Raw genomic sequence first — 57,671 nt, 5'->3', positions numbered from 1 at the left:
ACGCACGCTGCGTCAGCAGTAACCCGATACCGCTGTCGTCCATCATGTAAGCAAGCCGATCCCTCGGATACTCAGGGTCGAAGGGAACGTAGGCGCCGCCGGCCTTGAGGATAGCCAGCAGGCCCACGACCATTTCCAGCGAGCGTTCGACCGCGATGCCGACCAGCACGTCGGGCCCTACCCCCTGCTCGCGCAATGCGTGAGCGAGGCGGTTGGCGCGCTGATTGAGCTGTCGATAGGTGAGCTGCTGTTCGCCGAACAGAACGGCCAAGGCATCAGGTGTTTCGCCTGCCTGCGCCTCGATCAACTGATGCACGCTCCGATCAGCGGGATAAGGTGCCTGGGTGTGGTTCCAGTGTTCGAGAATTTCCTGCTGCTCATCGGCCGCGAGCAGGGGCAGCTCGCCGATCCGTTGCCGAGGATGGTCGACGATCGATTGCAGCAGGTTGATCCAGTGCCGCGCCATGCGTTGCACGGTTGGCTCATCGAACAGCGCCGTGGCGTAATTGAGCTCTGCCGAGATACCTTCGTCGTGCTCGACGGTGTTCAGGGTCAAGTCGAACTGCGCCGTCTTGCGTTGCCAGGCAATGTGCTCGACCAGCAAGCCAGGCAAGCTACGCCGCGTGCCTGCGGCGACTTTCTGGTGGTTGTACATGACCTGGAACAGCGGGCTATGGCTCAGGCTGCGCTCAGGGTGCAGCGCCTCGACCAGTTGTTCGAAAGGCAGGTCCTGGTGGGCTTGGGCATCCTGCGTCATCTGACGCGTCTGGGCCAGCAGGTCGCTGAAGTGCACAAGCGAACCGAACTCGGCCTTGAGCACCTGGGTGTTGACGAAAAAGCCGATCAACCGCTCGGTTTCGACACGGTTGCGGTTCGCGACCGGGATGCCGATGCGGATATCATCCTGCCCACAGTACCGATGCAGCAAGGTCTGGAAGCTGGCCAGCAGCAGCGTGAAGAGTGTCGCACCCTGCTGCTGCGCCAGTTGCTTGAGGGCATCGGCCAGACGGCGTTCGACCTCAAGGTACACGCTGGCGCCCTCGAAACACTGGTTCGCTGGGCGCGGGCGGTCGCTGGGCAGCTCGAGAACCGGGTGCTCGGTACCCAGGTGCTGCTTCCAGAATGCCAACTGTCGTTCCTGCTCCCCCGCTTCCATCCAGTGCCTTTGCCAGATGGCATAGTCGGCGTACTGGATCGGCATCTCGGGAAGCGCGAGGGGCTGGCCCATGCAGTGATGCGCGTAGTGCTGGATCAGCTCTTCGACCATCAGGTGCATCGACGAGCCGTCAGTGGCGATATGGTGCAGCGTAATGATCAGCACATGATCATCTTCTGCTACCTGTAGTAACCTGACTCGAACAGGCCGTTCGTGCTCAAGATCGAAAGGCGCGCGGGCCTCGGCCTCTACAAGCGCCTGCAGGCGCTGTTCAAGATCGATTGCCGGTTCGCGGTCTACCTGCTCGACATCGAGCGTGAACACGCTTTGTGGATGAATGATCTGCACCACCTGATCGTCGTTCAGACCAAACGTGGTTCGCAGGGTCTGGTGGCGTGCCTGCAGTGCCTCGAAGCTCGCGCGTAACGCCTCGCTATCCAGTTCGCCCTTGAGCCTCAAGGCGACTGGCAGGTTGTAGGCAGATCCCTGGGGGTCCATCTGCCAAAGGAACCACTGGCGCTGCTGGGCAAACGAAACCAGGATGACGTCGAACAGTGTTTGAACGCAGGGCACTGGCAAGTTGGCCGGAGAAATGTTCTCGGCGTGCATCTTCTGCAGATACAGCTTGCGCTTGGCCAACGGCAGCGTAACAAAACGCTTGGCGATATTCAGCGCGGCATCATTACTCATTCATTCACCTCGAACTCTTCAAAAAGCCTATCCAGACGCTGCAGTTTTTCGTCGAAAGCCGACGCGTCGCCGATGGATTCGATGTATCTGGCGAAATCGCCCAGGACCGGGTGCTGGAACAGCACGGCCGGTTCCACGGTCAATCCCAGGGAAAGTTGCAAGCGCGAGAGCACCGACAGCGCCAGCAGCGAGTGCCCTCCCAGGTCGAAGAAGTTGTCATTGAGACCGACCTTCTCGACATTCAGCAGCTGCGCCCAGACGGCAGCGACCTGCTGCTCGACCTCGCTCTGCGGCGCGACATGGCCTTGCTGCGATACGCCAAGCTCAGGCTGGGGCAAGGCTTTGCGGTCGAGCTTGCCGTTGGGCGTCAGCGGTAGCGCATCGAGCCAGGTCAGGTACGCGGGGACCATGTAATCCGGCAAGGACGCGCGCAGCTGTTCGCGCAGGTGCCGACGCAAGGCGCTGCGCTGTTCCTCCGTCGCGACCGCTTCGCCGTTCGAGACCAGATAGCCGGCCAGTTGTTTGCCGCCAGGGCCATCGATGTCGATGACCACCGCCTCGCGCACCGCAGGATCATCAATCAGCCTTGCCTCGATCTCGCCCAGTTCGATGCGATAGCCCCGCACCTTCACCTGGTGGTCGATGCGGCCCACGTACTCGAGCAGGCCATCGCTGCGATAGCAGGCCAGGTCACCCGTACGGTACAGCCTGCCACCGCCCTGTCCGCTGCGGTCGTAGGGGTCCGGGACGAAGCGCTCGGCGGTCAGTGCGGCACGGCGCTGATACCCCCGGGCCAGGCCATCGCCACCGATCATCAGTTCCCCGGCCATGCCGGCCGCGGCTGTCGAGAGATCGTGCGCCATGACCTGCAAGGTGGTGTTGGCAATCGGCTTGCCCAGCAACGGCAAGGGGTGTTCGTTGTCCAGGCAGTACGCCGCCGACCAGATCGTCGTTTCGGTTGGCCCGTACAAGTTCCAGATGCGCCCGCACAACGGCAGAAGCTGCTCGGCCAGGTCGACAGGCAGTGCCTCACCGCCACTGATGACCTTACAGCCACGCAAGGTCTGCGCCGGCAGCGCCTGCAGCAGCATGCGCCAGGTCGACGGTGTGGCCTGGATGGTAGTGATGGCGTGGCGCTCGATCACCGCCTGCAGCGCCGACGGGTCTTTGTTCTGGCGCTCGCCGAGCAGTACCACCGAAGCCCCGGCCAACAGCGGCAGGTACAGCTCCAGGCCAGCGATATCGAACGACAGCGAAGTCAGCGCCAGGACCCGGTCGCTGGCGTCGATCCCAGGCTCGACAGCCATGCTGGCGAGGAAGTTGACCAGTGCCTGGTGGCGTACCTCGACCCCCTTGGGACGACCGGTGGAACCGGAGGTGTAGATGCAATAGGCAAGATGCTCGGGATGCTGCACGATGCCGAGATTCTCGCCATCGAAGCCTTCGACCTGATGCCAGTCGCTGTCCAGGCACCAGGCCTGCGCGCCGTGCGTGGGCAGTTGCGGCAGCAAATGACTGAGGGTCAGCAACAAGTGCGCCCCACTCTGCTCCATCATGTACGCCAGGCGCTCGCGGGGGTATTCCGGGTCCAGTGGCACATAGGCGCCGCCGGCCTTGAGAATCGCCAGCAGGCCCACGACCATTTCCACCGACCGTTCAACGGCAATCGCGACCAGCACATCTGGCCCGACGCCCAACGTGCGCAACTTGCTCGCCAGCCGGTTGGCACGCTGGTTGAGCTCGCGGTAGCTCAAGGTCTGTTCGGCAAACCGCAGAGCCGGGGCCTCAGGGGTACGCGCAACCTGCATTTCGAACAGCGCGGGCAGGCAGTGCGCCTGCGGGTACTGCATCTGGGTACGGTTCCAGTCGTGGACGATGCGCTGTTGTTCCTGGTCATCGAGCATCTGCAGTTCACCGACAGGGGTATCGGCGTGTTGCACCAGCGCGTGCAGCAGATTGGCAAAGTGCCGGGCGATCTGTACGACGCCGGTGTCGCCGAGGTGGTTGCGGTCGTAGTGGTAATGAATCGTCAGCGCATTGCCCGACTCGATCATCAGCGTCAACGGATAGTTGGTCCGCTCGCGATTCTGCGAGCCCGAAAACACCAGGCCTGCGCTGGAACCCTGCTGCAGGACTTCACCGACCGGGTAGTTCTCGAACACCAGCAACGTGTCGAACAACTGCTCACCGGCCGAGCCCGCCCAACGCTGAATGTCATAGAGGGGCGTGTGCTCATGTTCGCGCATGCTCAGGTTCTGCGCCTGCAGACGTTCGACCCACTCCCCCACCCGCAGGTCAGGCTGCAGCCTGCCAGCCACCGGCAAGGTGTTGATGAACAGGCCCAACTGCTGCTCGACTCCACGCAGGTCTGCCGGCCGTCCGGCAACCGTGGCACCAAATGCCACGCCTTCCTGGCCGGTATAGCGGTGCAACAGCAGTAGCCAGGCGGCCTGCAGCAAGGTATTGACCGTCACCCGCCGTTGCCTGGCAAACGCGCTCAACGCCTGGAAGCACACCGGGTCGAGCGTCTGATGATGTTCGCCATGGCCAGTGTCAACGCGGCTGCGATCCTGACGCAGCGCCTGAGCCAGGCGCGTGGGCTCGGTGAGGTGCAGCAATTGCTGACGCCAGAACGCCTCGCTCTGCCCGGCGTCCTGGCGCTGCAGCCACTCGATATAGTCGCGGTAGCGGCCTGCCGGGCGCTCCAGGGCAACGCCTGCGTAGTGTTGCAACACCTCGCCCAGCAGCTGCGCATTGCTCCAGCCATCCATCAGGATATGGTGGCTGGTGAAAATCAGGTGATGCCGGCCGCTGCCGGTCCGGATGGCCGTCAGTCGCAGCAACGGTGCGGCCTGCAAGTCGAAGCCACGCCGACGATCCGCCTCGGCCCAGGCAGCCAGACGCTCCTCGATGTCGTCCTGGTCAGCCCAGTCAAGCACGTCGAACGGCAGCTCGACGTGCTTGCGAATCACCTGCACCGGGCGTTCCAGATGGGCGACGAATGCGGCGCGCAATACGTCGTGTCGATCCAGCATTGCCTGCCAGGCACGCTTGAAACGCTCGATATCCAGCCCCGAGACGTTGACTCGCATCTGATTGACGTACTCACCCTGGCCCTGCTCGAAGACCGTGTGAAACAGCATGCCCTGCTGCATGGGCGAAAGCGGATAGATGTCATCGATTGCAGCCGCCGGGATCGGCAACGCATCCAACTGGGTCTGGTCCAGCGCTGCCAGCGGCACATCGGACGGTGTCAGGCCGACCGCGCCCTGGCTGACGCAATGGTCGATCAACACCTGGAGTTCGGTCACGTAGTCGTCGGCCAGGGCCTGGACCGTGGCGCGGTCGAACATGGCCTGGCTGAAGGTCCAGGCCAGGCTCAACTCACCGGCATAGACCTGCCCGTTGATCGACAGCAGGTTTTCCAGCAGGGCCTCGGCAGACTGGCTTGCGCCGCTGCTTTCGCTGGCTGGCTGCAGGAATCGCTCGGTGCCCGGGCCCGCGCCTTCGGCAAAGGTACTGTCAAGCTGCCCCAGGTAATTGAAGGTGATGGGGGGCACTGGCAGGCCAGCCAGCACATTGTGCGCGTGCGAACCCCCAAGATAGCGCAGCGCGCCATAGCCGATGCCCTTGTCGGGGATGGCGCGAAGTTGCTCCTTGATCTGCTTGATGGAGGCGCCGAGGTCCGCCGCAGCGGTCAGCTTCACGGGGAAGAGGCTGGTCAGCCAGCCGACCGTCCGCGTCAGGTCGACTGCATCGAACAGGTCTTCACGGCCGTGTCCTTCCAGTTGCACCAGCACGTCTTCGCGTTGGGTCCAACGGGCAACCACCCGGGCCAGTGCGGTCAGCAGCAAGTCGTTGACCTGGGTGCGGTATGCCGTCGGCGCCTGTTGCAACAGCCGTAAGGTCTGCTGCCGGTCCAGGCGCACATGCACCGTCGCGCCGTGGCGGCCATGCAACGATCCATCCGCCCTGTCCAGAGGCAGTTGCGGGTCAACCCCTTGCAACTGCGACTGCCAATAGCCGAGCTCTGCCTGCAGCGCATCGCTTTGCGCGTAGGCCTGCAGCCGTTCGGCCCAGGCTTTGGTCGAGGTGGTCTTGGCGGGCAACACGGCAGGCTGACCTGCCACGTGACGGTCATAGGCGGTTTGCAGGTCTTGCAGGAGAATGCGCCAGGACACGCCATCCACCGCCAGGTGATGGATCACCAGCAGCAGGCGCTGGCTGCCATCGGGCAGGGTCGCCAATACACCGCGCAACAGCGGCCCCTGTTGCAGGTTCAGGCTGCGCTGCGCGTGCTCGCACAGGGCGTGCAGCGCGTCCGGATCGGTCAGGGTCTCGGCCCACAGCAACCCGGCCTCGACGTCGCCCGGCGCACAATGAGCGGCGTGCCATGCACCCGCGCCCTGGGGTGGCGTGAAGCGCAGGCGCAACGCATCGTGATGCTCGAGCAGCGTGTGCAAGGCCTTCTCCAGCGCGGTGCTATCGATGACCTTGGTCGAGGTCAGCAGGACCGCCTGGTTCCAGTGATGTGGCTCGGCGATCGACTGCTCGAGAAACGCCTGCTGGATCGGCAGCAAGCGTGTCTCGCCGATCACCGGCGCCTGGTCGATCTGCGGACCGTTGCCTTCCATGCGCGTGGCCACCGAGGCCAGGTCTTGTACGGTCTGATGCTGGAACAGCGCCTTGGGCGTGAAGCGGATACCGGCCTGCCTTGCCCGGCTGACGACCTGGATCGAGATGATCGAGTCCCCTCCCAGTTCGAAGAAGTTGTCCGTCACGCCGACCTGATCGAGCTTCAGCACCTCGGCCCAGATCGTCGCGATCTGTTGCTCCAGCGCGTTGCGCGGGGCCACGTAGCTGTCCTGCAGCACACTGGCATCGGGCTTGGGCAGGGCCTTGCGGTCCAGCTTGCCGTTGGCCGTCACCGGTAGGCGTTCGAGGAACAGCAAGTGGGTCGGGACCATGTAGTCGGCCAGGCCGAGCCTGAGGTGCTCGCGCAGTTCGCCGCGCAGCGCGTGCTGTTGCTGTGGGTCGCTCGGCACGTCGCCGGCCATGACCAGGTACGCGGCCAGTTGCTTGCCACCCGGCCCGTCGATGTCCAGCACCACCGCCTCGCGCACGCTCGGCTGTTCGAGCAGGCGCGTCTCGATCTCGCCCAGCTCGATGCGCAGCCCGCGGATTTTCACCTGGTGATCGAGGCGGCCCTTGTAGTCGATCACCCCGTCGGCCCGGTAACGCGCCAGGTCGCCGGTACGGTACAGGCGACCGCCGCCTTGTGCCGTGTTGTCGAAGGGGTCCGGGACGAAGCGTTCGGCCGTCAGCGCCGGGCGACGGTGATAGCCACGGGCCAGGCCGATGCCGCCCAGGTACAGCTCGCCAGCCGCGCGTGGGGCCACACTCTGCAGCCCCGCGCCGAGGATGTGGGTTTTCAGGTTGTCGATCGGGCGGCCAATCGGCACGCCGCTGTCGCCCGGGCGGCAGGTCCAGTGGGTGACATCGATGGCTGCTTCGGTCGGGCCGTAGAGGTTGTACAACTGTGCGCCGGGCAGGCGTGCCAGGGTCTGTTGCGCCAGCTCTGCAGGCAAGGCTTCGCCGCTGCACACCACGCGCTTGAGACTGCTGCAGCGCTCGACCTCGGCGCTGCCCATGAACGCCTGCAGCATCGACGGGACAAAGTGCAGCGTGGTCACCGCGTACTGCCTGATCACCTCCACCAGGCGCTCCGGATCACGGTGCTCGCCCGGTTGCGCCACGGCCAGGCGTGCGCCGGCCAGCAGCGGCCAGAAGAACTCCCAGACCGAGACATCGAAACTGAACGGGGTTTTCTGCAGCACCGTATCGCCGGCATCCAGGCCGTAGGCCTGCTGCATCCAGCACAGGCGGTTGACCAGCGCGCGATGGCTGTTGCCCGCGCCCTTGGGCCGGCCGGTGGAGCCGGAGGTGTAGATCACGTAGGCCAGGTTGCCCGGGCGGGTGTGGTGCACCGGGTCGGCGTCGCTGTAACCCGGCAGCGGTTCGAGCAGCAGTGGCTGCACACCTTCGGGCACCGGCAACTGCGCCAGCAGGTGAGCTTGCGTCAGCAGCAGGCCGATGCCGCTGTCCTGCATCATGTAGGCCAGGCGCTCGGCCGGGTATTCCGGGTCCAGCGGCACATAGGCGCCACCGGCCTTGAGGATGCCCAGCAGGCCGATGACCATGTCCACGCTGCGCTCGGCGGCAATGCCCACCAGCACGTCCGGCCCCACGCCCTGTTCGCGCAGCTTGTGTGCCAGCTGGTTGGCGCGCCGGTTCAGCTCACGGTAGCTCAGGGCCTGTTCGGCAAACACCAGCGCCGGCGCGTCCGGGGTGGTGGCGACTTGCGCCTCGATCAGTTGCTGCAGGCACTGCTCCAGCGGGTAGTCGGCGTGGGTGCGGTTCCAGTCGTAGACCACCTGTTGCTGCTGCGCGGCATTCAACAGCGGCAGCTCGGCGATGCGCTGCTGCGGCTGGGCGACGATGGCGGCCAACAGGGCCTGCCAGTGCCCGGCGAGCTGGGCGATGGTGGCTTCATCGAACAAGGCCGTTGCGTAGGTCAGGAACGCACCGATGCCGTGTTCATGCTCGACAGTGTTCAATGCAAGGTCGAACTGGGTGGTATGGATTTCCCAGTCGAGCGCTTCCAGGGTCAGGCCTGGCAGGCGCCGCGTGTGGCCCCTACCCTCGCTGCCGTGGTTGTGCATCACCTGGAACAACGGGCTATGGCTGAGGCTGCGCTCTGGCTGCAAGGCTTCGACCAGTTGCTCGAACGGCAGGTCCTGATGCGCCTGTGCGCCGAGCCCGGCCTGGTGAACTTGCGCGACCAGCGCGTCGAAGGTGGTGCTCAGGTCGAATTCGGCCTTGAGGACCTGGGTGTTGACGAAGAAGCCGATGAGCCCCTCGACTTCGCTGCGAGTGCGGTTGGCGATCGGGACGCCGACACGGATGTCGTTCTGCCCGCTGTAGCGGTGCAGCAACGCCTGGAAGCTTGCCAGCAGCAAGGTGAACAGGGTCACGCCCTGGCGCTTGGCCAACTGCTTCAGCGAATCTGCCAGCGCATCGGCAATGGCGATGTCGAGGCGTGCCCCTGCATGGCTCTGCACTGCACCGCGCGGGCGGTCCAGCGGCAACTCCAGTACCGGCTGTTCATCCCCCAGATGGGCCGTCCAGTAGCCCAGTTGCTTCTCGCGTTCGCCCGCTTCCATGAACTGCCGTTGCCACAACGCGTAGTCGGCATACTGCACAGGGAGCGGCGACAATTGCAGCGCGTGCCCGGACTTGCCGGCCTCGTAGAAACGCACCAGCTCGTCGACCATGATCGGTGTCGACCAGCCATCGGAGACGATGTGGTGCAGGGTCAGCACCAGTACATGGTCATCCGCCGCCAGACGCAACAGCTTGACCCGCAGCAAGGGCCCCTGCTCCAGGTCGAATGGCTGCTGAACTTCCTGCTCGACCCATGCCTTCAATGCCGCGCTGGCATCGGCATCGACTGCCTTGAGTGTATCGATGACCAGCTCGACAGGCGCTTCGGGGTGAATCACCTGCACCGGCTGGTCACTGTCGAGGTGAAAGGTGGTACGCAGGGTTTCGTGCCGCGCGATCAGGGCATCGAAGCTGGCCTGCAGCGCCTGCAGGTCAAGATCGCCCTTCAGACGCAGGGCGACCGGAATGTTGTATGCGCTGCCCTGGGGGTCCATTTGCCAGAGAAACCATTGCCGCTGCTGGGCGTAGGACAACGCCAGCGCCTCCCCCGGCGCTCTCGCAGGGATCGGCGCGACTCCGTACAAGTTGATTCCCTGACGCTTCAGGAGCATGGCCAGAGCGTGACGCTCTTTGGTGGACAACGATTTGACGGAGTCGAGCAACGCTTGCACTGATGTATCCCCTATGAAATCAGTTCATCAATTTCCTCCGTGGTTAGACGTTTGAGCGCCTCCAGCGATTTAGCCAGTTCTGCCTGAATCGGATCGATTTGCTGATTTTTCTCTTCGAGGCGACGCGAGAAATCCGCCAGCAGGGGATGCTCGAACAGCTCCTTCAAGGTGGCGTCGATGCCTGTCGCCTCGCGAACACGCACGATCACCTGGGTGGCCGACAGCGAATGGCCACCCAGGGCGAAGAAGCCATCGTTCAGGCCGACCCTTTCGAGCTTCAGCACGTCTGCCCAGATCGCCGCGACCTGCCGTTCCAGCTCGCTGCACGGGGCCACGTAGCTGTCCTGCAGCACGCTGGCGTCGGGCTTGGGCAGGGCTTTGCGGTCCAGCTTGCCGTTGGCCGTCACCGGCAGGCGTTCAAGGAACAACAAGTGGGTCGGGACCATGTAGTCGGCCAGGCCGAGCTTGAGGTGCTCGCGCAGTTCGCCGCGCAGCGCGTGCTGTTGCTGTGGGTCGCTCGGCACGTCGCCGGCCATGACCAGGTACGCGGCCAGTTGCTTGCCACCCGGCCCGTCGATGTCCAGCACCACCGCCTCGCGCACGCTCGGCTGTTCGAGCAGGCGCGTCTCGATCTCGCCCAGCTCGATGCGCAGCCCGCGGATTTTCACCTGGTGATCGAGGCGGCCCTTGTAGTCGATCACCCCGTCGGCCCGGTAACGCGCCAGGTCGCCGGTACGGTACAGGCGACCGCCGCCTTGTGCCGTGTTGTCGAAGGGGTCCGGGACGAAGCGTTCGGCCGTCAGCGCCGGGCGACGGTGATAGCCACGGGCCAGGCCGATGCCGCCCAGGTACAGCTCGCCAGCCGCGCGTGGGGCCACACTCTGCAGCCCCGCGCCGAGGATGTGGGTTTTCAGGTTGTCGATCGGGCGGCCAATCGGCACGCCGCTGTCGCCCGGGCGGCAGGTCCAGTGGGTGACATCGATGGCTGCTTCGGTCGGGCCGTAGAGGTTGTACAACTGTGCGCCGGGCAGGCGTGCCAGGGTCTGTTGCGCCAGCTCTGCAGGCAAGGCTTCGCCGCTGCACACCACGCGCTTGAGACTGCTGCAGCGCTCGACCTCGGCGCTGCCCATGAACGCCTGCAGCATCGACGGGACAAAGTGCAGCGTGGTCACCGCGTACTGCCTGATCACCTCCACCAGGCGCTCCGGATCACGGTGCTCGCCCGGTTGCGCCACGGCCAGGCGTGCGCCGGCCAGCAGCGGCCAGAAGAACTCCCAGACCGAGACATCGAAACTGAACGGGGTTTTCTGCAGCACCGTATCGCCGGCATCCAGGCCGTAGGCCTGCTGCATCCAGCACAGGCGGTTGACCAGCGCGCGATGGCTGTTGCCCGCGCCCTTGGGCCGGCCGGTGGAGCCGGAGGTGTAGATCACGTAGGCCAGGTTGCCCGGGCGGGTGTGGTGCACCGGGTCGGCGTCGCTGTAACCCGGCAGCGGTTCGAGCAGCAGTGGCTGCACACCTTCGGGCACCGGCAACTGCGCCAGCAGGTGAGCTTGCGTCAGCAGCAGGCCGATGCCGCTGTCCTGCATCATGTAGGCCAGGCGCTCGGCCGGGTATTCCGGGTCCAGCGGCACATAGGCGCCACCGGCCTTGAGGATGCCCAGCAGGCCGATGACCATGTCCACGCTGCGCTCGGCGGCAATGCCCACCAGCACGTCCGGCCCCACGCCCTGTTCGCGCAGCTTGTGTGCCAGCTGGTTGGCGCGCCGGTTCAGCTCACGGTAGCTCAGGGCCTGTTCGGCAAACACCAGCGCCGGCGCGTCCGGGGTGGTGGCGACTTGCGCCTCGATCAGTTGCTGCAGGCACTGCTCCAGCGGGTAGTCGGCGTGGGTGCGGTTCCAGTCGTAGACCACCTGTTGCTGCTGCGCGGCATTCAACAGCGGCAGCTCGGCGATGCGCTGCTGCGGCTGGGCGACGATGGCGGCCAACAGGCCCTGCCAGTGTCCGGCGAGCTGGGCGATGGTGGCTTCGTCGAACAGCGCGGTTGCGTAGGTCAGCGACACCGCGATCCCTGCCTCGTGCTCCACGGTCTCCAGCGTCAGGTCGAACTGCGCGGTCCCACGTTCCCAGTTCAGCGTCTCGACAGCCAAGCCAGGCAGCTGCCGACCCTGCCCGCGCGCTTCGGTCTGGTGGTTGAACATGACCTGGAACAACGGGCTATGGCTGAGGCTGCGCTCTGGCTGCAAGGCTTCGACCAGCTGCTCGAACGGCAGGTCCTGATGAGCCTGGGCACCCGAGACGCGTCGCTGAGTCTGCTCAAGCAGTTCAGTGAAGGTCATCCCCAGGTCGAAGTCCGCCTTGAGTACCTGGGTGTTGACGAAAAAGCCGATCAGGCCTTCGGTCTCCATTCGATTGCGGTTGGCCGTGGGTATGCCGACACGGATATCGTTCTGCCCGCTGTAGCGGTGCAGCAAGGTCTGGTAGCTGGCCAGCAGGAGCATGAACACTGTCACGCCCCGATCACGCGCCAGCTGCTTGAGGCCGGCACACAGTGTGTCGTCCAGGCTGATATCCAGGCTTGCACCTGCCCGGCTCTGCACGGCCGGGCGAGGACGGTCGATCGGCAGTTCCAGCACCGGCTGCTCCCCCCCCAGCTCGGCCTCCCAGTACGCCAGCTGACGCGCCAGCTCGCCCGCTTCCATGCACCGGCGCTGCCAGATGGCATAGTCGGCATACTGGATCGGCAGTTCTGGCAACGACGCCGGCTGGCCAAGGCGATGCCCCTCGTAGCTGCGGATCCACTCGTCCAGCAGTATCGGCATCGACCAGCCATCGGAGACGATATGGTGCATGACCAGGATCAGCACATGGTCGGCCTCGTTCACCTGCAGCAGCCTTACCCGCCACAGGGGCGCCTGCCCCAGGTCGAAAGGCTGGCCGGCCTCTTCTTCGATGCGACGTTCAAGGCGCTCGGCAAAATCAGCGTCTGGTGCCGCTGCAAAGGGCTCCCGTACAATTTCCACCCGCACACTCGGTTCAATGACCTGCACAGGCTGGTCGCCGTCCTGGGCAAAAGCGGTGCGCAGGCTTTCGTGGCGGTGCACCAGGTCTTCAAGGCTACGCTGCAGAAGCGCGGGGTCCAATGCGCCCCTGAAACGCAGGGCCATGCTGATGTTGTAGGCCGCGCTTTCGGGCTCGAACTGCCAAAGGAACCACTGGCGCTGCTGGGCATACGACAACCCGATGGGCCCCCATTCGTCCCGTATCCGCGGGATCGGCAGCCGAGCGAAGCTCATGCCCTTGGACTGCATCTTTTCAAAGAATTGCTTACGCTGCTCCAGTGGCAGATGCAGGAACCGTTTAACCAGCTCGATGTTCTGGGCCGTCATTTCAAACACTCTCCAGTTCTGCCAGGAAATCACTCAACTCATCGACATCCGCTGCGCTGGCAGGCGCCAGCTCAGCCATCGTCGCCACGTAGTCCGCAAGTCGCCCGGCACCGAACAGGGCCGAAAGCGGCACCTCCAGCCCCAGCAGCAACTGCACGCGCTGGGTCGCCTGGACTGCCAGCAGCGAATGCCCGCCCAGCTCGAAGAAGTTGTCGTTCATGCCGACCCTTTCAAGCTTCAGCACATCGGCCCAGATCGCTGCCACCTGCGCTTCAAGTTCGCCGCAAGGCGCCACGAAACCTTGCTGAAGCGTGTTTGCGTCCGGTGCAGGCAGGGCTTTGCGGTCCAACTTGCCATTGGGGGTCAGTGGCAGAGCGTCCAGCGCGACGAAGTGCGCCGGGACCATGTATTCCGGGAGCATGGCCTTCAGGTACTCACGCAGGGTGTCGCCAAGCGCCTGCATGCACGCATCAGCCACAAGGTACGCGACCAGTTGCCGCCCACCCGGGCCTTCGCTATCGATCACCACCACTTCGCGAATGGCGGGATGCGCAAGCAGCTTGAGTTCGATCTCGCCCAGCTCGATGCGGAAGCCACGGATCTTCACCTGATGATCGATACGCCCGATGTACTCGATCATGCCGTCGTTGCGATAGGACGCCAGATCACCTGTCCGGTACAGACGGCCTCCGCCATGCTCGGAAGTATCGAAAGGATCGGGCAGGAATTTCTCCGCGGTCAGTGCCGGACGCCCCAGGTAGCCCCGGGCAAGACCGGCACCGGTAAGGCAGAGCTCGCCCGCAACCCCGGACGGCATGGATTTGCCATTGATGTCCAGCGTATACGCTGTCGTGTTCGCGATAGGCCGGCCAATATTGGCTCGCCCACCGGACTCACGGCGGGTCCAGGTGGAATAGGTGGTGTCTTCGGACGGGCCGTACAGGTCGTAGACATGCTCCACATGGCCCAGCGCATAGAGCCTGTCCACCACTGGCTGCCGCAAGGGTTCGCCTGCCAGGTTGACAATGCGCACACTCGCAGGCAACGAACCGGCGTCGAGCAGTGCCTTGATGGCCGAGGGCACGGTGTTGACCAGGCGTACGCGTTCTCGCGCCGCCAGGTAGGGCAGTTCCAGCGCATTCTGCGCGAGCACCGCGTAGCCACCCGCAGCCAGCGTGACAAACAGCTCCCATACCGACAGGTCGAAACAGATGGACGTCGATGCCAGCACGCCTTGCAGGTCCTGCGTGGTGTAGACCGTGCGCGCCCAGCCGATCAGCGCCGTGACATTGCGGTGCTCGATCAGCACACCTTTGGGCAACCCCGTGGATCCCGAGGTGTAGATGCTCAGTGCCAGGTTGCCCGGCGCGGTGACATTGTCCAGATTCCCATCAGCGTCGTCTCGCAGCTGCAACCGGTCAAGCAGCAAGACTTCGGCCGTCCCGCCCTGCGGCAGGCGATCCGCCAGCGAAGCCTGGGACAGCAACAGACGAGCCTGACTGTCCTGCATCATGTAAGCCAGGCGATCACGGGGGTAGAGAGGGTCCAGCGGCACATACGCACCGCCTGCCTTCAAGATGGCAAGCAGACCGATCACCATCTCCAGGCCGCGCTCGAGTGCGACCCCTACCAGCACATCCGGGCCCACCCCGCGTTCGCGAAGGTGGTGCGCCAACTGGTTGGCACGCCGGTTGAGCTGCTGATAGGTCAGGTGCTGGTCGCCGAAAATCAGCGCGGTGGCGTTCGGCGTGCGAGCGGCCTGCGCTTCGATCAACAGGTGCACACAAGGCGCGTCCGAAAGCGACAAGGCATCACCGTGTCGATGAGCGAGGTCTTGCAGGTCCTCGTCCTCGGTCGTCATTGCCAGGTCACCCAGCCTCTGATCTGCGCCACTGACCAGCGCCTGCAACAGCGTGCCGAAGTGGCGGGCGATCTGCGCGATGCTTTCTTGCGTGAAACACTGGCGGTCGTAGCTGTAGTGCACCGACAGGTGCGTACCTGCGCCAATCGCCAAGGTCAGCGGCACGCTCGACTGTTCATGCCCGCGCACGTTGCCGAACACGAGCCCGGCGGGTGCGCCCTGCTGCAGGGCATCGCCGACCGGGTAGTTCTCGAACACCAGCAAGGTATCGAACAGCCCTTCCCCACCCGATCCGGCCCAGCGCTGGATATCGTACAAGGGGCTGTGCTCGTATTCGCGCAGCGCCAGGTTCTGCACCTGCAGTTGCTGCACCCATTGCGCCACCCGCTGCTGCGGACGCGGGTTGGCGACCACCGGCAGCGTGTTGATGAACAGCCCCAGCTGTTGCTCGACACCGCGCAGCTCCGCCGGGCGACCGGATACCGTCGCGCCGAAGCTCACGCACGATTGCCCGGTGTAACGCTGCAGAAGCAGCAGCCAAGCCGCTTGCACCAAGGTATTGACGGTCACCCGCTGCTGCCGGGCAAAGGCAGCCAGCGCCTGCGTCTGCTGCTCGCTCAAACGCTGCTGGTGTTCACCGTAGCCGGTACCCAGGCGGGCCTTGTCCTGACGGATGGCCAGTGCCAGGCGCGTAGGCTCGTTCAGGTCATGCAACTGCTGCTGCCAGAAGGCCTGAGCTTGCCCGGCATCCTGGCGCTGCAGCCATTCGATGTAATCGCGATAGCGGCCCGTCACCCCACCGTTCGGCACCCCGGCATAAGCCTGGAGCACCTCAGCGAGCAACTGCGCATTGCTCCAGCCATCCATCAGAATGTGATGACTGGTGAAAACCAGATGGCACGATGCTTCGCTGGTGCGGATAACCGCCAGGCGCAGCAGGGGGTCATGCTGCAGGTCGAAGCCCTTGCGCAGATCCGCTTCGGCCCAGCTGTCCACGGCCGCACCCTGCTCGGCGACGCCGGCCCAGTCCAAGTACGTGAACGGCAATTCGAGCTGCCTGCGAATGACCTGCAGCGGGTGCTGGAAGCAGGTCACGAAGTTGGCCCTGAGCACCTCATGGCGATCGACAGCGGCCTGCCAGGCGAGCCTGAAGCGTGGTACGTCGAGCCCTTTGACGTCGACGCGCATCTGGTTGATGTAATGCCCCCCGCCTTGCTCGAACAGGCTGTGGAACAGCATGCCCTGCTGCATGGGCGCAAGGGGATAGAGATCTTCGATCAGCGCCGCCGGAACAGGCAGGCTGTCCAGTTGGGCCTGGGTCAACCCGGCCAACGGAACATCCGAAGGCGTCAAACCTGCGTGGGCATCCGCCAGGCAATGCTCGACAATCGCCTTGAGCTCGGCAGCGAACTGGTCGGCCAGGCGCTGCACCGTGTCAACGTTGAACATGTCGCGGCTGAAGGTCCACTCCAGGTTCAGCTCACCGGCATAGACCTGGCCATTGATCGACAACCAATTGTCCAGCGGCGCTTCGCTGCTCTGGCTGGCGCCGGCGCTTTCGCCAGCGGGCACCAGGAACGCCGACGCATCGGCGTCCGAACCTGGCGCGAAGCTGCCGTCGAACTGCCCCAGGTAGTTGAAGGTGATGTGTGGGTTCGGCAACTGCGCCAGCGCCGCGCGGGCCTGCTCATCGCCCAGGTAGCGCAGGGCACCGTAGCCCAGGCCTTTGTCGGGGATCGACCGCAGCTGTTCCTTGATCCGCTTGATCGACGCATCAAGCGTCTGCTCCGGGCTCAGCCGCACCGGGAACACGCTGGTGAACCAGCCCACGGTCCGCGTCAGGTCAACGGTATCGAACAATTCTTCGCGGCCATGCCCCTCCAGTTGCACGAGCACGTCGCTGCGCTGGGTCCAGCGTGCGATGACGCGGGCCAGTGCGGTCAGCAGCAGGTCGTTGACCTGCGTACGGTAGGCAGCAGGTGCCTGTTGCAGCAGTTGCCGGGTACTGGCCGAGTCAAGACGGGTGCGGGCGGTGCCGACATGCAGGCCATGCAACGAGCCACCTGGGTTGTCGCAAGGCAGGTCTGCATCAGCCTGGCCGAGTTGCGCCTGCCAGTAAGCCAGCTGCGCCTGCAGCGTTTCGCTGCGTGCGTAGCGCTGCAAGTGCGCAGCCCACGCCTGGGTCGAGCTGGTCTTGGCAGGCAGGTCGAGTGGCTTGCCGGCGTGCAACTGGTGGTAGGCGGTTTGCAGGTCTTCCAGCAGCACCCGCCAGGACACCCCGTCCACCACCAGGTGATGGATCGCCAGCAACACGCGCTGGCTGCCATCCGCGAGGGTTGCCAGCAATGCCCGCAGCAACGGGCCACGCTGCAGATCAAGGCTACCCTGAACGTCATTGCACAACGCTTCAAGCGCCTCGGCATCCGCCACAGTAGCCTGCCACAGCAGACCTTGCTGTGGCTCTGGCGAACCGTAACGAGCCGTCCATTGACCCTCTGCACAATCGAAGCGCAGGCGCAGCGCGTCATGGTGAATCACCAAAGCCTGAAGCGCTTGCTCCAGTGCCTGGCTGTCGAGCGCCTGACCTGCCTTGAGCAACAGCGCCTGGTTCCAGTGGTGGCGCTGGGCAATGTCCTGCTCGAAGAACGATTGCTGGATCGGCAGCAGCAGGGTCTGGCCAGTGGCAGCCTTCTGCTCGATCAGCAATCCGCCTTCGTCCCCTTGCCTGGCGACCGAGGCCAGCCCTTGGACGGTCTGGTGCTGGAACAGCTCTTTGGGGGTGAAGCGGATACCCGCCTGGCGCGCGCGGCTGACCACCTGGATCGAAATGATGGAGTCGCCACCCAGTTCGAAGAAGTTGTCGGACAGCCCCACCTTGTCGACTTTCAGAACATCCGCCCAGATCCCGGCGATGGCCTGCTCCAGCGCGTTTCGAGGTGCCACGTACACCTGCTGCAGCTGAGTGACGTCAGGCGCTGGCAGGCCCTTGCGGTCCAGCTTGCCATTGGGCGTGAGCGGTAACTTGTCGAGGAACACCAGGTGCGTGGGCACCATGTAGTCCGGCAAGGTCGCCTTGAGGTGATCGCGCAGTTCGCTGCGCAGCAGGCTCTGCCCCGGCAGGTCGTCGAGCTGCACATCCGCACTGACCAGATACGCGGCAAGCTGCTTGCCGCCTGGCCCCTGGATGTCGATTACCACACTTTCGCGCACCGCCGGGTGATCCTGCAACCGCGCCTCGATCTCGCCAAGCTCGATACGGAAACCGCGGATCTTGACCTGGTGGTCGATGCGCCCCAGGTAGTCAACCAAACCGTCGGCGCGGGTGCGAGTCAGGTCACCACTGCGGTAGACGCGCTCGCCGTTCGCGGCGAACGGGTCGGGGACGAAGCGCTCGGCGGTCAGGCTTGGCCGGTCGAGATAGCCACGCGCCAGGCAGAGCCCGCCGAGGAACAGTTCGCCACTGTGCCCCAACGGCACCAGGTTGAGGCTTGCGTCGAGCACATAACTGCGGCGGCGCCCGACCAGGCGGCCGATAGGCGCGTAGGCCGCGCCGCAGGTATCGCCTGGCGATGCGCTCCAGAGCAACGGTGTGACCACGGTTTCGGTCGGCCCGTAGCCGTTGAAGATGTATTGCGGGCGCAGGGCCTGCCAGGCCAGCTCGTATCCGGCTTGCGGTACGGCATCACCACCGAAGCAGTAGATTCGCACCGGTGGCGGGTTGCCCACGCGCAGGGCATGCTCGGCCAGCTGTTGCAGATAGACCGGCGGGAACACGGCAATGGTCACGCCATGCCGGTGCATCTCGGCGTAGGCCTGCTCGGGCAGCCACAGGCTGTCGTCACGCACCAGCACACTGGCGCCGTTGATCAGCAGGTGCATCCAGGCCTCATGGGCGCCATCGAAGGCGAAGGACATGAAGTGCAACTCGCAATCCTGCGGGCCGGTTTCATAGCGTTCACCGTTGGCCAGAATGTGCGAGGCCAGAGGCCCGTGCGCCACTGCGACACCCTTGGGCATGCCGGTCGAGCCCGAGGTGTAGATCACATAGGCAAGGTTGTGCTTTGACAGCGCCACCTCGGGCGCCGTGTCCGGGCCTTGCTGCCAGGCGGCCGGCAGGTCCACCGACAGCGTCGGCAACCCGTGGGGGATCGGCAGCGTGCCCAGCACATCGCTCTGCGTCAGCACCAAGGCCGCAGCACAGTCCTGCATCATGTAGCGCAGGCGGTCCTGCGGATAGGCGATGTCCAGCGGCACATACACGCCACCTGCCTTGAGCACTGCCATGAACGCCACCATGATGTCGGTGGAGCGGCGCATGGCGATGACCACCCTGACCTCCGGGCCGACCCCTTGCTCGATCAAGCGGTGCGCCAGGCGATTGGCCTGCGCATCGAGTTGGCGGTAGCTCAGGCGTTGATCGTCGAAGCGGATTGCGATGGCTTCGGGCGTGCGGGCAACCTGGTCTGCGAACAGTTGATGGACGAAACGGTCGTCCGGATGGTCGTCGCCAGTCTGGTCCCACCTTGCCAACAGTTGTTCACGCTCCTGGCTGCCCAGCATCGCCAGCTCGGCGACACGCTGATGGGGCTGACGCACGATGTCGGCCAGCAGGTTGCACCAATGCTGCGCCAGCGCCTCGATGCGCGGGCGGTCGAACAGCGACGTGGCGTAGACCAGCGAAGCGCCCAGCCCCTCGGCATGCTCGAAGGTATCAAGGGTGAGGTCGAACTGTGCGGTATAGCGCTCCCAGGCCATGCCTTGAACTTCCAGCCCAGGCAGGCTGCGCGCCTGCCCCCGCTGTTCGGTCTGGTGATTGTAGAGCGCCTGGAACAGCGGGCTGTGGCTCAGACTGCGCTCAGGGTGCAGCGCCTCGACCAACTGCTCGAACGGCAGATCCTGATGAGCCTGGGCCGCCAGGGCCGTCTGACGCGTTTGCTCAAGCAGCTGGCTGAAGGTGGTGTGCAGGTCGAACTCGGCCTTGAGCACCTGGGTATTGACGAAGAAGCCGATCAGGCGTTCGGTTTCCAGGCGGTTACGGTTAGCGATCGGCACGCCGACGCGAATGTCGTCCTGCCCCGAATAGCGGTGCAACAGGGTCTGGAAGCTGGCCAACAGCAGCATGAACAGGCTGACGCCCTGCTGCTGGGCCAATGCCTTGAGCGCGTGCACGAGGTCGCGGTCCAGGTCGATGGCGAAACTGGCGCCGGCGAAGTCCTGGTTAGCCGGGCGCGGGCGATCGCCGGGCAGTTCGAGTACCGGCTGCCGGTCCCCCAGTTGGGCCTTCCAGTAGGCCAACTGGCGCTCACGCTCACCGGCTTCCATCCACTGCCGCTGCCATACGGCGTAGTCGGCGTACTGGACAGGCAGCGCAGGCAACTGCGCCGCCTGCCCGTTGCGCCGCCCTTGGTACAGCTGCACCAGCTCATCGACCATCACCGGCATCGACCAGCCATCGGAGACGATATGGTGCAAGGTCAGTACCAGGACATGGTCATCCTCGGTCACCCGCAACAGTTTCACGCGCAGCAACGGCCCGTGCTCCAAATCGAAGGGACGTTGCGTCTCTGCCTCGACCAGGCGCTTGAGCAGCGCGGCCTGTTCGTCTCCCTCGCACGGTTCGACCCCTTCGCAGGCCAAGCTGAACGGCTGCGCCGGGTGGATCACCTGCAGGGCTTGGTCACCGGCCTGGCGGAAGGTGGTACGCAGGGTCTCGTGCCGCGCGATCAGCGCTTCGAAACTCAGGCGCAGTGCCTCGACATCCAGCTCGCCGCGCAGTCGCAAGACCGTGGCCATGTTGTAGGCGGTACTTTCAGGGGCCATCTGCCAGAAGAACCACTGCCGCTGCTGGGCATAAGACAAGGCCAACGGCTGGGTGCGGTCGACCGGCTGCAACGCCAGGGCAGCCGCGTGCGTGCCCTGCCCTGTCAAGGCGACGAAATCAGCCAGCACCGGGGCTTCGAAAAGCGTGCGCAGGGGTATTTCCAGGCCCAGGGCCTGGCGAATGCGCGAGGTGACCTGGGTAGCCAGCAACGAATGCCCGCCCAGTTCGAAGAAATGGTCGGTCAGGCCGATGCGTTCAACCTTGAGTACCTGGGCCCAGATGGCTGCAATCTGTTTTTCACGTTCGCTGCGAGCGGGCACATAGGCTGGCTGTTCGAGGCTCAGGTCGGGCCTTGGCAGCGCCTTGCGGTCCAGCTTGCCGTTCGGCGTCAGCGGCAATTGGCCGAGGAACATCAGGTGCGCCGGAACCATGTAGTCCGGCAATGCAGCCTTGAGGTGGCTTGCCAGGTTTTCACGCAGCGCATCCTGCGGTTCAACACCGCCCTCGATCACCAGATAGGCGACCAGTTGCTTGCCGGTGGGCCCGTCGATGTCGATGACCTGTGCTTCACGCACCCTGGCATGCTCTTGCAGTCGCGCTTCGATCTCGCCCAGTTCGATGCGCAGGCCGCGAATCTTGACTTGATGGTCGATGCGACCGACATAGTCGAGAACACCCTCGACACGGGCGCTTGCCAGATCACCGGTACGGTACAGACGGCCGCCGCCGACCGGGTCGAACGGGTCGGGAATGAAGCGCTCGGCGGTCAGCGCAGGGCGGTTGAAATAGCCACGGGCGAGACAGCCGCGACCACCGATCAGCAGTTCGTTCACCCAACCGGCCGGGGCCAGGACAAGGCCATCGTCACAGACATAGGTCACCCTGCCGCCCACCGCCCGCCCGATCGGCACGATGGCCTTGCCACCGGCACCAGGCTGCAAACCTGCACAGTCCTGCACGGTGGTTACCACCGTCGCTTCGGTAGGCCCATAGGTATTGAGCAGACGTGCCTGCTGCAATCCGCTGGCGTACCAGTCGCCAAGGCTTTCCATCGGCATGGCTTCACCGCCCACGTGCACCTGACGCAGCGACGCGCAGGCACCGGCGGGCAGCTTTTCCGCCGCCAGCATGCGCCAGTAGGCGGTGGTCAGGTCCGCCACGGTGATGCCGTGGGTGACGATGGCCTGCTTGAGGGTTTCGATGTCCCACAGCTGCGAGCCGCGCATGACGACCCGGGCACCGCAACACAAGGCCGGGTAGAGCTGCTCGACAAAGCCGTCGAAGTTGACCGTGGCGAACTGCAGCACCCGATCACTGGCATCGAGCCGCGAATAGTCAGCCGCCACGCTGCAGAACACCGACAGCGCCCGATGAGCGACGGCCACACCTTTGGGCTTGCCGGTGGACCCGGAGGTGTAGATCACATAAGCCAGGTTGTCGGGGACGGTCAGGCTCACCGGGTTGGCCGTACTGTAGTTGCCCAGCCAGTGCTCATCCGCCTGCATTTCAAGGCAGGTTACCGCTGTGGAAACCGGCAGCATCGGTGTCAGGTGGGGCTGGGTCAGGAGCAGGTGAACACCGCTGTCCTGCACCATGAAACGCAGGCGCTCCTGCGGGTATTGCGGGTCGAGTGGCACATAGGCACCACCGGCCTTGAGAATGCCAAGCAGGCCTACCACCATGTCCAGGCTGCGTTCCACGGCGATGCCAACACGCACCTCAGGCCCCACGCCAAGCTCGCGCAGCTTGTGGGCCAGCTGGTTGGCGCGGCGGTTGAGTACCTGATACGTCAACGCCTGATCATCGAGGACCAGCGCCGTAGCCTCCGGTGCGCGCAGCACCTGCGCCTCGAACAGCTGATGCACGCCGAGGCCTTCGGCGAAACGCAAGGGGGCCGGGTCGACGGCTTCAAGTGCCAGCTTGTGCTGGGCAGCCGAAAGCAGAGGCAGCTCGGCCACCGGCAATGCCGCGTTACTGGCCAGGGCGCCCAGCAGGTTGACCCAGACCGATGCCAGGCGTTCGATACGCTCGACGTCGAACAGGTCCGATGCATAGCCGAAGGAGGCGATCACACCCTCGCTGCGTTCGAGGGTGTCCAGCGACAGGTCGAACTGCGTGGTGTGCTCGACCAGGTCGACCTCCTCGACACGCAGCCCTTGCACGCTGTCGCCAAAGACCCGCTCGCCAAGGTCGCTCAGGTGGTTGTACATGACCTGGAACAGCGGGTTGTGGCCCAACCCCCGCTCGGGTTTGAGCGCTTCCACCAGCACATCGAAGGGGATGTCCTTGTTCGCCTGAGCCTGCAGGGTGGTCTCCTTGACCGCCAGCAACAAGTGCCTGAAGGACTGCAACGGATCGACCGCCACGCGAGCGACCAGTGTGTTGACGAAGAAACCGATCAGTCCCTCCAGCTCAAGGCGATTGCGGTTGGTCACCGGCATGCCGATGTTGAGCGTTTCGCGCCCGCTGTAGCGCGACAGCAGCAGTGCGAACGAGGCCAGGAACACATGGAACAGCGTGGCATTGGCGGCAACCGCCAGGCGCTGCAGATCGGCGGTGAGCGCGGCAGGCAGGCGCACATCCACGCGCCCGCCGCGGTAGCTCTGGACCTGAGGGCGAATACGGTCGGCAGGCAGTTCGAGGACTGCGAAATCGTCTTCCAGCGTGGTTTTCCAGAATGCCAGCTGGGCCTGCAGCTCGCCCGAGGCCAGGCGTTCGCGCTGCCAGGCGGCGTAATCGGCGTACTGCACCGCCAACGCCTGGCGTTCGAGCGACTGGCCGGTAGTGTGGGCGTTGTAGACGGCAGCCAGCTCGCGGACCATGACGCTCATGGACCAGCCGTCCGAGACGATGTGGTGCAACAGCACGGTCAGCACCTGCTCCTGCGGGCCACCCTGGAACAGCTTGACCCGAATCAGCGGCCCCTGTTCGAGATCGAAGGGCGTAAGCGCCTCGTCGTGTAGGCGCTGCTGCAGCGCCCGGCTGTCGGCAGTGCTGAGGTCATGGTACTCGATGCACGGCGACGCTGCGGGCAGTATGCGCTGCCGGGGGATGCCGTCATGCTCTTCGAAGATCGTGCGCAGGGATTCATGGCGCATCACCAGCGCATCGAACGCGGCCTGCAACGCGTCCCGGTCCACCTGGCCTTGCAAGCGGATGGCCAGGGGGGTGTTGTAGGCAGTGCTTTGCGGGTGCAGCTTCCAGAACATCCACTGGCGGTACTGGGCGTGCGAAACCTGCAGCGGCACCGTCCGGTCCAGCACCTGGATCTCGCCTCCGGCGACCTGCTCCAGCCCCTGCAGCGCCTCGACGAAACCGAACAGGTCAGCAGTGTCGAACAGCACCCGCAAGGCCACGTCCAGGCGCAGTTGCTGCCTGATCCGCGAGACCACCTGAGTGGCCAGCAGCGAATGGCCACCCAAGGCGAAGAAATTGTCGTCGAGGCCGACCTGGGCCTGTTGCAACACGTCGGCCCAAATGGCCGCGACCTGCATCTGCAGTGCGGTCTCGGGAGCCCGGTAAAGGGCTGTGACGGCGACCGGCTCGGGCAATGCCTTGACGTCGACCTTGCCATTGAGGGTTACCGGCAGATGCTCCAGCAGCATCAGGTAATGCGGCACCAGATGCTCGGGCAGGGCGAGCTTCAACGCGGCCCGGATACCGTCGACGACAGCTTGACGGGCTTCGTCCTGCGCAGCCCAGTGCTGCGGGACCAGGTAGGCGGCCAGCTGCCGATCGGCGTCTTCGCCAACCACGCGCACAACGGCGCTTTCGATCCCCGGCAACTGCCGCAGACAGGCATCGATCTCGGCCAGTTCGACGCGGTAGCCGCGAATCTTCACCTGGCCATCGATGCGCCCGGCAAAAATGCATTCGCCGTCAGCGTTCAGGCGTACCCAGTCGCCGGTACGGTACATCCTCCCACCCTCGGTGCCGCAGGGGTCGGGTACGAAGCGCTCGGCAGTCAGCGCCGCCTGGCCCAGGTAGCCACGCGCAAGCCCTGCACCGGCGATATAGAGCTCCCCCCTGGCCTTGCCGGGCACGGGTTGAAGGCAGCTGTCCAGCGCATGGGCGCGCAGGTTGTCCAGCGGCTGGCCGAGCACCGGGCGATCCTGCAGGGCATGGGTAAGGACGCCGACCGTTGTCTCGGTGGGACCATAGTGGTTGATCACGTCGAGGTCGGGCGCCAAGGCCTTGATGCGGCCCAGAAGCGCCGCAGTGCACGCTTCGCCCCCCACCACCAGGCAGCGCCGTGGCAAGGCTTCGGCGCCTGCGGCGAGCATGGCCTGCAAGTGCGAGGGGACGATCTTCAGTGCATCGATGGCATGCGCCTGCAGGTAGGCGGCGAAGACCTGGGCATCGAGCACGGTCTCCTTGGGCAGCATGTGCAGGGTCTTGCCGTAGCACAGTGCACCGAACAGCATGGTGTGGCCAAGGTCGGCCGCCGGCGTGGTGACCATTGCCAGGTTGCCGATCTGGTCCATGGGCAGGCGTTGGCTGACGCCGCGCACGTAGTTGACCAAGGCGCCATGGCTGACCGCGACGCCCTTGGGCTTGCCGGTGGTGCCGGAGGTGTAGATGACATAGGCAAGGTTGTCGGCATGGACCGCCACCTTGGGCGCCGACGCAGACGGGTAGTCGCCCTCCACGTCAATCGCTGCGACGCCTTCAGGCAGGCTGATCTGCCCTGCTCGGCCCACTACCCACTTGACCTTGCTGTCGGCAAGCATGAAGTCGATGCGCGACTGAGGCTGGTCAGGGTCCAGCGGCAGGTAGGCGGCACCGGCCTTGAGCACGGCCAGGATGCCGACGAGCATCTCGCAGGACCGGTCGGCCGCCACGCCGACCCGCTGATCCAGCTGTACGCCACGCGCCAGCAGTGCGTGGGCCAGGGCATCCGAGCGTGCCTGCAAGGTGGCATAGCTGATTCGACCGGCCTCGCCGCTCGCTGCAAGGCCTTGCAGGTTGAGGTTGGCGGCCGTTTCGATCAGGTGATGGACGCACAGGCCGGGCGTTTGCGCCCCGGCAGCTTGCGGCTCCAGCGGCTGTACCGCCTGGGTCGCCAAGGGCAGTTCGCCGACCGCAGTGGCGGGCGATTGGGTCAGCCCATCGAGCAGTCGCAGCCAATCCTCGCCGAAACCGATGATCGTGGCTTCTTCGAAGACATCCAGCGCATAGGTGAACACCGCGTGCAGACGCCCGGCACTTTCATAGGTGTCCAGGGAAAGGTCGAAGCGAGCGCTGTGCTTGTCCAGGGCGACTTTTTCCAGCGTCAGCCCACTGCCAAGGCGAACCTGACCGGCGTCGGCGATGGCCGCCTGGTGGTTGAACAGCACCTGGAACAACGGGCTTTGCGCGCTGCTGCGATCCAGTTCGAGCGCCTCGACCAGGCGCTCGAACGGCAGATCCTGGTGCGCCTGGGCGCCCAGGGCGGTGTCTTTGACCCGGCCAAGTAGCTGGCTCACATCCATGAGCGGGTCGATATCGGTATGCAGCACCTGGGTGTTGATGAAGCAACCGATCAAGCCTTCTACTTCGGTACGGTGGCGGTTGGCGACCGGAACGCCGACGCGGATGGCGCGCTGGCCACTGTAGCGTTGCAGCAGCAGCTTGAACGATGCCAGCAGCACCATGAACAGGGTAACCCCCTGGGCACTGGCCAACGCCCTGAGACGCTCGGCAAGCGCTGGGTCGACCTGCAACTCGCGCCGCGCGCCGCGATGGCTCGGTGCGCCGACACGGGAATGGTCGAGCGGCAGCTCAAGCACGGCATGATCATCGCCCAGCTTCTCGCGCCAGTAGCTCAGCTGTCGCTCCTGCTCACCGGCTTGCAGCCAGCTGCGTTGCCACAGCGCATAGTCGCGGTACTGGATGGGCAGCGCCGGCAGGGTCGCTTCGCTGCCCTGACAGGCGGCATCGTACAAACGCACGAACTCGTCGATCAGCACGTTCAGCGACCAGCCATCGGCCACGATGTGGTGCAGGGTAAGCAGCAGCACGTGCTCGTCGGTGGCCAGTTGCAGCAGGTTCACGCGCAACAGCGGCCCTTGCAGCAGGTTGAAAGGTGCCTGCGCTTGGGCTTCGGCCAGTGACGCGACACGGGCTTCGCGTTGCGCCGCTGCCAGGGCGGTGAGGTCGTGCTCGACGATGGCAACGGCCTCGGCAGCGAGGACCTCCTGGTACAGATGCTCACCCTGGGTACGCAGGCGCGTACGCAGGCTCTCGTGGCGCGCAACCAGGCGATCGAACGCTTGCTGCAGGGCCTGGCGGTCGAGCTTGCCCTTCAGGCGCACAGCCATGGGCAGGTTGTAGGCAGCGCTCTGAGGGTCCAGCTGCCAGAGAAACGACATACGCCGCTGGGCGTAGGACAACCCATCACGGTCATCGCAGGCAACATCGGCAGGGATCGGAAACAAGGAAAAATCGACGCCCTCTGCCTTTAGCCCGGCCAGGAACAAACGGCGTTTTTCCGGCGGCAGTTCGATAAAGCGGCGAGCGAGTTTCAACGAGTTTTCGGCATTCATGCAATGCGTCCTTAGCGATAGGAAGCGGGACCACAGGGCCCAGTCATCCCTCAAAGACGAAACAGCCGCGAGCTGATTTAGCCAAAGCCCCGGCCACCGCCGGCAGCCCAGGCTGCGCGATTAAATCACCGGGTGGGCGACTCGTCTGAACGTCATACCCATCCTCCAGAAGGCGGCCCTCGCGATGCTCTCCACCCTGGCCAACAACCTGCGCAAGCGGGTCACTCAAGCGCTCCCCGGCAAACGCCCCAGCTATCGAATCTTCAATATCCAGCTGAAGCGGCGGATCGCGCTCAGCCCTTCGCTCACCCGGCTGGTATTCACCGGACCAGAAGTTGTTGAAATGACCACCCTGGCCCCAGACCAACGGGTCAAGCTGCTGTTTCCCGCCCCCGACGGCTCACCGCCCAGCCTGAACAACGACCTGCACTGGAAGGCCGCGCACAGCGCGCTGCCACCGGCCCAGCGCCCGCCGATGCGCACCTACACCATCCGTGCCTTGCGCCGTGAGGCGCTGGAGGTGGATATCGACTTCGTGCTGCATGGTGTCAACGGCCCCGCCTCGGCCTGGGCCACCCACGCGCAGGTGGGTGACCGTTTGCAGATAGTCGCGCCCAACCTGGCCTATGAGGGCGACCCCGGCGGTTATGAATGGAAGCCACCCCAGGGCGTGCGCAATGTGCTGTTGGTAGGTGACGAAACCGCACTGCCGGCGATTGCCGGCATCCTGGAGCAACTGGCCGACACCCAGCCCGAGCTGGCGGTGCACGCGTTCATCGAGGTGCCGCTGGAGGCGGATTGCCTGAGCCTGCGCCATGGCGATGCCACTGCGCTGCGCTGGCTGCCGCGCGAACGGCTGAGGTGCGCACATGGCCAAGCCATGCAGCACGCCGTGCGCGAGCTGGCCAGCCTGCCGCTTGGGCACGCCACACCACGGGCGAAGCTGGAAGACGTGGATATTGATACACGCATCCTGTGGGAACAGGCCAGTAGCGACAGCAGCGAGTTTCACGCCTGGGTGGCGGGGGAATCGGCGACGGTGATGGAGATACGCCGGTACCTGATCAAGGAACGTGGATTGCAGCGAGAATGCCTGACGTTGATGGGGTATTGGCGGGCCGGTCGCACCTTTGATTGACGTGAGACAGCCGAGGGCGCCGTGCGCCCCCGGCTATCGGTCAGACTGCCGCGATGAACGCCTCGGCAAAACGCTGCGCCACTTCATCGATCTGCTCGCCGCTGATGATCAACGGTGGCAGGAAACGCACCACGGCGCCATGCCGCCCACCCAGCTCCAGAATCAGCCCGCGCTTCAGGCACTCTCGCTGCACCTTGGCCGCCAGATCGCGGTTGGCCAGCGGCTGGCCAAGCGCATCCTTGCCCTGCGGGTCCACCAACTCCACGCCGAGCATCAACCCACGCCCGCGAATGTCGCCCAACTGCGGGTAATCACGCTGCAACTGCTGCAGGTGCCTGCGCAAGCGCAGCCCCATGGCCTCGGCGTGCTCGGCCAGGCGGTGTTCCACCAGGTAGTTGATTACCGCCGAGCCCGCCGCCATGGCCATCTGGTTGCCCCGGAATGTGCCGGCATGCGCGCCCGGCTTCCAGGTGTCCAGCCAGTCGCGGTACACCACCACCGCCAACGGCAGGCTGCCGCCAATGGCCTTGGACAAGGTGACCACGTCCGGCACGATGCCGGCATGCTCGAAGGCGAACATGCGCCCGGTACGGGCAAAACCGCTCTGGATCTCGTCGACGATCAGCGCCACGCCGGCCTGCTCGGTGATGCGGCGCACGCCCTTGAGCCATTCGATATCGGCCGGAATCACCCCGCCCTCGCCCTGCACCACCTCGAGGATGACTGCAGCCGGCAGCGGCACACCGCTTTCCGGGTCGAGCAGCAGGTTTTGCAGGTAATGCAGGTTGGCCTTGACCCCGGCTTCGCCACCCAGGCCGAACGGGCAGCGGTAGTCGTAAGGGTACGGCATGAACTGCGCCCCATTGCCGAGCAAGGCCCCCAGTGGCTGCTTCGGCCCATGGCTGCCCATCAGGCTCAACGCCCCCAGGCTCATGCCGTGGTAAGCGCCCTGGAACGCCAGCACGGTGCTACGACCGGTGGCCGTGCGGACCAGTTTCAGCGCTGCTTCTACCGCATCGGTGCCGGTCGGGCCACAGAACTGCACCTTGGCCTCGCGGCGTAGCGCCTCGGGCAGGATGCCGAACAGGTCCTGGACGAAGCGGTCCTTGACCGGCGTGGTCAGGTCCAGGGTGTGCAGGGGCAACTCATCGGCCAGTACCCGCTGGATCGCCTCGACCACCACCGGGTGGTTATGGCCCAACGCCAACGTGCCTGCGCCGGCCAGGCAATCGATGAACTGGCGGCCTTCGACATCTTCCACATGGATGCCACGGGCGCGCTTGAGTGCCAGCGGAATGCGCCGTGGGTAGCTGCGGGCGTTGGACTCTTGTTGCTGCTGGCGTTGCAGCAAAGGCGAATCAGTGAATGCGTACAAAGGCTGCGGCGCGTTGGCCACAGGGAGCTGGGCAAGGCTGGAAGCGGTGGACATGGGTGAATCCTCGCAAGCAAGCGAATGAGCGGTTATCGCTTGGAAAACGCTTGAGTGCTAGGAGGATTTAGCGGTTGTTACTGGATTTTACTTAACCGGTGTTGGCCCTTTCGCGCGTAAAGCCGCGAAAGGGCAAACACCGGCAGCGAAGTCAACTGGCCGAGCGCGCCGGCACCTGCAACAAGACCCGCAAACCATCGCTACGGCTGTCGAACCTCAGGCTACCCGCACACCGCTCCACGATCGCCTGCACGATCGCCAAGCCCAACCCGCACCCACTACTCTGTCCGTTACGCCAAAAGCGCTCGGTCAGGTGCTCAAGGTCGGCGTCGGCAATCCCCGGCCCATGGTCGCGCACCATGAACCCCACCTGCCCGTCGGCCATCTGCACCTCCAGCTCTACTGCCTCGTCGCCACCATGGCGCAAGGCGTTGTCCAGCAGGTTGCGCAGTGCGGCCACCGCCAAGGGGGCCGGCATGCCCAGGTAGATCTGCGTCGCTTCTTCAGGCAAACGCAGCACGATGCGCCGGTTATCGCCGCCACCTGCGTCCTGCACCGCCTGCCGGGCCACCTGTTCGGCGCTGCACTGCACGCCATCTTCGAACGACAGGCTGCCTTCTACCCGCGCCAGCATCAACAACTGCTCCAGCGTGCGATGCATGCGGTCGGCCCCTTGTTCGGCATGTTCCAGCGCCTGCTCGCGCACGGCGCCGTCGGTCATGCGCGCCACTTGCAGGTGGGTCTTGATAGCGGTCAGCGGGCTGCGCAGCTCATGGGCGGCATCGTCGGTCAGGCGCCGCTCGCGCTCGATGGTCTGGGCAATGCGCAGGAACAGCTGGTTCTGGGTTTCCAGCAACGGCTGCAATTCGCTGGGCATGCCTGCCACCTGCAGTGGCTCGACGCTATCAGCCCGCCTTCGCCGTAGCGCATCGCGCATGCGGTTGAGCGGCTCCAGGCCTTTGCCCAGGCCAATCCACAACAACCCCAGGCTGCCAAGCAGGGCCATCAGCACCGGTGCCGAAGCCGCCAGCAGAATCGACTGGTTCAGCGCCTCACGCTCCATGTGCCGGTCAGCCGTGGTGATGCGCACATCACCATGGTTGTAGGTAAAGGTACGCCACAGTGCACCGTCGATCGTCTGGTCACGGAAACCACTGCGCTCGTCGTCCATGGCGCCATCGTGCTTGTGGTTGCTGGCAAGGATCTCGCCACGCAGCGAGCTGACCTGGCAGGCCATGCCGTCCGGCACGCTGAACTGGTCGGCAGAAATGTGCGCCTCCCCGCCCTTGGCGGTGAGCGGCTGCGGCAACTGGTCGATCAGCCCGGCGACCATACGCGCCGACGCCACCAGGCGCTGGTCGAGGGAAAACATCATCTGCTGGCGCAGGTCGCGCAGCATCCACGCGGCGGCCAGCACCCAGATGATCACGAAGGCACTGCCCAGGATCAGGCTAAGGCGTACCCGCAGGCTCATGATGCGGCCTCTTCCGGCGCCTGCGCCGGGCCCAGGCGGTAACCCAGGCCACGTACGGTCTCGACGATGCCGTTGCCCAGCTTGCGCCGCAGGTGGTGGATATGCACGTTCAGGGCGTTGCTCTCGACTTCGTCGCTAAAGCCATACACGCAGTCTTTCAGTTGTTCGCTGGACAACACCCGCCCGGGGTTCTGCAGCAATGCCTGGAGCAGGGCCTGCTCCCGGCGGGACAAGTCGACCGGCCGCCCGGCCAGGGTCGCCTCGCAGCTGCTGGGGTCGTAACGCAACGGGCCGTGCTCGATCACATTCACCGCCCGCCCCGCCACCCGCCGCAGCAGGGTGTGCAGACGAGCGGCCAGCTCGCGCAGGTCGAAGGGTTTGAGCAGGTAGTCGTCGGCACCGGCCTGCAGGCCATCGACGCGGTCGGTGACAGCATCACGGGCAGTCAGCACCAGTACCGGCAGTGTTTCGCCCTGCTGGCGCAGGCGGCGCAGCAGTTTCAAGCCGTCCTCGTCAGGCAGGCCGAGGTCGAGAATCATCACATCGAACTGCGCGGCCTGCAGCATCGCCCGCGCACCGGCGGCGTTACCCACCCGGTCAACGGTCAAGCCCTGGGCAGTAAGGCCGGCGCAGATGCCGGCGGCGATCAGGTCGTCGTCCTCGCAGAGCAGAACGTGCATGGTGGAGCTCCCGGAGTGGTATGGCTGGCATTGCACCTTGGGCGGATTAAGGTGGGATTATGAACCAAGCGAGGCCCTGCGGCGTGTCGACATCCAGCAATACCCCCGCATCTTCCAGCTCGACCACCACACAGCTACCCCGGTGAGCATGCACCACCGAGCGTGCCCCTTCATCGCCATGCAGTTGCCCCAGCGCCGGCCAGAAATCCCGCCCGAAGATCACCGGGTGCCCCTGCTGCCCTGCATGGCGTGGCAGCACGATACGGGACGCATGGGCGGCCCCGACCAGCCGGCCCAGGGTTGCCGGCTCGATCCATGGCATGTCACCCAGCAAAATCGCTACCGCCTGTGCCTGGCTGTCGTGAAGCGACCGTGCCCCGACAGCCAGGCTATGCCCCATACCGGACGCGGCATCTGGGCTGCCGATTACCCGGCAACCGGCAGGTAACCCGAAATCCTCCCCGCGCTCCCCCTCACGCAAGACCACACGCACCTCGTCGAACACCGCCCTGGCCCGCGCCACACTGTGCGCCAGCAGGCTGCGGCCATCGGCCAGGGTCGCCCGGCGCTTGTCGGAACCGAAGCGCGTGCTGCTGCCAGCCGCCAACACCAGCGCGATCACACTCACAGCGCCACCTTCTGGCGCTTGCCAAACCACTGCAGCGCCCGGCATACCACCTGTCGTTCACAATGCTGCACGTTTGCTCCGCCTTCAGTTCGACGAATCGCAGAGATTCAAGACCGACATACAGGGGGCCACAATTCGTATCCGTTGAAAAGGGGTTAACCTTGAGTTAATCGACTCCAGCCAGCATGGCCCCATTCCTGGATCTGCCAAGGCGAAGACATGCGCGTTTTCCTGCTCTTCCTGACACTGTTGCTGGCCGGCCCCTTGCAGGCCAACCCGTTCGACGTCAAACCTGACTTTCTACCGGTCAACCAAGCCTTCGTGCTCACCCACGACCGCCAGGCCGACGGCCAGATGCGCCTGTACTTCCAGATCAAGCCGGGCTACTACCTGTACCAGAAGCGCCTGAAGTTCGACGGCCTGCCCGCCGACCAGCACCCGCAGCTGCCGCCGGCGCTCAACCACCATGACGAGTTCTTTGGTGACAGCGCGGTATACCGCGACCAGCTTGAGCTGCTGCTGCCCGCCAATGCCCAGGGACAACTACGCCTGGGCTGGCAGGGCTGTGCCGACGCCGGCCTGTGCTACCCGCCGCAAACCACGCAAATCGACCTGGGTGGCAGTGTGGCGCCTGTCGCCGAGCAAGCCGGCGACCAGGCACTGGCCAGCGGCCTGCAACAGGGCCACCTGGCCTGGAGCCTGCTGGCGTTCTTCGGCCTTGGCCTGCTGCTGGCCTTTACCCCCTGCTCGCTGCCAATGCTGCCGATTCTGGCCGGGCTGGTGCTGGGCAACGGCGCCAGCGCTCGCCGCGGCTGGCTGCTGGCCGGGGTGTATGTGCTAAGCATGGCGCTGGTGTACGCCGCCCTGGGCGTGGTCGCCGCGCTGCTGGGTGCCAGCCTGCAAGCCTGGCTGCAGCAACCCTGGCTGCTGGGCAGCCTGGCAGTGTTGTTCGTGCTGCTGGCCCTGCCAATGTTCGGCGCCTTCGAACTGCAACTGCCCGCCGCCCTGCGCGACCGCCTGGACCGCGCCGGGCAAGGCACCCGTGGCGGCAACCTGTATGGCGCCGCACTGCTGGGGGCGTTGTCCGGCCTGCTGCTTGGCCCGTGCATGACCGCGCCACTGGCCGGTGCGCTGCTGTACATCGCCCAGAGCGGCGACGTGTTGCAAGGCGCGCTGGTGCTGTTCAGCCTTGGCCTGGGCATGGGCGTACCGCTGCTGTTGCTGGTGACCCTGGGCAACCGCTACCTACCGCGTCCGGGCGCCTGGATGGAGCGGGTCAAGGGCGTGTTCGGCTTCGTGTTCCTGGCCATGGCGCTGTACACCCTGCGCAGCCTGCTGCCCGCCACCCTGCTGCTGGCGCTGAGTGGCGCCTGGCTGATCGCCCTGGCCTGGGCCAGCTGGCCGGCCTTGCAGCGCCAGCCAGCATTGCGCGCCGTGCCACTGCTGGGGGCCCTGTGGGGCGGCCTGTTGCTGGTAGGCGCAGCAGCCGGCGGCGACGACCTCTGGCAACCCCTGCGCCCGTTCGCTGGGGGCGCCACGCCGGCCGCCGCCCAGCAAGCCGAAGACCGTTTCGTGACGGTGAGCCGCCCTGAAGACCTGCAACGTGAACTGGATGCGGCAAAGGCCCGTGGCCAGTGGGTGATGCTCGACTACTACGCCGACTGGTGCGTGTCGTGCAAGGTCATGGAAAAGCAGGTGTTCGCCCGCAGCGACGTGCAGGCCGGCCTGGCCGGTGTGCACCTGCTGCGCCTGGACGTGACCGCCGACAGCCCGGCCAGCAAAGCCTTGCTGCAGCGCTACCAGGTACCCGGTCCGCCCAGCATCATCTGGATCGGCCCGGAAGGCGACGAACGCCGCGCGCGGCGCATCACGGGTGAAGTGGACGCCGCCACGTTCCAGCAGCACTGGGCCCAGACCAGGAGCCAAGGCTGATGCTGACCGTAACCCTCGGGCCACTGACCATGGCCCTCAACCACCTGCTGATGCTCGCCGCCCTGGGGATCGCCAGCGTGGTCGGCTGGTTCGTCGCCCGGCGTGGCGGCGAAAGCCCCGAGTCGGCACTGTTCAACCTGTTCCTGATCGGTGTGCTGGCTGCCCGCGCAGGCTTCGTGCTGGCCTACTGGCCGATGTACCGCGATGAGCCGTTGCAGATCATCGACATTCGCGACGGCGGCTTCCTGTTCTGGTCGGGCCTGGCCGGTATCGTCCTCGCAGCCCTGTGGCAGGGCTGGCGCCAACCGGGCCTGCGTCGCCCGCTGGGTTGGGCGCTGTTCAGTGGTGCGTTGTTCTGGGGCCTGGCCAGCCTGGGCGGGCACCTGTACAGCAAAGGCACCGAGCTGCCGGAACTGAGCCTGCGCAACGCTGGCGGCCAATCCGTCGCCTTGCACAGCTACCGTGGCAAGCCGCTGGTGATCAACATCTGGGCCACCTGGTGCCCGCCCTGCCGCCGGGAAATGCCGGTGCTGCAACAGGCGCAAAGCGACTATCCGCACGTGACCTTCCTGTTCGTCAACCAGGGCGAAACCCCGGAAAACGTCAGCACCTTCCTTGCCACCACCGGCCTGAGCCTGACCCATGTGCTGTTCGACGGCACCGGCCTGCTGGCCCAGCGCGTCGGCTCCATGGCCCTGCCCACCACCCTGTTCTACGACGCCGACGGGCGGCTGGTCGGCAGCCACCTGGGCGAGCTTTCCCGGGCCAGCCTGCGCCACGCCCTGGAGCCTTTCGACCGGGCCACCGCGCCCGCCCCTGCCGCACAAGGAAACTGACATGCGACTGACTGCACTGCTGCCCCTGTCCCTGGCCCTGCTGGCCGCCCCCGCCTTGCAGGCCGAAGAGCTGCCCAAGGCCGTTCAGCAACTGCAAGCCAAGGGCGCCGTGATCAAAGGCAGCTTCGACGCGCCCAACGGCCTGCGCGGTTACGCCGCCGAGTACCAGAACAACGCCCTGGCCCTGTACCTCACCCCCGACGGCAAGCATGTGCTGGTCGGCAGCCTGTTCGACGAACAAGGCAAGGACCTGAGCGCCGAACCGCTGGAAAAGCTGGTGTATGCGCCGATGAGCAAGGAAATCTGGGCGAAGATGGAGAAAACCGCGTGGATTGCCGACGGCAAGGCCGATGCGCCACGCAAGGTGTACCTGTTCAGCGACCCGAACTGCCCGTACTGCAATATGTTCTGGGAACAGGCACGGCCATGGGTGGAATCGGGCAAGGTGCAGTTGCGCCATATCATGGTCGGCATCATCCGCGAGGACAGCCCGGGCAAATCGGCAGCCCTGCTGGCGGCGAAAGACCCGGCCAAGGCATTGCAAGCGCATGAAAAAGCCGGCAAGGCCAGCAAGCTGAAGGCACTGGAGCAGGTGCCGGAGGCCGTGCAGCAGAAGCTGGCGGCGAACATGGCGTTGATGGAAGAGATGGGGTTGCAAGCAACCCCGGCGATTTTCTATCAGGATGAACAGGGCAACTTGCAGAGCCAGCAAGGGGCACCTCGGCCGGAGATGCTGGGCAAAATTCTCGGCAAGCGCTGAAATACGGGTTGCCTGTGCCGGCCTCTTCGCGGGTTTACCCGCGAAGAGGCCAGTGCAGGTTTACAACCCTTCCAGCTCGGCCATCAGGTCACTGAGCCGGTCGACCTTGTCGTCATCCAGCGCACTGCCCTGCAACCCCTGCACATACTCGGCCAGCTCCTCTACCGTGCTGCACTCGAACATCGCCCGCAGTGGCACGTTCAGTTGCAGCTGTTTCTGCACCCGCGAAGCGATCTGCGTGGCCAGCAACGAATGCCCGCCCAACTCGAAGAAGTTGTCGCGCACCCCCACCCGCTCGGTCTTGAGCACATCGGCCCAGATACCGGCCAACACTTCCTCCAGCTCGTTGCGCGGCGCCTGATAGGCCTGGCTGTGCTGGCCGCCGATGTCGATGGCCGGCAACGCCTTGCGGTCGAGCTTGCCATTGGCGTTGTGCGGCAGGTGGTCGAACCAGCCCCAGTGCAGCGGCACCATGTATTCCGGCAACTCGGCACGCAGGCGTTGCTTCACCTGCTCCAGCAGCCCGGCGTCAGCGGCGATACCCTGGTGGGCCACCAGGTAACCGACCAGATGCTTGCCATTGACGCCTTCCTGCACGCCCACCGCAGCGTCGCGGATTTCCGCCTGTTCGTGCAGGCGCGCTTCGATTTCGCCCAGCTCGATGCGGTAACCGCGGATCTTCACCTGGTGGTCGATGCGCCCGACGTACTCCAGCACTCCGTCCGGGCGCTGCCGCGCCAGATCGCCGGTGCGGTACAGGCGCTCGCCCGGCGCTCCGTAAGGATGAGGAATGAACGCCAAGGCCGTGCGTACCGGGTCGCCGACATAGCCACGGCCCACACCGGTACCCGCCACGCAAAGCTCGCCCACCGCACCCAGCGGCACCAGCGCCTGGTCTTCACCAAACAGGTACAGTCGGTTGTTGTCGGTCGGTGTGCCGATCGGCAGGTAGCTGCCTTGGGTCGACGCAGCATCGACACGGAAGAACGCCACATCATCGGAGCATTCTGCCGGCCCGTAGGCATTGACCAGGCCGATATGCGGGTAGCGTTGCAGCCACTGCGCCGCCAGCTCCGGTGGCATGGCTTCGCCGGTCGGCAGCATCCAGCGCAGGCCATCGAGGGCCTGGTGGTCGTTGGCCAGCATGCCTTGAATCAGTGATGGCACGCTTTCCAGCACAGTGATGCCGGTAGCCTGCACATGTGCCAGCAGGCCCTGCGGGTCATGGGCGATGGCGTTCGGCACAATCTCCACCTTGGCCCCGAACAACGGTGCGGCGAGGAACTGCCACACCGAAATGTCGAAGCTTTGCGAGGCAGTCTGGGCGATCACGTCCTGCTCGCTCAGCGCCAGGTACGGCACCTTGCTCAGCTGGTTGTTGAGCATGCCGCGCTGCTCCACCATCACCCCTTTTGGCAGGCCGGTGGAGCCTGAGGTGTAGATCACATAGGCCAGGTTGTCCGGGCCACTGTGAATGCCTGGGTTATGGCTGGCAACCGGGCTGGCCTGGATGTCCTCCCACACCAGCAACTGTGGCCGTACCGCAGCCTCCAGTTCGCCCAGCAGTTGCCGACCTTGCTCGGCACAGGCCGCGCTGCACACCAGCACCGGGGTACGGCTGAGCTGGATGATGCTTTGCAGGCGCGCCGCCGGCAGGCCCGGGTCCAGTGGCAGGTAGCCCGCACCGGCCTTGAAGCTGCCAACGATCATGCCCAGCAGCGGCAAGCCGCGCTCGGCCAGCAGCGCCACCGGTTGGTCCACGCTCACACCCGCTGCGATCAGAGCGTGGCCCAGGCGGTTGGCTGCCAGGTTCAGCCCGGCATAGTCGTAGGACGCTTCCAGGCAGCGGGCCACGGTACGTTCCGGGTGCGCGGCCACCTGCGCTTCGAACAGCGCAATGTAACTGTGCTCCAGCGGGTAGTCGCGGTCGGTGCGGTTGCAGTCTTCCAGCAGGAAGCGCTGTTCTTCTGCCCCCAGCAGCGGCAGTTCGCTTACCTCACCCTCGAAGCCTTGCACCAGCGCCAGCAGTAGGCGCTTGAACTCGGCCAGCAGGCGCTCGACGGTCGGGAAGTCGAAGTAGCGCTGGTCGAACGACAGGTGCAGGCCAAGGTCGTCGCCCGGGTAGCACACCGCCGTCAGCGGGAAGTTGGTGTGGGTACGGCCCGAATCGGAACTGGCATTCAGGTGCTGGGCATGATCGAGCACGGCGGTTTCCACCGGGGCGTTCTCGAACACGAACAGGCTGTCGAACAGCGGCTGGCCTTTGGGCAGCTCGCTGCACTCCTGAATCGCCACCAGCGGCAGGTATTCGTACTCGCGCAGCTCCATGTTGCTTTGCAGCAGGCCTTGCAGCCACTGGCGCACACTGCGGCGCTCACCGGCTTCCGGCAACTGCACGCGCAAGGCAACGCTGTTGATGAACAGGCCGACGGTGCGCTGCATCTGCGGCATGCTCACCGGGCGCCCGGCCACGGTCACGCCAAAGGCCACATCGCGGTCGCCGCTGTAACGCGCCAGCACCAAGGCCCAGGCCGCCTGGGCGAAGGTGTTGACGGTGAGCTGGTGGGCCTGGGCCAGTTCGCGCAGGCGCACGCCATCACTGGCGTCAAGGCGGGTGTAGCAATCGCCCACCACCATGCCGCTGCCGGCGTGGTCATGGCGCAGCGGGCGGTCACTCGGGATGGCAGTGGCGCGCTCGAAACCGGCCAGGTTCGCCTGCCACCAGGCGCGTGCATCGTCCAGGCCCTGGCGTTGCAGCCAGCCGATGTAGTCGCGGTAACGTGGCGGCACCGGCAGTTGGGCCTGACGGCCTTCGCCAAGGGCCTGGTACACCTCGAAGAAGTCGTTCATCAACAGCGAGCGGCACCAGGCATCGATCAGGATGTGGTGGTTGCTCATCATGAACCAGTAGCGCTCGTCGGCCACGCGCACCAGGCGCAGGTGGAAAGGCGCCTCGCTGAGCAGGTCGAACCCGGCCTCACGCTCCTGCTTGTGCAGGGCTTGCAGGCGCTGTTCCTGGGCATCGTCCGCGAGGCCGCGCCAGTCTTGGTAATCCACCGCCAGGTTGCCCGGTTTGTGAATGATCTGCAGCATCGCCTCGCCGCTGTTCCAGCTGAACGATGCGCGCAACGCTTCGTGGCGCGCCACCACGGCCTGCCAGGCCTGGGCGAAACGCTCGGGGTCCAGGGCGCTGTTGATGCGGTAGCGGTCCTGCATGTAGTACAGGCCCGTGCCCGGCTCCAGCAGGGTGTGCAGCAGCATGCCTTCCTGCATTGGCGTCAGCGGGTAGACGTCTTCGATCTGTGCTGCTGGTACAGGCAGCGTGTCGATCTGCTCCTGGCTAAGGTGTGCCAGCGGGAAGTCCGACGGGGTGAAGCTGCCGTTGCCATCGGCCAGGCAATGAGCGACCAGCGCCAGCAGCTCCTGGCGGTAGGCCTCGGCCAACGTTGCGATGGTGCGTTCGTCGTAGCGTTCGGCACTGAAGGTCCAGCGCAGTTGCAAGGCACCGCCATACACCTGGCCATCGACGCTCAGCCAGTTGGGCAGCGGTGCGTCGAGGTCATGCGCCAAGCCGGCCGGGGCTTCCAGCGGCTGGAACAGCGCCGCGCTGTCGAACTGCTGGTCGAACTGGCCCAGGTAGTTGAAGGTGATGCGCGCCTGCGGCAAGGCCGCCATCTGCTCGCGCCCTTGCGGGTCGGCCAGGTAGCGCAGCACGCCGTAGCCCAGGCCTTTGTGCGGCACCTGGCGCAGTTGTTCCTTGATGCGCTTGATCGAACCGGCCCGCGCCGCATCGTCCTCGCCTGGCTGTGGGCGCAGGCTGAGCGGATACGCGTTGGTGAACCAACCGACGCTACGGGTCAGGTCCATGTCTTCGAACAACCCGTCACGGCCATGGCCTTCAAGCTGCACCAGCACTTCCTCATCGCCGCTCCAGCGGCACAAGGCTCGCGCCAGCGCCGTCAGCAGCAGGTCGTTGACCTGGGTGTGGTAGGCCGCCGGGGCCTGTTGCAGCAGTTGCCGGGTCTGCTCCACATCCAGGCCGATGGCCAGGGTGTGGGCGTGGCGGTGCAGGTTGCCGCCTTGCGGGTGGTCGCACGGCAACTCGCGGCGCACGCCACCCAGCTGGCTTTGCCACCAGCCCAGTTCGTCACGCAGCGAATCGCTGCCCGCGTAGCTGGCCAGGCGCGCGGCCCAGTCGCCCATGGCGTGGGTCTTGGCCGGCAGCGGCTGGCCACGGTACAACGCCTGCAGGTCTTCCAGCAGTACCCGCCAGGACACGCCATCGACCACCAGGTGATGAATCGCCAGCAACAGGCGCTGACTGCCCTGCCCGTCACGCACCAGCAAGGCACGCAGCAGCGGGCCCTGTTGCAGGTCGAGGCTGCGCTGCAAGTCGGTGTACAGCGCCTGGCAATCGGCAAAGTCGGCGACAGTGGCGGTCCACAGCAGTTGCTCGGCGGCTGGCTGGGCGTACTCGGCCTGCCAGCGGCCACGGGCCTCGCTGAAGCGCAGGCGCAAGCTGTCGTGGTGCTGAAGCAGTGCGGCCAAGGCCTGCGCCAGCGCAGCCTCATCCAGCGGCTGACGCGCCTCCAGCAACACCGCCTGGTTCCAGTGCTGCGGCTGCGGCACTTCGCTGTCGAAGAACCAGTGCTGGATCGGCGTCAGGCCGGCCTGGCCCTGGCGCTGGCCCTGCTCGATGGTGCTCACGGCTTCGCTGTGCTTCACCACCGCTGCCAAGGTCTGGATGGTCTGGTGCTGGAACAGGTCGCGCGGGGTGAATTGCAAGCCGGCCTGACGGGCCCGGCTGACCACCTGAATCGACAGGATCGAGTCGCCGCCCAGTTCGAAGAAGTTGTCTTGCACGCCAACCTGGGGCACGTTGAGCACATCGCGCCAGATCTGCGCCAGTTGCGCCTGCACTTCGTTGCTGGGGGCCTGGTATTGCTGGCGGGCCTGCTCCAGATCGGGCAGCGGCAAGGCACGGCGGTCGAGCTTGCCGTTACCCATCAGCGGCAGGCTTTCGAGCAGCACCAGGTGCGCAGGCACCATGTAGTCCGGCAGGTGCTGGCGGGCATCGGTTTTCACCGCGTCGCGCAACACGTTTTGCGCCTCGCTACCGGCAGCGGCCTGCTTGCACACCAGGTAACCCACCAGTTGCTTGCCACCGGGCAGGTCGAGGGCCAGCACCACAGCCTCGTCGACATCGGCATGTGCTTGCAGGCGGCTTTCGATTTCGCCCAGCTCGATGCGAAAGCCGCGAATCTTCACCTGCTGGTCGGCACGGCCGACGTACTCCACCAGGCCATCCGTGCCCAGGCGTACCAGGTCGCCGGTGCGGTACAGGCGCCCGCCTTCGGTACTGAACGGGTCGGCGACGAAGCGCTCGGCGCTGAGGCCCGGGCGGTCGTGGTAACCCTGGGCCAGGCCGGCACCGCCGACATACAGCTCGCCAATGCCACCTTGCGGCAACAGCGCCAGGTCTTCGTCGAGGATGTAGGCCGTGCGGCTCCCGATGACGCGGCCGATCGGCACGCTGCCCAGCTCTGCCGGCAGCGTTTCTGGCGCCAGGCAGGCCAGCGGCATGACCACGGTTTCGGTTGGGCCGTAGGCGTTGAAGAAATGCTGCGGCGCAAAGGCCTGGCGAATACGCTGCAGGTGCTCGCCAGTCAGCGCTTCGCCACCGGTAATCACCAGGCGCACCGGCAGTTGTTCGCCTTGCCCGCCCAGGTACTGGGCCAACTGGCTGCCATAGCTGGGGGTAAAGCCCAGAATGCTTACCTGCTGATCACGTACCAGCTGGCAGATCTCTTCGGCACCCCACTGCCCCTGGGCACGCAGCACCACGCGGGCACCGCACAGCAGCGGCACCCACAGGCGCTCGCTGGCCGCGTCGAAGTTGATCGAATAGAAATGCAGCTCGCAGTCATCGCTGCGCATGCCGAATGCGGCAATCACCGCCTGGCAATGCATGGCGAATTCGCCGTGGCTGACCACCACGCCCTTGGGCTTGCCGGTGGAGCCGGAGGTGTAGATCAGGTAGGCCTGGTGCTGCGGCAGGCTGAGGTTGTCCAGCGGTGCATCGCTGTAGGCCGACAGGCTGGCGGCATCGTCTTCCAGGCTCCAGCGGGCCACACCTTCAGGCAGCTCGCCCAGGGTTTGCAGCAGCTCGCGCTGGCTGATCAGCAAGCCAATGCGGCTGTCTTCGATCATGTAGCGCAGGCGGTCGCGCGGGTACTCAGGGTCCAGCGGTACATAGGCGCCGCCCGCCTTGAGGATGGCCAGCAGGCCGACGACCATTTCCAGCGAGCGCTCCAGCGCCAGGCCCACGCGTACCTGTGGGCCGACACCGCGCTCACGCAAGGCGCGGGCCAGGCGGTTGGCCTGCTGGTCGAGCTCGGCGTAGGTCATGTGCTGGCCGGCGAAGGTCAGCGCACCCGCCTGTGGCGTGCGTGCCGCCTGGGCGGCGAACAGGCCATGCAACGTGTGGACAAGGTCGAAGTCCTGCTCACCCTGCAACTGCCCCAACAACACCTGCTGCTCGGCGCTGCTCAACATCGGCAGCTCGCACAGGCGCTGTTGCGGGTTGTCCAGCAGACCGACCAGCAGTTGTTGCCAGTGCTCGGCCATCCGCGCGATGCGTGGCTCGTCGAACAGGTCGCGGCTGTAGGTCAGGCAGCAGCCCAGGCGGCCGTCGAGGTCGGTCACCTCCAGGTACAGGTCGAACTTGGTGGCGCTGGCGTCGTTGACCAGGTAATCCACCTGCATGCCGGCCAGCGTACGGCTTTGCTGGAAGGCCCAGCGCTGCACGTTGCACATCACCTGGAACAGCGGGTTGTAGGCACTGCTGCGCGGTGGCTGCAAGGCCTCGACCAGCTGGTCGAACGGCAGGTCCTGGTGCGACTGGCCTTCGATGGCGGCCTGGCGCATCTGCTCCAGCAGTTCGCTGGCGGTCATCTGCCCGTCCAGCTCGCAACGCAGCACCTGGGTGTTGAGGAAGGCGCCAATCAGGCCTTCGCTTTCCGGGCGAATGCGGTTGGCCACCGGCGCGCCAATGCGCAGGTCTCGCTGGCCGCTGTAGCGGTGCAGCAAGGCGGCCAGGGTGGCGGTCATGGTCATGAACAGGGTCAGGCCGCGCTGGCTGTTGAAGGCATGCACGCGAGCGACCAGTGCCGGGTCGAGCTCGAAGCGGTACAGCTCGCCACGGTGGCTCTGCACGGCCGGGCGCGGGCGGTCGGCGGGCAATGCCAGCACCGGGTGTTCGTCACCCAGGCGAGCCTTCCAGTAATCCAGCTGGCGGGCCCCCTCGCCGCTTTCCAGCCACTGCCGTTGCCACACGCTGTAGTCCAGGTATTGCACCGGCAGCGGCGCCAGCGGCGATTCGCGGTCATCGACAAAGGCCTCGTACAGTTCGCCCAGTTCGCGGGCGAAGATGTCCATGGCCCAGCCTTCGGTGACGATGTGGTGCAGGGTCAGCACGAAGAAGTGCTCGCGCTCCTCGGCCTTGACCAGGCAGGCGCGCAGCAGCGGGCCACGCTCCAGGTCAAACGGCTGGTGCGCCTGGTCGTCAGCCAGTTGTTGCAGGCGTTGCTGGCGGGCATCGGCGGGCAAGGCGCTGAAGTCTTGCCAGTCCAGCTGCAGGCCGCTGTCTTCGGCCACGCACTGGTACGGCACACCGTCGATGCTGGGGAAGGTGGTGCGCAGGGCTTCGTGGCGCACGATCAGCGCCTGCAACGCACGCTCGAAGGCGTCTACATGCAGGGTACCGCGCAGGCGCGCCATGCCGCCGACGTTGTAGGCCGGGCTGTCCGGCTCCATTTGCCAGAGGAACCACATGCGCTGCTGCGAATACGACAACGGTACGGCCTGACGGCGGTCGACACGGGCGATTTCGCCTTGCAGGTTGCGCTCGCCGGCGGCGCGGATGCGTTCGATCTCGGCACAGAACGCGCCCAGCTCGCTGGCTTCGAACAAGGCCTTGAGCGGCAGCTCGACGTCACAAGCCTGGCGGCTGCGCGAGACGATCTGGGTGGCCAGCAGCGAGTGCCCGCCCAGGGCGAAGAAGTCGTCCTGTAGGCCGACACGCGGCAGGTTCAGCACCTCACGCCAAATGGCAGCGACCTGCTGTTGCAGTTCGGTTTTTGGCTCGACGTGTTCGCGTTGCTGCCACACCGGTGCCGGCAGCGCCTTGCGGTCGACTTTACCGCTGGGGCCCAGTGGCATCTGTGCCAGCGGGATGAGTTGAGCCGGCACCATATAGGCCGGCAGTTGCTCAGCCAGCACCGCCAGCAACTCGGCGGGTTGGGCACTGCCGCTGTAATAGCCGACCAGTTGCGCGCCGACGGCATCCTTGTGAATCAATACCAGTGCCTGCTCGACACCGGTCTGGGCCAACAGGCAGGCCTGTACTTCCTCAGGCTCGACACGGAAGCCGCGCACCTTCACCTGCTGGTCGAGGCGACCGAGGTACTCCAGGGCCTCAAGCTGAACCTGCCAGCGGGCGCTGTCGCCGCTGCGGTACAGGCGTTCGCCATTGCCGTCGGCCTGGGGCACGAAGCGTTCGGCGGTAAGGCCGGGGCGGCCCAGATAGCCACGGGCCAGGCCTGCGCCACCGAGGTACAGCTCGCCCGGTACGCCGGGAGCGGTCAGTTCCAGCTCATCGTCCAGCACGCGGCACAGCACATTGCCCAACGGGCGGCCGATGGGCGAGCGCTCGCCATCCGCCACCTGGCAGTGCCAGTGGGTGACGTTGATGGCGGTTTCGGTCGGGCCATAGCGGTTGTGCAGTTGCACCTGCGGCAGCACTTGCAACACGCGGTCGCGCAAGGCGGCAGACAGCGCTTCGCCGCCCGAGAACACGCGGCGCAGGCTGTTGCAGGCGGCCACCTGCGGCTCCTGGACGAACACTTGCAACAGCGGCGGCACGAAGTGCAGCGTGGTCACGCCATGGGCCTGTACCAGCGCAGCGATGCGCTGCGGGTCGCGGTGCTCGCCGGGGCCGGCCAGTACCAGCTTGCAACCGGTGACCAGCGGCCAAAAGCATTCCCATACCGATACGTCGAAGCTGATTGGCGCCTTCTGCATCAATACGTCGCTGTCGTTCAGCGCGTAGGTGGTCTGCATCCATTGCAAGCGTTCGGCCAGTGCCGCATGGGTGTTGCCCACGCCTTTGGGCTGGCCGGTGGAGCCGGAGGTGTAAATCACGTAGGCCAGGTTGTCGCCGTGCAGGTGCAGGCCGGGCGCGTGGCTGGGCCAGCTGTCCAGGTGCAACTGGTCGAGGGCAATGGCGCTGACGCCGTCGACCTGTGGCAGCTTGCCCAGCAGGCTGCTGTGGCTCAGCAACAGGCCGGCGTTGCAGTCGGCGAGCATGTAAGCCAGGCGTTCGGCCGGGTAGTCGACATCCAGCGGCACGTAGGCGCCGCCGGCCTTGAGGATGGCCAGCAGGCCAACCAGCAACTGCGGCGAACGCTCGATGGCAATGGCTACGCAGGTGTCGGGGCCGACGCCTTTGTCACGCAGGTAATGGGCCAGGCGGTTGGCCTGCTGGTGCAGCTCGGCGTAGTCGAGGCTGCCGCCGTCCCAGGCCAGCGCTGTGCGCTGCGGGGTCAGTCGGGCCTGTTCGTTAAGCTGCTCGACCAGCAGCCGTTGCGGCGCGATGGCCGGCGCCTGGCCCCAGCTCAGCAGCTGCGCTCGGCCAGCCTCGTCCAGCAATTGCACCTCGCCCAAGGCCCGCTGTGGCGCAGCACTGACTTGCTCCAGCAGCGCCAGCAAGTGATGGGCCAGGCGTTTGACAGTGCTGACGTCGAACAGCTCGGCGGCATAGTCGAAGGCCAGGCTCAGGCGGCCCTGGTGGTCTTCTTCACTGTGCAACTGCAAGTCGAACTTGGCTTCGCGGCTGTGCCACGGCAGCTCCTCGGCCAGCAGGCCCGGCAGGCGACGCAAGGCCGAAAGGTCGCGCTGCTGGTGGTTGAACATGACCTGGAACAGGCCCTGCTCGCGTGCTTCGGGCAGGGCTTCGACCAGCTGTTCGAACGGCAGGTCCTGGTTGGCCTGGGCGTCCAGGGTGGCTTGGCGCACCTGGGCCAGCAGCTGCGTGAACGGCAGGCGACCGTCGAGCTGTGCGCGCAGCACCTGGGTGTTGATGAAGAAGCCGACCATGCCTTGGGTTTCCAGGCGCGGGCGGTTGGCGTTGGGCACGCCGACGCGGATGTCGGCCTGGCCGCTGTAGCGGTGCAGCAGCGCCTGCCAGCCGGCCAGCAGGACCATGAACAGGCTGGCCTGTTGTTCGCGGGCCAGGCCCTTGAGTGCTTCGGCGAGCTTGGCCGGCACCTTGAGGTTGAAGCGTGCGGCGCTGTGCTCGCGCTGGCTGGCACGGGGGTGGTCGGCGCACAGATCTAGCGCCGGCAGGTCATCACCCAACTGTGCCTTCCAGTACTGCAATTGGCGTTCGGCTTCACCGTCGGCCAACCATTGTCGCTGCCAGGTGCCATAGTCGGCGTAACCCAGGGTCAGCGGCGCTAGGCTGGTCTCCAGGCCTTGGCAGCGGGCGGCGTACAGCTTGGCGAATTCATCCAGCAGGATGTTCAGCGACCAGCCGTCGGCGACGATGTGGTGCAGGGTCACCCACAGCTGGTGGTCTTCGTCGCCCAGCCGGGCCAGGGTCACGCGCAGCAACGGGCCTTGGGTCAGGTCGAACGGCTGACGGGCTTCGGCTTCACGCTGGGCGCTGACCTGCTCTGCGGCCTGGCCTTCGAGGTCCAGGCGGCGCAGGCTGAACGGCTGTTGCGGCAGGATACGCTGCAGGGCCTGGCCGTCTTCTTCACTGAAGACGGTACGCAGGGATTCGTGGCGTGCCACCAGCGCCTGGAAGGCAGCCTCCAGCGCGCTTTCATCCAGCTCGCCACGCAGCTGCAGGCCGGCCGGAATGTTGTAGGCTGCCGATTGTGGCTCCAACTGCCACATCAGCCACAAGCGGTTTTGCGCCAGCGACTGGGGCAAGGCGTGGCCGCGTTCCAGGGTTGCGATAGTGGCGCCTTCGGCAGCGCCCTGCGCGATGATCGACGCCACAGCGCTACTGTAATCGGCCAGCACCGGCGCTTCGAACAGGGTGCGCAGGCTCAGGTTGATACCCAGCTCATCGGCCAGTCGGGCGGTGGCCTGGGTGGCGGCGATGGAGTTGCCGCCCAGCAGCAGGAAGTGGTCGTGCGCCGCAATCGCCTCGACCTTGAGAATGTCGCGCCACACCGCAGCGATGCGTGCCTGCAGTTCATCGGCAGCACCCGCGCCTGTAGCGGCTTCGCTCACATCCGGGAAGCGGGCATAGCAGTCCAGGCTGCCATCGCCCATGCGCAGGCGGCAGGCCGAGCGCTGCAGCTTGCCACTGGAGGTCTTGGGCAGCGCGCCGGGGTTCAGCAGCAGGACCACGGCCGGGGCCTGGCGGCAGGCATCGGCGATTACCTGGCGCAGGGTCTTGATGAGGTCCTGGGGCTTGATTGCCTTTTGCACGTTGCGGCTGATCTCCACCGCCACGCCGATGCCCTCCTCGCCCTGATGCTCGACAGCGAACACGGCCACCCGGCCTTTGCGCAGTACTTCAACTTCACGTTCGAGGGTTTTTTCCAGGTCCTGCGGGTAGAGGTTCTGCCCACGCACGATCAGCATGTCTTTCAGGCGCCCGGTGACGAACACCTCGCCCTGGCGCATAAAGCCCAGGTCGCCGGTGCGCAGCCAGGTCTGGCCGTCCATTTCAACGAAGGTGCGGGCGCTGGCTTCGGGGTTGCGCCAGTACCCCCGGGCGATGCTCGGCCCGCCAGCCCAGATTTCACCTACCTGGTTATCGCCCAGCACCTGCAGTTGCCGGGGCTCGACGATGCGCACGGCGTGCCCGGGCTGCGGGTAGCCGCAGCTCATCAGCACGCTGCCCTGGCCCGGTTGGGCACGGTTGGCGGCGAAGGCTTCGGCGTCCAGCTCCAGCGCGGCGATACCCTGGCCACGGCGGCTGCCGCTGACGAACAGGGTGGCTTCGGCCAGGCCGTAGCTGGCGAAGAAGCTCTGCGGGTCGAAGCCGCAGGCCTGGAACTTGTCGGCGAACGTCGCCAGGCTGTCCTGGCGGATCGGCTCGGAGCCGGAATAGGCCACGCGCCAGCGGCTCAGGTCGAGCCCGGCCAACGAGGCCTCGCTGACCCGCTCGCTGCACAGGCGGTAGGCGAAGTCGGGGCCACCGCTGATGGTGCCGCCGTACTCGCTGATGGCCTGCAACCAGCGCTGCGGCCGGGCCAGGAAGTAGCCCGGCGACATCAGCACGCACGGCACGCCGCTGAAAATGGGCTGCAGCAGGCCACCGATCAGGCCCATGTCGTGATAGAGCGGCAGCCAGCTGACGATCACGTCGTCGGGGTTGAGGTCGATGCCGAAGCCTTGGCGAATCAACTGCTCGTTGGCCACCAGGTTGCCATGGCTGACCTGCACGCCCTTGGGCAACGCGGTGGAGCCCGAGGTGTACTGCAGGAAGGCGATGTCATCGCCTTTCAGCACAGGTTCGCGCCAGTTCGCGGCCAACGCCGGGGCCAGACTGTCCACTGCCAGCAGCTCAGGGCCGTTGTCCGCTGCCAGGGCTTCCAGGCCCTGCAGGTTGCCGTGCAGCGCCGCCACGGTCAGCAACAGGCGCGGCTCGGCGTCATCGATGATCGACAGCAAACGCTCCTGGTGGTGCTGGCGCGCAGATTCCGGCGGATACGCCGGCACCGCGATCACGCCGGCATACAGGCAGCCAAAGAACGCTGCCACATAATCCGGGCCACTGGGGAACAACAATACCGCACGGTCGCCGAAGCTGGCACGGGCCTGCAGGGCGGCGGCGATGGTGCGCGCGCGCTGGTCGAGGTCCCGATAGCTGAGCACCGCCTGCTCGCCAGGGGCGTCGGCCAGAAAGCGCAAGGCTACCTTGTCCGGGGTCTGTGCGGCGCGTTGCGCCAGAGCCTGGACCAGCGAGAGCGGGAGTTCGAAGGCGTCCGTCATGGGGTGTTCCTGCCAGTGTCTGGTTGAGTCGGGCCGGCTGCAACGCGAACGTGGCGGGCAGCAATTGGCGACCAAGGATGTACACAGGGGAACGGATGGGCGGGGGCAGAAATTAACGGGACAGAGGCTCGCGCCCCTTAGAACTGAAAGATACAGATACTAATTACGTTTCGCATTTGACAATTATTATCATTATGAATAGCTTGTCGCACGTCGTAGGAAGCTTCCCAGCCTTGGGTGCCTCCTTTCTCCTCTGTGACAAGGTGATTTCCATGGCGGAACAACTATCCACAAGTAAGTGCGATTCACCATTACTGCAGGCCTTCGTCGACAACCGCAGCATCCTGGTCAAGATCGCTGCGCGCATTACCGGCTGCCGCTCGCGCGCCGAAGATGTGGTGCAGGACGCCTTCTTCCGGCTCAGCGCCGCCCCGCAGATCACATCGTCGTTCAAGGCGCAGCTCAGCTACCTGTTCCAGATCGTGCGCAACCTGGCGATCGACCATTACCGCAAGCAGGCGATGGAGCTGAAATACTCCGGCAGCGAGGAGGAAGGCCTGAATGTGGTCATCCAGAACGCCTCGCCCGAAGCCACGCACATCAACCTCGCCGCGCTGGATGACATCGCCGAGGCGCTGAACGAGCTGCCGCAGCGCACCCGCTACGCCTTCGAGATGTACCGCCTGCATGGCGTGCCGCAGAAAGACATCGCCAAGGAGCTGGGCGTGTCGCCGACACTGGTCAACTTCATGATCCGCGATGCACTGGTGCATTGCCGCAAGACGGCCAATCGCCAAGGCTGATCTTACGGGGCCGCTAAGCGGCCCCATGGCCCTCAAGCCAGTTTGCAGCGATCGAAGAAGCGTTCCCGCCCCAGAATCATCAACGCCGCCCGCTTGTGCGGGAAGTCGAACTCCTTGTCGCAATGGAAGCACTGGTCCTGCATGTAGCCGATCATCTTGCCGTTGTCGGCGCGCGGCTCAGCCACCACCCGCTGGGTACGCGGGTCATCCAGGAACAGGTAGTGCACCAGCGCCGACAGCCAGCTGGCCACTTTGTGTGGCCCGCGATGGCTCTCTTCGCCGACCAGCATGTGGATGCCACGGTCGTAGTCATCGGCCGGGTAGAACGGTGCAATACGGTCTTCCTTGGCCCAGTACGCCTCGAAGTAGGCAAACGGCTCATCATCAAAGCAGCCGATCAGCGTCAGGGTATGCGGGTCGGCTTCGAGTTTGTCCAGGTATTCACGATGCTGCGCCAGCGTACCGCCTTCCTGCCAGAATGCCTCTACCCGTGGGTTGTTCTGCCAGCGGTTGAAACGCTCCAGGTCGTGCTCGATCTCCAGGGTGCGCAACGACACCCAACTGCCCAGGCGCGCATCGAAGCGCCGGTACACCTCACCACGCGGCTTGGGCGCGCGGCGTGGGTGGCGTTTGCCGTTGCTGATCTGCATCTGCTGCGGGTACACCGCCGCCACCGACTCCCCCAGCCAAGGCTGCGGCAACTGCCAGAACAACGACCGCTCGCACAGGTATTGGCCAGGCTGCTCGCCCACCCGCAGCAAACCACAAGCCAGCGCCTGAGGCTGTGCCTCGGGCAAGTGCCAGACCAGGCGCTGGCAGGCCGTGTCGCGAGACAGCAACCAGTAGCAGGCAGCCCACAAGGCCTGGTACGGGCGCTCGGGGCATAGGCGTTCAAGGTGAACATGCAAGGTGGCACCGGCCTCCAGGCGCACTTGGATCAACGGCCGGCCTTCAAGGGTAAGGCTCAGCCAGCCGCCCCCCTCCTCGGCACTGAGGTGGCGCCAGCGTGGCGGTGACATGGGCTGCGAAGCGGCATCGAACGGCATGGGCTTGACTCACGAAAATGAAGAAAAGGCTCACTGCTGAGAACGTTGCCATGGCGCATGAATTTAGTCTTTCGGGGCCGAAACCGTGATGCGGTAAGGCTCGAAGATCCGTGCCAGCTCACCGCTGTCACGCAGGTCTCGCAGCAGGCCGGCGAACGACTGCTCGCCGATAGGCGCCCCCGGGCGCAGCAAGGCGTAGTGGTGATACAACTGGTCAATGCGTTGCGAAGGCACCAGCTGCGCCTTGCTGGCCGGGTTGCGCGCCATGAAGTCGCTGAGGTAGGAGCGTGTGACCAGGGCGATGTCGGCGCGACCGGCCTGTACCATCAGCAGGTTACTGTCATGGGAGTAGGTCAAGGTCGCGTTGTACGCCTTGCGCAGGTAGTCCGGGTCGGAGTTGAAGCGGGCGAACGCGTAGTGGTAGCCGTTGAACAAGGCCAGGCGTTTGCCACTCAGGTCGTCGAAGTAATGCGGGTCACGGCCATTGGCCTGGCGGGCGACGAACACTTCGGCATCTTCCAGGCCCATGTCCACGGTCTGGTGGGCAATCTGCTCCCAGCCCCATTGCGGGTTCTCGAAAATGGCCATGTCGGTGCGGCCCTGCTGGAAGTCACCAAAACGCCGCTGGATGGACGTGGGCACCAGGACAAAGTGGTAACCCTGTTGCAAGCGGTTGAGCGCGTCGACCAATTGCGGCAGCAGGCCGGTGTCGGCCCCCTGTTCGGGGCGTACCGTGTAAGGCGGGAAGTGCGCAGCGCCGATCTTCACCTCGACGGCATCTGCGGCCCATGCCGGCACCGCCAACCAGTACACGGCCAGCAGCATCAGGGAGGACAGGGCCTTGAGGCCGGGCGCTGGAGTCAAGACGGACACTCATCACGGTTCATGCCTGGGTCCGTCTAAGCTAGGCGTTTTCCCTTGGCGGCACAACTGCCGGTTCCCAGTCTTTGTGCCAAAGCAGGCGGCAAAATGCCATAGGGTGCCGTATGCCCAGACATTGGCTACGCTCTAGCAGGATCTGCAAGGGAGCCTGGTATGGGCCATTGGTTGGTGATCGACCTGGAAGCCACCACCGACGATGGTGGGTGGCCGGTCACAGAGATGGAAATCATTGAAATCGGCGCAAGCCTGGTCACCCGCGAAGGCCGCGAGGTCGACCATTTCCAGCGTTTTGTGCGGCCACGGCGGCGTCCGCAGCTTACCCCGTTCTGCCGTGAGCTGACGCACATCAGCCAGGCCTGCGTGGACGGCGCCGCACCGTTTCACGAGGTGTGGGCAAGCTTCGAGCGCTGGCTCGGGCACCACCGTGGGCAGCTTCAGGCCTGGGTCAGCTGGGGCGACTACGACCGCCAGCAACTGCACCAGGAATGGCAGCAGCACGGGCTCGACAGCCTGCTGCGCACCCTGCCGCACATCAACCTCAAACAGCGCTTTGCCAAAGCCCGCCACCTGCAACGCCCCACGGGTTTGAACGGGGCCTTGCAACTGGCCGGCATGCACTTTTGCGGGCAGCAGCACAGGGCGCTGGAAGACGCGCGCAATACGGCGCGGTTGCTGCCGCTGACGCTCCCCGCCAATGGCCCCTGAAAGCAGATGACGCAGGCAATGGGCTTGGGCATACTGGCCAGCCCTTTTTCATCACCCTGTTCAGGAGTCGCCCATGTTCCAGGTCAACGAGTACTTCAACGGCACCGTCAAGTCGATCGCATTCGCGGGCGAAGAAGGCCCGGCCACTGTCGGCGTGATGGCCCCGGGCGAATACGAGTTCGGTACCGCCAAACGCGAGATCATGCATGTGGTGTCGGGGGCGCTGACCGTGAAGCTGCCAGGCAGCGCCAACTGGGAAACCTTCAAGGCGGGCGACAAGTTCAATGTACCGGCTGACAGCAAGTTCCAGCTGCAGGTGAAAGTGGATACCGCCTACCTGTGCGAGTACCGCGACTAAGCCGTAGCCCGATCCGGCCTCTTCGCGGGCTCGCCCGCGAAGAATCCAGCATTAACAACCCTTCAGGAATGCCGCAACCTTTTCAGCCGCCGCCTGCAAATGCTGCTCATGGCTGAACCCCGAAGCCTTCAACGGCTTCAGGTCATGGTCCCCCGCCACTAGCCAGCTCACCTCGATCGCCGGCGACAACGCATACCCTGCCACCGCCTCACGGTTGCCCAGCGCATCGCGCTCGCCCTGCACGATCAACGTCGGTGTTTTCAACCCGGCCAGGTGCTCCACGCGCGGCTTCTCAGGTTTACCCACCGCGTAAAAGGGATAGCCCAGGCACACCAGTGCATCCGCACCCAGTTCGTCGGCCAGCAGGCTGGCCATGCGCCCGCCCATGGACTTGCCACCCACCGCCAACCTGCCCGCGACCAAAGGTCGCACCTGCCGGTACACCTCGCGCCAGCATTCCAGTAACACCTTCTGCGGGTTCGGCGGCCGCTTGCCACCGGTAACCCTGCGCTCGGCCATGTACGGGAACTCGAAGCGCACGACCGCCACGCCAAGTGCCGCAAGCCTTTGCGCCATTTCGTCCATGAACCCGCTGTCCATCGGCGCACCTGCGCCATGGGCCAGGATCAGGCAGCCCTTGTAGCCGTCTTTACCTTCAGCCTGTGGAGGATCGCAGCGCAAGCCTGGGACATTTCCGACCTTCGCCCATTGATCCCCGTCAATACCGGCACTTTGCCCATTAATCATGCTTGCCTCGCTGTAAAGCCTGCCAAATAACCGTGGATGGGAACCCATACATGAACACAACCAGCAGTACCGCCTATAACTACAAGGTGGTCCGCCAATTCGCCATCATGACGGTGGTGTGGGGAATCGTCGGGATGGGGCTCGGCGTCTTCATCGCCGCCCAGCTCGCCTGGCCTTCCCTCAACTTCGACCTCCCCTGGACCAGCTTCGGCCGCCTGCGCCCCCTGCATACCAATGCGGTGATCTTCGCGTTCGGCGGCTGCGCGCTGTTCGCCACCTCCTATTATTCGGTGCAACGCACCTGCCAGACCACCCTGTTCGCACCGGGCCTGGCCGCGTTCACCTTCTGGGGCTGGCAACTGGTGATCCTGCTGGCGGCCATCAGCCTGCCGCTGGGCTACACCAGCTCCAAGGAATACGCCGAACTGGAATGGCCGATCGACATCCTGATCACCATCGTCTGGGTGGCCTACGCCATCGTGTTCTTCGGCACGCTGATGAAGCGCAACACCAAGCACATCTACGTGGGTAACTGGTTCTTCGGGGCCTTCATCCTGACCGTGGCGTTGCTGCACATCGTCAACAACCTGGAACTGCCGGTCAGCCTGACCAAGTCGTATTCGGTGTACGCCGGCGCTACCGACGCCATGGTGCAGTGGTGGTACGGCCACAACGCGGTGGGCTTCTTCCTGACTGCGGGCTTCCTGGGGATGATGTACTACTACGTGCCCAAGCAGGCCGAACGCCCGGTGTATTCCTATCGCTTGTCGATCGTGCACTTCTGGGCGCTGATCACCCTGTACATCTGGGCCGGCCCGCACCACCTGCACTACACCGCCCTGCCCGACTGGGCGCAATCGCTGGGCATGGTGATGTCGCTGATCCTGCTGGCACCGAGCTGGGGCGGCATGATCAACGGCATGATGACCCTGTCGGGCGCTTGGCACAAACTGCGCAGCGACCCGATCCTGCGCTTTTTGGTGGTGTCGCTGGCGTTCTACGGCATGTCCACCTTCGAAGGCCCGATGATGGCCATCAAGACGGTCAACGCACTGTCCCACTACACCGACTGGACCATCGGCCACGTGCACGCCGGCGCCCTCGGCTGGGTGGCGATGATCTCGATCGGCGCGCTGTACCACACCATCCCGAAAGTGTTCGGCAAAGAGCGGATGTACAGCCTCGGCCTGATCAACGCGCACTTCTGGCTGGCCACCATCGGCACCGTGCTGTACATCGCCTCGATGTGGGTCAACGGCATTGCCCAGGGCCTGATGTGGCGCGCGGTCAACAGCGACGGCACGCTCACCTACTCGTTCGTGGAAACCCTGGTGGCCAGCCACCCAGGCTTTGTCGTGCGCTTCGTTGGCGGCGCGATCTTCCTCAGCGGCATGTTCCTGATGGCCTGGAACACCTGGCGCACCGTGCGTTCGCCATCGCTTGACGTCGCCCCTGCGAACGCCCAGTTGGCTTGAGGAGAAACGCCTGATGAAACATGAAGTCATCGAGAAAAACGTCGGCCTGATGGCCCTGCTGATGGTGTTCGCCGTCAGCATCGGCGGCCTGACCCAGATCGTCCCGCTGTTCTTCCAGGACGTCACCAACAAGCCCGTGGAAGGCATGAAACCCTACACCGCGCTGCAGCTGGAAGGCCGCGATATCTACATCCGTGAAGGCTGCGTGGGCTGCCACTCGCAGATGATCCGCCCGTTCCGCGCCGAAACCGAGCGCTACGGCCACTACTCGGTAGCCGGCGAAAGCGTATGGGACCACCCGTTCCTGTGGGGTTCCAAGCGTACCGGGCCGGACCTGGCCCGTGTCGGTGGCCGCTACTCGGACGACTGGCACCGCGCGCACCTGTACAACCCGCGCAACGTGGTACCGGAGTCGAAGATGCCGTCGTACCCGTGGCTGGTCGCCCAGCAGGTCGACAACAGCCACACCGACACCAAGATGCGCACCCTGCGCACCCTGGGCGTACCGTACTCCGACGCTGACATTGCCGGCGCCCGTGACGCGGTCAAGGGTAAGACCGAGATGGACGCGCTGGTCGCCTACCTGCAGGTGCTCGGCACCGCAATCAAGAACAAGAGGTGAGTGCGATGGAACTGGACATCGGCATGATCCGCGGCCTGGGCACCCTGGTGGTGATGATCGCCTTCATCGGCCTCTCGCTGTGGGTATTCAACCGTCGCCGCGACCGTGATTTCGCCGAAGCGCGCCTGCTGCCCTTCGTCGACGACCGCCTGCCCCCTGCCGGGCAGGAACCTGCTGCAAAAAGGAGTAACGGGCAATGACCACCTTCTGGAGTACGTACATCAGCGTACTGACCATCGGTAGCCTGATTGGCCTGACCTGGCTGCTGCTCGCCACCCGCAAGGGCGAGAGCAAGAACACCACTGACCAGACCATGGGCCACAGCTTCGACGGCATCGAGGAGTACGACAACCCGCTGCCCAAGTGGTGGTTCTGGCTGTTCGTCGGCACCCTGGTGTTCTCGGTCGGCTACCTGATCCTCTACCCGGGCCTGGGCAACTGGAAAGGCATCTTGCCGGGTTATGAAAACGGCTGGACTGGCGCCAACGAATGGCAGAAGGAGATGGACAAGGCCGATGCCCGATTTGGCCCGATCTTCGCCAAGTACGCCGCCATGCCCGTGGAAGAAGTCGCCAAGGACCCGCAAGCGCTGAAAATGGGCGGCCGCCTGTTTGCCTCCAACTGCTCGGTGTGCCATGGCTCGGACGCCAAGGGTGCCTTCGGCTTCCCCAACCTCACCGACAAGGACTGGCGCTGGGGCGGCGATGCAGAAACCATCAAGGCGTCGATCATGAACGGCCGCCATGGTGTGATGCCGGCCTGGGCCGAGGTGATCGGCGAGCAGGGTGTGGCCGATGTGGCCGCGTTTGTGCTGACCAGCATGGACGGCCGCAGCCTGCCGGAAGGCGCCAAGGCCGACCCGGCCAAGGGCAAGGAGATCTTCGCCGGCAACTGCGTGGCCTGCCACGGACCGGAAGGCAAAGGCACTCCCGCCATGGGCGCGCCAGACCTGACCCACCCACAGGCGTTCATCTATGGGTCGAGCTTTGCCCAGCTGCAACAGACCATTCGCTATGGTCGCCAAGGGCAGATGCCGGCGCAGGCCGAGATCCAAGGGAATGACAAAGTGCACCTGCTGGCGGCTTATGTGTATAGCCTGTCGCAAGATGGCGCAGCTGAAACTGTGACTGCCAAGTAATACCTCGGGGCCGCGTTGCGGCCCCAGCTCTCCCCCGCCGTACTCCCTCCCTTGCACCCCCTCCGAACAGAACTAAGCTTGTTGCCTCAGTGGGCTTCGCTCCGAATGGACCGATGCAGACGCGGCGCATAGCCTGTCGCCGTCCCGGTAAAAAGCCTGACCGATCGATCAGAAAAAGATGAAAAACGGTACACATTACAAATATTTATTTGTGTACAATCGTCCGGACCCGATCGCTGCGGGACATCAGCGAACGGGCTCGGACACGGGTCGGCGTACCAAAGTTGCGTTGCGGTAACCCTGATGGTTATCAATACTGGCGCCGATTTTTCGACCAACAAGAACATCAAAACCGTGGAACCTTAGCATGAGCACAGCAATCAGTCCGACTGCTTATAACTATAAGGTCGTCCGCCAGTTCGCCATCATGACGGTGGTCTGGGGGATCCTTGGCATGGGCCTCGGCGTCTTCATCGCCTCGCAGCTGGTATGGCCGCAACTGAACCTCGACCTGCCCTGGACCAGCTTCGGCCGCCTGCGCCCGCTGCACACCAACCTGGTGATCTTCGCCTTCGGGGGCTGTGCGCTGTTCGGCACCAGCTACTACGTGGTGCAGCGCACCTGCCAGACCCGGCTGATCTCCGACAGCATGGCGGCCTTCACCTTCT

General features: G+C 65.1%; 24 protein-coding genes (2 of these 24 cut by a window edge). 12 read left to right on the top strand and 12 right to left on the bottom strand.

Annotation, left to right across the window (positions count from 1 at the left end):
- The 4 genes in view from D8767_RS09885 to D8767_RS09870 are tightly spaced (at most 11 nt apart) and all read right to left on the bottom strand, a layout consistent with a single transcriptional unit that may run on beyond the window.
- Positions 1–1,846, bottom strand: the start of a protein-coding gene (locus tag D8767_RS09885) for a non-ribosomal peptide synthetase (protein WP_016711673.1). The gene continues 7,271 nt to the left of window position 1, outside the view; the window shows 1,846 of its 9,117 coding nt (coding positions 1–1,846); the start codon lies at positions 1,844–1,846; the stop codon falls past the left edge of the window.
- Positions 1,843–9,741: an amino acid adenylation domain-containing protein gene (locus D8767_RS09880; RefSeq protein WP_372237792.1), complete on the bottom strand. Its 7,899-nt coding sequence runs from the start codon at positions 9,739–9,741 to the stop codon at positions 1,843–1,845. The genes D8767_RS09885 and D8767_RS09880 overlap by 4 nt, the downstream gene beginning before the upstream one ends.
- 11 nt (positions 9,742–9,752) lie before the next feature.
- Positions 9,753–13,130, bottom strand: coding sequence for a non-ribosomal peptide synthetase (locus D8767_RS09875; RefSeq protein WP_122048296.1), 3,378 nt, complete (start codon positions 13,128–13,130; stop codon positions 9,753–9,755).
- A 1-nt stretch (position 13,131) separates the two neighbouring features.
- Positions 13,132–27,336: a non-ribosomal peptide synthase/polyketide synthase gene (locus tag D8767_RS09870; RefSeq protein ID WP_016711678.1), complete on the bottom strand. Its 14,205-nt coding sequence runs from the start codon at positions 27,334–27,336 to the stop codon at positions 13,132–13,134.
- 184 nt (positions 27,337–27,520) lie between these two features.
- On the opposite strand from D8767_RS09870, the gene D8767_RS09865 reads away from it, so the two are divergent.
- Positions 27,521–28,474, top strand: coding sequence for a siderophore-interacting protein (locus D8767_RS09865; protein ID WP_016711679.1), 954 nt, complete (start codon positions 27,521–27,523; stop codon positions 28,472–28,474).
- Between the two features lie 40 nt (positions 28,475–28,514).
- Here the strand turns inward: D8767_RS09865 and D8767_RS09860 are convergent, their stop codons facing one another.
- The 4 genes from D8767_RS09860 to D8767_RS09845 form a co-directional block, all read right to left on the bottom strand.
- On the bottom strand, positions 28,515–29,903 hold the full coding sequence (locus tag D8767_RS09860; RefSeq protein ID WP_016711680.1) for an aspartate aminotransferase family protein: 1,389 nt from the start codon (positions 29,901–29,903) through the stop codon (positions 28,515–28,517).
- Between the two features lie 151 nt (positions 29,904–30,054).
- Entirely contained in the window at positions 30,055–31,377 is a 1,323-nt protein-coding gene (locus tag D8767_RS09855) for an ATP-binding protein (RefSeq protein ID WP_016711681.1), read from the bottom strand.
- A complete protein-coding gene (locus tag D8767_RS09850; RefSeq protein WP_016711682.1) occupies positions 31,374–32,057 on the bottom strand; it encodes a response regulator transcription factor in 684 nt (227 codons plus the stop codon). The genes D8767_RS09855 and D8767_RS09850 overlap by 4 nt, the downstream gene beginning before the upstream one ends.
- Positions 32,058–32,103: 46 nt before the next feature.
- Entirely contained in the window at positions 32,104–32,685 is a 582-nt protein-coding gene (locus tag D8767_RS09845) for an NTP transferase domain-containing protein (protein WP_025754794.1), read from the bottom strand.
- 219 nt (positions 32,686–32,904) lie between these two features.
- Between D8767_RS09845 and dsbD the strand changes: the two genes are divergently transcribed.
- From dsbD to dsbG, 3 genes are read left to right on the top strand one after another with little or no spacing between them, the layout of a single operon-like run.
- On the top strand, positions 32,905–34,617 hold the full coding sequence (gene dsbD, locus D8767_RS09840) for a protein-disulfide reductase DsbD (RefSeq protein ID WP_016711684.1): 1,713 nt from the start codon (positions 32,905–32,907) through the stop codon (positions 34,615–34,617).
- On the top strand, positions 34,617–35,453 hold the full coding sequence (locus D8767_RS09835) for a TlpA disulfide reductase family protein (protein WP_016711685.1): 837 nt from the start codon (positions 34,617–34,619) through the stop codon (positions 35,451–35,453). Before dsbD ends, D8767_RS09835 begins: the two co-directional genes overlap by 1 nt.
- A 1-nt stretch (position 35,454) precedes the next feature.
- Positions 35,455–36,213 carry a thiol:disulfide interchange protein DsbG gene (gene dsbG / locus D8767_RS09830; protein ID WP_016711686.1) on the top strand — a complete coding sequence of 253 codons (759 nt, stop codon included), beginning with the start codon at positions 35,455–35,457 and terminating at the stop codon, positions 36,211–36,213.
- Positions 36,214–36,273: 60 nt separating this feature from the next.
- Here the strand turns inward: dsbG and D8767_RS09825 are convergent, their stop codons facing one another.
- Positions 36,274–49,227 (bottom strand): non-ribosomal peptide synthetase, encoded by a 12,954-nt coding sequence (locus D8767_RS09825; RefSeq protein ID WP_016711687.1) that lies wholly within the window; start codon positions 49,225–49,227, stop codon positions 36,274–36,276.
- Between the two features lie 272 nt (positions 49,228–49,499).
- Here D8767_RS09825 and D8767_RS09820 point away from each other — a divergent pair, with 272 nt between their 5' ends.
- On the top strand, positions 49,500–50,030 hold the full coding sequence (locus D8767_RS09820; RefSeq protein WP_016711688.1) for an RNA polymerase factor sigma-70: 531 nt from the start codon (positions 49,500–49,502) through the stop codon (positions 50,028–50,030).
- Between the two features lie 32 nt (positions 50,031–50,062).
- On the opposite strand, the gene D8767_RS09815 is transcribed toward D8767_RS09820, so the two are convergent.
- Together D8767_RS09815 and D8767_RS09810 are read right to left on the bottom strand one after the other, a co-directional pair.
- Complete coding sequence (locus tag D8767_RS09815; protein ID WP_016711689.1) at positions 50,063–51,076, bottom strand: GNAT family N-acetyltransferase; 1,014 nt, start codon at positions 51,074–51,076, stop codon at positions 50,063–50,065.
- Between the two features lie 63 nt (positions 51,077–51,139).
- Positions 51,140–51,940, bottom strand: a complete 801-nt coding sequence (locus tag D8767_RS09810) for an ABC transporter substrate-binding protein (RefSeq protein WP_016711690.1) — start codon at positions 51,938–51,940, stop codon at positions 51,140–51,142.
- A 171-nt stretch (positions 51,941–52,111) separates the two neighbouring features.
- Between D8767_RS09810 and D8767_RS09805 the strand changes: the two genes are divergently transcribed.
- Positions 52,112–52,663 carry an exonuclease domain-containing protein gene (locus D8767_RS09805; protein ID WP_016711691.1) on the top strand — a complete coding sequence of 184 codons (552 nt, stop codon included), beginning with the start codon at positions 52,112–52,114 and terminating at the stop codon, positions 52,661–52,663.
- Between the two features lie 73 nt (positions 52,664–52,736).
- Positions 52,737–53,021: a pyrimidine/purine nucleoside phosphorylase gene (locus D8767_RS09800; protein ID WP_016711692.1), complete on the top strand. Its 285-nt coding sequence runs from the start codon at positions 52,737–52,739 to the stop codon at positions 53,019–53,021.
- A 51-nt stretch (positions 53,022–53,072) separates the two neighbouring features.
- On the opposite strand, the gene D8767_RS09795 is transcribed toward D8767_RS09800, so the two are convergent.
- On the bottom strand, positions 53,073–53,768 hold the full coding sequence (locus D8767_RS09795) for an alpha/beta family hydrolase (protein ID WP_027615217.1): 696 nt from the start codon (positions 53,766–53,768) through the stop codon (positions 53,073–53,075).
- Between the two features lie 50 nt (positions 53,769–53,818).
- Between D8767_RS09795 and ccoN (D8767_RS09790) the strand changes: the two genes are divergently transcribed.
- The 5 genes from ccoN (D8767_RS09790) to ccoN (D8767_RS09765) all read left to right on the top strand — a co-directional run.
- Entirely contained in the window at positions 53,819–55,243 is a 1,425-nt protein-coding gene (gene ccoN, locus D8767_RS09790) for a cytochrome-c oxidase, cbb3-type subunit I (RefSeq protein ID WP_016711694.1), read from the top strand.
- A gap of 13 nt (positions 55,244–55,256) precedes the next feature.
- Positions 55,257–55,865, top strand: a complete 609-nt coding sequence (gene ccoO, locus D8767_RS09785) for a cytochrome-c oxidase, cbb3-type subunit II (RefSeq protein WP_063977297.1) — start codon at positions 55,257–55,259, stop codon at positions 55,863–55,865.
- A gap of 5 nt (positions 55,866–55,870) precedes the next feature.
- Positions 55,871–56,065 (top strand): cbb3-type cytochrome c oxidase subunit 3, encoded by a 195-nt coding sequence (locus tag D8767_RS09780; RefSeq protein WP_016711696.1) that lies wholly within the window; start codon positions 55,871–55,873, stop codon positions 56,063–56,065.
- Positions 56,062–57,003, top strand: coding sequence for a cytochrome-c oxidase, cbb3-type subunit III (gene ccoP / locus D8767_RS09775; protein WP_028699380.1), 942 nt, complete (start codon positions 56,062–56,064; stop codon positions 57,001–57,003). Before D8767_RS09780 ends, ccoP begins: the two co-directional genes overlap by 4 nt.
- Before the next feature lie 367 nt (positions 57,004–57,370).
- Positions 57,371–57,671 carry the 5' portion of a cytochrome-c oxidase, cbb3-type subunit I gene (gene ccoN, locus D8767_RS09765; RefSeq protein ID WP_003254284.1) on the top strand. 1,142 nt of this gene lie beyond the right edge of the window, so the window shows 301 of its 1,443 coding nt (coding positions 1–301); it begins with the start codon at positions 57,371–57,373; its stop codon lies off the right edge, out of view.

This window comes from Pseudomonas sp. LTGT-11-2Z (assembly GCF_003691445.1).
GTDB classification, from domain to species: Bacteria; Pseudomonadota; Gammaproteobacteria; order Pseudomonadales; family Pseudomonadaceae; genus Aquipseudomonas; species Aquipseudomonas monteilii.
This window is presented reverse-complemented; position numbering and strand designations above follow the sequence as displayed.

Bases quoted from the DNA above. Each gene is read 5' to 3' on its own strand.
- dsbG (WP_016711686.1), top strand. From the start codon at position 35,455: ATGCGACTGACTGCACTGCTGCCCCTGTCCCTGGCCCTGCTGGCCGCC.
- ccoO (WP_063977297.1), top strand. From the start codon at position 55,257: ATGAAACATGAAGTCATCGAGAAAAACGTCGGCCTGATGGCCCTGCTG.
- dsbD (WP_016711684.1), top strand. From the start codon at position 32,905: ATGCGCGTTTTCCTGCTCTTCCTGACACTGTTGCTGGCCGGCCCCTTG.
- D8767_RS09805 (WP_016711691.1), top strand. From the start codon at position 52,112: ATGGGCCATTGGTTGGTGATCGACCTGGAAGCCACCACCGACGATGGT.
- D8767_RS09820 (WP_016711688.1), top strand. From the start codon at position 49,500: ATGGCGGAACAACTATCCACAAGTAAGTGCGATTCACCATTACTGCAG.
- D8767_RS09835 (WP_016711685.1), top strand. From the start codon at position 34,617: ATGCTGACCGTAACCCTCGGGCCACTGACCATGGCCCTCAACCACCTG.
- D8767_RS09875 (WP_122048296.1), bottom strand. From the start codon at position 13,130: ATGACGGCCCAGAACATCGAGCTGGTTAAACGGTTCCTGCATCTGCCA.
- D8767_RS09865 (WP_016711679.1), top strand. From the start codon at position 27,521: ATGCTCTCCACCCTGGCCAACAACCTGCGCAAGCGGGTCACTCAAGCG.
- D8767_RS09855 (WP_016711681.1), bottom strand. From the start codon at position 31,377: ATGAGCCTGCGGGTACGCCTTAGCCTGATCCTGGGCAGTGCCTTCGTG.
- D8767_RS09795 (WP_027615217.1), bottom strand. From the start codon at position 53,768: ATGATTAATGGGCAAAGTGCCGGTATTGACGGGGATCAATGGGCGAAG.
- D8767_RS09815 (WP_016711689.1), bottom strand. From the start codon at position 51,076: ATGCCGTTCGATGCCGCTTCGCAGCCCATGTCACCGCCACGCTGGCGC.
- ccoN (WP_016711694.1), top strand. From the start codon at position 53,819: ATGAACACAACCAGCAGTACCGCCTATAACTACAAGGTGGTCCGCCAA.
- D8767_RS09870 (WP_016711678.1), bottom strand. From the start codon at position 27,336: ATGAATGCCGAAAACTCGTTGAAACTCGCTCGCCGCTTTATCGAACTG.
- D8767_RS09800 (WP_016711692.1), top strand. From the start codon at position 52,737: ATGTTCCAGGTCAACGAGTACTTCAACGGCACCGTCAAGTCGATCGCA.
- D8767_RS09825 (WP_016711687.1), bottom strand. From the start codon at position 49,227: ATGACGGACGCCTTCGAACTCCCGCTCTCGCTGGTCCAGGCTCTGGCG.
- D8767_RS09850 (WP_016711682.1), bottom strand. From the start codon at position 32,057: ATGCACGTTCTGCTCTGCGAGGACGACGACCTGATCGCCGCCGGCATC.
- D8767_RS09860 (WP_016711680.1), bottom strand. From the start codon at position 29,903: ATGTCCACCGCTTCCAGCCTTGCCCAGCTCCCTGTGGCCAACGCGCCG.
- ccoP (WP_028699380.1), top strand. From the start codon at position 56,062: ATGACCACCTTCTGGAGTACGTACATCAGCGTACTGACCATCGGTAGC.
- D8767_RS09780 (WP_016711696.1), top strand. From the start codon at position 55,871: ATGGAACTGGACATCGGCATGATCCGCGGCCTGGGCACCCTGGTGGTG.